The 57,671-nt window shown below is 58.2% G+C and carries 42 protein-coding genes, 1 tRNA gene and 1 other RNA gene (2 of these 44 cut by a window edge); 25 read left to right on the forward strand and 19 right to left on the reverse strand.

The annotated features are described in order from the left end of the window. From rplA to G3M56_RS04055, 6 genes are all read left to right on the forward strand, one after another. Window positions 1-290: the final stretch of a 50S ribosomal protein L1 gene (gene rplA, locus G3M56_RS04030; protein ID WP_164365482.1), read on the forward strand. Its footprint begins 409 nt before the window's first position; the window shows 290 of its 699 coding nt (coding positions 410-699); its start codon lies beyond the left edge, outside the window; the stop codon is at window positions 288-290. Between the two features lie 41 nt (window positions 291-331). Beyond that, window positions 332-841, forward strand: coding sequence for a 50S ribosomal protein L10 (gene rplJ / locus G3M56_RS04035; RefSeq protein ID WP_164365483.1), 510 nt, complete (start codon window positions 332-334; stop codon window positions 839-841). A 143-nt stretch (window positions 842-984) separates the two neighbouring features. After that, window positions 985-1,365 carry a 50S ribosomal protein L7/L12 gene (gene rplL, locus G3M56_RS04040; RefSeq protein WP_164365484.1) on the forward strand — a complete coding sequence of 127 codons (381 nt, stop codon included), beginning with the start codon at window positions 985-987 and terminating at the stop codon, window positions 1,363-1,365. A 554-nt stretch (window positions 1,366-1,919) separates the two neighbouring features. Next, entirely contained in the window at window positions 1,920-5,837 is a 3,918-nt protein-coding gene (rpoB, locus tag G3M56_RS04045) for a DNA-directed RNA polymerase subunit beta (RefSeq protein WP_164365485.1), read from the forward strand. 83 nt (window positions 5,838-5,920) lie between these two features. Continuing rightward, window positions 5,921-10,072 (forward strand): DNA-directed RNA polymerase subunit beta', encoded by a 4,152-nt coding sequence (gene rpoC, locus G3M56_RS04050; protein ID WP_164365486.1) that lies wholly within the window; start codon window positions 5,921-5,923, stop codon window positions 10,070-10,072. A 1,373-nt stretch (window positions 10,073-11,445) separates the two neighbouring features. Beyond that, a complete protein-coding gene (locus G3M56_RS04055) occupies window positions 11,446-12,375 on the forward strand; it encodes a hypothetical protein (protein ID WP_164365487.1) in 930 nt (309 codons plus the stop codon). Window positions 12,376-12,849: 474 nt separating this feature from the next. Here G3M56_RS04055 and G3M56_RS04060 read toward each other — a convergent pair whose 3' ends face one another. Further along, window positions 12,850-14,106 (reverse strand): hypothetical protein, encoded by a 1,257-nt coding sequence (locus G3M56_RS04060; RefSeq protein WP_235203578.1) that lies wholly within the window; start codon window positions 14,104-14,106, stop codon window positions 12,850-12,852. Window positions 14,107-14,121: 15 nt separating this feature from the next. After that, window positions 14,122-14,958, reverse strand: a complete 837-nt coding sequence (locus G3M56_RS04065) for a hypothetical protein (RefSeq protein WP_164365488.1) — start codon at window positions 14,956-14,958, stop codon at window positions 14,122-14,124. 273 nt (window positions 14,959-15,231) lie between these two features. Here G3M56_RS04065 and G3M56_RS04070 point away from each other — a divergent pair, with 273 nt between their 5' ends. Further along, window positions 15,232-18,204, forward strand: coding sequence for a family 20 glycosylhydrolase (locus G3M56_RS04070; protein WP_164365489.1), 2,973 nt, complete (start codon window positions 15,232-15,234; stop codon window positions 18,202-18,204). A gap of 207 nt (window positions 18,205-18,411) precedes the next feature. Here the strand turns inward: G3M56_RS04070 and G3M56_RS04075 are convergent, their stop codons facing one another. The 6 genes from G3M56_RS04075 to G3M56_RS04100 all read right to left on the reverse strand — a co-directional run bounded on the left by G3M56_RS04075 (window position 18,412) and on the right by G3M56_RS04100 (window position 23,578). Continuing rightward, window positions 18,412-19,359, reverse strand: coding sequence for a DMT family transporter (locus G3M56_RS04075; RefSeq protein WP_164365490.1), 948 nt, complete (start codon window positions 19,357-19,359; stop codon window positions 18,412-18,414). Between the two features lie 595 nt (window positions 19,360-19,954). After that, window positions 19,955-20,950, reverse strand: coding sequence for a hypothetical protein (locus G3M56_RS04080; RefSeq protein ID WP_164365491.1), 996 nt, complete (start codon window positions 20,948-20,950; stop codon window positions 19,955-19,957). Beyond that, complete coding sequence (locus tag G3M56_RS04085) at window positions 20,940-21,485, reverse strand: hypothetical protein (protein ID WP_164365492.1); 546 nt, start codon at window positions 21,483-21,485, stop codon at window positions 20,940-20,942. The genes G3M56_RS04080 and G3M56_RS04085 overlap by 11 nt, the downstream gene beginning before the upstream one ends. A gap of 105 nt (window positions 21,486-21,590) precedes the next feature. Continuing rightward, a complete protein-coding gene (locus G3M56_RS04090) occupies window positions 21,591-21,836 on the reverse strand; it encodes a hypothetical protein (RefSeq protein ID WP_164365493.1) in 246 nt (81 codons plus the stop codon). 105 nt (window positions 21,837-21,941) lie between these two features. Continuing rightward, entirely contained in the window at window positions 21,942-22,553 is a 612-nt protein-coding gene (locus G3M56_RS04095) for a C39 family peptidase (protein WP_164365494.1), read from the reverse strand. Window positions 22,554-22,942: 389 nt separating this feature from the next. Next, window positions 22,943-23,578: a hypothetical protein gene (locus tag G3M56_RS04100; RefSeq protein WP_164365495.1), complete on the reverse strand. Its 636-nt coding sequence runs from the start codon at window positions 23,576-23,578 to the stop codon at window positions 22,943-22,945. Window positions 23,579-23,675: 97 nt separating this feature from the next. On the opposite strand from G3M56_RS04100, the gene queA reads away from it, so the two are divergent. Further along, window positions 23,676-24,653: a tRNA preQ1(34) S-adenosylmethionine ribosyltransferase-isomerase QueA gene (gene queA, locus G3M56_RS04105; RefSeq protein WP_164365500.1), complete on the forward strand. Its 978-nt coding sequence runs from the start codon at window positions 23,676-23,678 to the stop codon at window positions 24,651-24,653. Here queA and G3M56_RS04110 read toward each other — a convergent pair. Further along, a complete protein-coding gene (locus G3M56_RS04110; protein ID WP_164365496.1) occupies window positions 24,626-25,591 on the reverse strand; it encodes a class I SAM-dependent methyltransferase in 966 nt (321 codons plus the stop codon). The genes queA and G3M56_RS04110 overlap by 28 nt on opposite strands. A gap of 439 nt (window positions 25,592-26,030) precedes the next feature. Beyond that, the gene (locus tag G3M56_RS04115; protein WP_164365767.1) at window positions 26,031-26,981 is read right to left on the reverse strand and encodes an IS110 family RNA-guided transposase; all 951 of its coding nucleotides are present in this window, start codon (window positions 26,979-26,981) and stop codon (window positions 26,031-26,033) included. A 390-nt stretch (window positions 26,982-27,371) separates the two neighbouring features. Between G3M56_RS04115 and G3M56_RS04120 the strand changes: the two genes are divergently transcribed. The 6 genes from G3M56_RS04120 (at window position 27,372) to G3M56_RS04145 (ending at window position 34,621) form a co-directional block, all read left to right on the forward strand. Beyond that, entirely contained in the window at window positions 27,372-27,803 is a 432-nt protein-coding gene (locus tag G3M56_RS04120) for a hypothetical protein (RefSeq protein ID WP_235203581.1), read from the forward strand. 175 nt (window positions 27,804-27,978) lie between these two features. Continuing rightward, entirely contained in the window at window positions 27,979-29,196 is a 1,218-nt protein-coding gene (locus tag G3M56_RS04125; protein ID WP_164364432.1) for a TolC family protein, read from the forward strand. Between the two features lie 32 nt (window positions 29,197-29,228). Continuing rightward, entirely contained in the window at window positions 29,229-30,356 is a 1,128-nt protein-coding gene (locus G3M56_RS04130) for an efflux RND transporter periplasmic adaptor subunit (RefSeq protein WP_164364433.1), read from the forward strand. Between the two features lie 36 nt (window positions 30,357-30,392). After that, window positions 30,393-33,515, forward strand: coding sequence for an efflux RND transporter permease subunit (locus tag G3M56_RS04135; protein WP_164364436.1), 3,123 nt, complete (start codon window positions 30,393-30,395; stop codon window positions 33,513-33,515). A 49-nt stretch (window positions 33,516-33,564) separates the two neighbouring features. Beyond that, complete coding sequence (locus G3M56_RS04140; protein WP_235203582.1) at window positions 33,565-34,149, forward strand: hypothetical protein; 585 nt, start codon at window positions 33,565-33,567, stop codon at window positions 34,147-34,149. A gap of 103 nt (window positions 34,150-34,252) precedes the next feature. Then, the gene (locus tag G3M56_RS04145; RefSeq protein ID WP_235203583.1) at window positions 34,253-34,621 is read left to right on the forward strand and encodes a DUF3147 family protein; all 369 of its coding nucleotides are present in this window, start codon (window positions 34,253-34,255) and stop codon (window positions 34,619-34,621) included. Window positions 34,622-34,652: 31 nt separating this feature from the next. Here G3M56_RS04145 and G3M56_RS04150 read toward each other — a convergent pair whose 3' ends face one another. The 4 genes from G3M56_RS04150 to rnpB all read right to left on the reverse strand — a co-directional run bounded on the left by G3M56_RS04150 (window position 34,653) and on the right by rnpB (window position 37,892). After that, window positions 34,653-35,207, reverse strand: a complete 555-nt coding sequence (locus G3M56_RS04150; RefSeq protein WP_164364438.1) for a hypothetical protein — start codon at window positions 35,205-35,207, stop codon at window positions 34,653-34,655. Window positions 35,208-35,252: 45 nt separating this feature from the next. After that, window positions 35,253-36,842 carry a hypothetical protein gene (locus tag G3M56_RS04155; protein WP_164364441.1) on the reverse strand — a complete coding sequence of 530 codons (1,590 nt, stop codon included), beginning with the start codon at window positions 36,840-36,842 and terminating at the stop codon, window positions 35,253-35,255. 146 nt (window positions 36,843-36,988) lie between these two features. Continuing rightward, window positions 36,989-37,342, reverse strand: coding sequence for a cupin domain-containing protein (locus G3M56_RS04160; RefSeq protein ID WP_164364444.1), 354 nt, complete (start codon window positions 37,340-37,342; stop codon window positions 36,989-36,991). 102 nt (window positions 37,343-37,444) lie between these two features. Further along, an RNA gene (gene rnpB / locus G3M56_RS04165) (RNase P RNA component class A) lies at window positions 37,445-37,892 on the reverse strand. A 358-nt stretch (window positions 37,893-38,250) separates the two neighbouring features. Here rnpB and G3M56_RS04170 point away from each other — a divergent pair. Further along, window positions 38,251-41,022 carry a bifunctional aconitate hydratase 2/2-methylisocitrate dehydratase gene (locus G3M56_RS04170; RefSeq protein WP_164364446.1) on the forward strand — a complete coding sequence of 924 codons (2,772 nt, stop codon included), beginning with the start codon at window positions 38,251-38,253 and terminating at the stop codon, window positions 41,020-41,022. A gap of 198 nt (window positions 41,023-41,220) precedes the next feature. Continuing rightward, entirely contained in the window at window positions 41,221-41,850 is a 630-nt protein-coding gene (gene trmB, locus G3M56_RS04175) for a tRNA (guanosine(46)-N7)-methyltransferase TrmB (protein ID WP_164364448.1), read from the forward strand. Here trmB and G3M56_RS04180 read toward each other — a convergent pair. Beyond that, a complete protein-coding gene (locus G3M56_RS04180) occupies window positions 41,780-44,047 on the reverse strand; it encodes a ComEC/Rec2 family competence protein (RefSeq protein ID WP_327786995.1) in 2,268 nt (755 codons plus the stop codon). The two genes, trmB and G3M56_RS04180, sit on opposite strands and share 71 nt — an antisense overlap. A gap of 195 nt (window positions 44,048-44,242) precedes the next feature. Next, window positions 44,243-44,824: a hypothetical protein gene (locus tag G3M56_RS04185; protein WP_164364454.1), complete on the reverse strand. Its 582-nt coding sequence runs from the start codon at window positions 44,822-44,824 to the stop codon at window positions 44,243-44,245. Between the two features lie 291 nt (window positions 44,825-45,115). On the opposite strand from G3M56_RS04185, the gene G3M56_RS04190 reads away from it, so the two are divergent. From G3M56_RS04190 to G3M56_RS04225, 8 genes are all read left to right on the forward strand, one after another. Next, window positions 45,116-45,189 (forward strand) — tRNA-Gly (locus G3M56_RS04190). A gap of 39 nt (window positions 45,190-45,228) precedes the next feature. Beyond that, window positions 45,229-45,840: a hypothetical protein gene (locus G3M56_RS04195; protein ID WP_164364455.1), complete on the forward strand. Its 612-nt coding sequence runs from the start codon at window positions 45,229-45,231 to the stop codon at window positions 45,838-45,840. 198 nt (window positions 45,841-46,038) lie between these two features. Further along, on the forward strand, window positions 46,039-46,776 hold the full coding sequence (locus tag G3M56_RS04200; RefSeq protein ID WP_164364457.1) for a PEP-CTERM sorting domain-containing protein: 738 nt from the start codon (window positions 46,039-46,041) through the stop codon (window positions 46,774-46,776). 174 nt (window positions 46,777-46,950) lie between these two features. Further along, the gene (locus G3M56_RS04205; protein ID WP_164364458.1) at window positions 46,951-48,132 is read left to right on the forward strand and encodes an outer membrane beta-barrel protein; all 1,182 of its coding nucleotides are present in this window, start codon (window positions 46,951-46,953) and stop codon (window positions 48,130-48,132) included. Between the two features lie 218 nt (window positions 48,133-48,350). After that, complete coding sequence (locus G3M56_RS04210; protein WP_164364460.1) at window positions 48,351-50,546, forward strand: GumC family protein; 2,196 nt, start codon at window positions 48,351-48,353, stop codon at window positions 50,544-50,546. A 47-nt stretch (window positions 50,547-50,593) separates the two neighbouring features. Further along, a complete protein-coding gene (locus tag G3M56_RS04215; protein WP_164364462.1) occupies window positions 50,594-51,169 on the forward strand; it encodes a polysaccharide biosynthesis/export family protein in 576 nt (191 codons plus the stop codon). Between the two features lie 114 nt (window positions 51,170-51,283). Continuing rightward, the gene (locus tag G3M56_RS04220; protein ID WP_164364463.1) at window positions 51,284-51,796 is read left to right on the forward strand and encodes a single-stranded DNA-binding protein; all 513 of its coding nucleotides are present in this window, start codon (window positions 51,284-51,286) and stop codon (window positions 51,794-51,796) included. Between the two features lie 79 nt (window positions 51,797-51,875). After that, window positions 51,876-52,148 (forward strand): acylphosphatase, encoded by a 273-nt coding sequence (locus G3M56_RS04225; protein WP_164364465.1) that lies wholly within the window; start codon window positions 51,876-51,878, stop codon window positions 52,146-52,148. 50 nt (window positions 52,149-52,198) lie between these two features. Here G3M56_RS04225 and G3M56_RS04230 read toward each other — a convergent pair whose 3' ends face one another. The 3 genes from G3M56_RS04230 to G3M56_RS04240 form a co-directional block, all read right to left on the reverse strand. Next, window positions 52,199-54,694: a U32 family peptidase gene (locus G3M56_RS04230; RefSeq protein WP_164364467.1), complete on the reverse strand. Its 2,496-nt coding sequence runs from the start codon at window positions 54,692-54,694 to the stop codon at window positions 52,199-52,201. A gap of 140 nt (window positions 54,695-54,834) precedes the next feature. Further along, on the reverse strand, window positions 54,835-55,191 hold the full coding sequence (locus G3M56_RS04235) for a hypothetical protein (RefSeq protein ID WP_164364468.1): 357 nt from the start codon (window positions 55,189-55,191) through the stop codon (window positions 54,835-54,837). Between the two features lie 236 nt (window positions 55,192-55,427). Beyond that, window positions 55,428-57,263 carry a cation:proton antiporter gene (locus G3M56_RS04240; protein WP_164364470.1) on the reverse strand — a complete coding sequence of 612 codons (1,836 nt, stop codon included), beginning with the start codon at window positions 57,261-57,263 and terminating at the stop codon, window positions 55,428-55,430. A 211-nt stretch (window positions 57,264-57,474) separates the two neighbouring features. Here G3M56_RS04240 and G3M56_RS04245 point away from each other — a divergent pair, with 211 nt between their 5' ends. Beyond that, a protein-coding gene (locus G3M56_RS04245) for a Tex family protein (protein ID WP_164364472.1) crosses the window boundary here: on the forward strand, window positions 57,475-57,671 show its start. The gene runs 2,188 nt beyond the window's last position; only the first 197 of its 2,385 coding nucleotides appear in the window; it begins with the start codon at window positions 57,475-57,477; the stop codon falls past the right edge of the window.

A 57,671-nucleotide genomic window follows, 5' to 3' on the forward strand; every position in this document is an offset into this window, starting at 1 on the left:
TGATGCCTAACCCTAAGACCGGTACCGTGACCGACGACACCGCCAAGGCAATTGGTGAAGTCAAGGCTGGTCGTGTGGACTTCAAGCTCGACAAGAACGGCAACGTCTCCGCAACCGTGGGTCGTGCATCGTTCGAGCCTGAGAAGCTCGCTGAGAACGCATCGTCGCTCATCGATGCTGTGCTTCGCGCCAAGCCGGCATCCGCCAAGGGTGTGTACGTTCAGGCAGTGACCATGGCAGCGACCATGAGCCCGGGCGTTGAAATCGAACCTGCAGCATTCGTCCGCTAATTCCGCCTCCGCGTGAATTCAGCACATCACTAGAAATTGCTATGAAACTGGAAAAACAAATTTTCGTCGACGAACTGCTCGAGCGCATCCAGGCGTCTCCATACCTCTTGGTTTTCGACTACCAGGGATTGACCGTGGATGGTTTCGAGGAGCTGCGTAAGCGCCTCAAGGAAGTCGGTGCCAAAGGTACCGTCGCCAAGAACCGTCTCGTCAAGCGCTCGCTTCAGGCTGGTGACTTCCCTGATCTCTCGGAAGCGTTCGTGGGTCAGACCATGATCGTGACTGGTGAAGGGGAGATCCCTGCAGCAGCCAAGGTGCTCAAGAACTTCACCGCTGAGTTCAAGAAGCCGGTCTTCAAGGCTGGTGTTCTCGACGGCGATGTGATCGATGAGTCGCAGCTCAAGGCTCTTGCAGAGCTTCCAAGCCGCGAAGAGCTTCTTGCAAAGCTTCTCAGCGTTATCAACGCACCAGCGTCGAAACTCGTTCGCACCATCAACGAGCCGGCAGGCTCGCTCGCCCGCGTTCTCCAGGCATTCGCCGACAAGGGCTAATACGCGTTATCAATTTGAACAGATGGCGGTCCGAGCCAATCGTTCGGGCCGCTTGATTAAAATCAGGTTCCTTGTCGGGGCGGCAGCCGTCGCCCTTAAACCTTCCGGGGCTCCGGGAACCGACAACACCAAAAATAAATATTATGGCAGATCTAGCTAAAATCGCAGAAGAATTGGGCAAGCTTACCGTGCTTGAAGCAGCTGAGCTTGTGAAGACCCTTGAAGAAGAGTGGGGCGTGAGCGCCGCAGCTCCTGTGGCAGTTGCAGCAGCCGGCGGTGCCGCTGGTGGCGAAGCAGCCGCTGAAGAGAAGACCGAGTTCGACGTTATCCTTGCTGAAGCAGGTGGTAACAAGATCGCTGTCATTAAGGAAGTGCGCGGCGTTGTCGCAGGCCTTGGCCTTGCAGACGCTAAGAAGCTCGTTGAGAGCGCTCCAGCACCACTCAAAGAAGGTGCCAGCAAGGAAGAAGCCGAAGAGATCAAGAAGAAGCTCGAAGGCGCTGGTGCCAAGGTCGAAATCAAGTAATTCATTTCGTACTTTCACCATTGTTGCGGGCGGGTCGGCACGAGTTGCCGGCCCGTACCGCAACATTTTTTTGTGCTTAAAAGAGAATTCCAGTCGACAAGTGCTGGATTTCGATGTTGATTGCACACTGTCCGGCGGCCTGATCAGCTCCGGATTTCCTTGTAATCGGGTGTTGTTGCCCGGTTCGGAGCCAATTTCAGCCCGTTTGAACTCTGAAAATTAGCGCAATTCATCAGAAACTGGTTCTGTAAAAACGAACGCCATTAGAAGCCGACAGGAGACCTATGTACTTCTGGACGGCGTTTTGTCGTCTCTAAGCAACACCCCCTCAATTTCCGCCTCTGTTTTCCACTGGACATCGTCCGCTGGGATGCCGGGGAAGTCGTCCCAACTCCTGGATGTGAATCCGAGATGCGGGGTGGCGTCAATCCAATTTCCTGGGAGAAGATCCTCCGCCACCTGACCACGTACCAGATCGTGGAGCGGGCAGTGGAGGATGGTCCCCCCGGACCCACACCACCCAATAACAACGAGCCCGCAACGACTACGCGATTATGTCGGAACGCAAATACTTCGGAAAAATCAAAGAGGTTCTCGAACCACCAAACCTCATCGAGGTCCAACTCAGCTCCTACGAGGAATTCCTGCAGAAGGATGTTCCTCCAACCGAAAGAAAAGTCGTGGGCTTGCACGCTGTTTTCAGCGAAGTGTTCCCGATCGACAGCTACGACGAGAAAGTAAAGCTTGAGTATGTCGCCTATGAGGTGCGCAAGCCGAAGTTGACGTCGCTGGAGTCGTTGCGTGAGGGTGAAACCTTCTCCGCTCCGCTTTACGTGACCTTCCGTCTTACCGACGAGTCCGGCTCGAAGGAAGAGAAGGTGTACATGGGCGAGCTCCCACTGATGACCCGCCGCGGTACCTTCGTGATCAACGGAGCCGAGCGCGTGATCGTGTCCCAGTTGCACCGTTCGCCTGGTATCAGCTTTGAGACCGAGCGTCACTTGAATGGCAAGTTGTTGCACTCGTTCCGCATCATCCCTGACCGCGGATCGTGGTTGGAAGTGCAGTTCGACATCAACGACCTGCTCTACGTTTACCTCGACCGTCGCCGTCGCCGCCGTAAGTTCCTTGCGACCACGTTCATGCGTGCGCTTGGTTTCTCGAGCAACGACGACATCGTCAAGCAGTTCTACAGCACCCGCAAATTGCGCCTCACCTCGAAGCTCGAGGAGGCTGATTTGGCTGACAAGCTTCCGTTCAACGACATCCTTGATGGCGAGAACGTGATTGCCAAGGCATTCGAGCAGCTCACCCCTGGTGTGGTTGCCCAGTTGATGGCATTGGGTCACAAGTCGGTGGAGATCATCGAAGCGTCCGAGGACGACCTTTTGGTCAAGTCCCTCAAGAAGGATCCGGCGACCAACGAAGAGGAAGCTCTCAAAGACATCTACCGCCGTTTGCGTCCTGGTGATCCTCCGACAACCGCCAACGCCCGTGCGTTGCTCAAGCGTCTCTTCTTCGATCCGAAGAAGTACGACCTGACCCGTGTTGGTCGTTACAAGATCAACCAGAAGCTTGACCTCAACGTCGACGAAGACGAGCGCATCATCACGTCCGATGACTTCATCGCCGCGACCAAGTACCTGCTCTCGCTCAAGCGTGGAACCGGTATCCTCGACGACATCGACCACCTCGGTAGCCGCCGCGTGCGTGCCGTGGGTGAATTGCTTGGCAACCAGTGCCGTGTCGGTCTCGCCCGTACCGAGCGTTTGGTCAAAGAGCGCATGACGCTGATCGACCAGCAGTACGAGTCGCTGAGCCCGTCGAAGCTCGTCAACCCGAAGGCACTTAGCGCCGTCGTGCGTGACTTCTTCGGTCGTTCGCAGCTGAGTCAGTTCATGGACCAGACCAACCCTCTGGCCGAGTTGACCCACAAGCGTCGTCTTTCGGCTCTCGGACCTGGTGGTCTGAACCGTGACCGTGCCGGCTTCGAAGTGCGAGACGTTCACCCGTCGCACTACGGACGTGTCTGCCCGATTGAGACTCCGGAAGGACCGAACATTGGTCTGATCAACTCGATGAGCTCGTTTGCTCGCATCAACGAGTTCGGATTCATTGAGACTCCATACCGCAAGGTCACCAAGGATGGCAAGGTCACCAGCAAGATCGAGTACCTTACCGCTGACCAGGAAGAGAAGTATCTCATTGCCCAGGCGAACAACAAACTCAACGAGGACGGCACCTTCGTCAGCGAGCGCATCACCGCTCGTGAGCGTGGTGAGTTCATCGAAGTGGACCCAACCACCGTCGACTACATGGACGTCAGTCCGAAGCAGTTGGTGTCGGTGGCTGCGGCCATGATTCCATTCCTCGAGCACGATGACGCCAACCGCGCATTGATGGGCTCGAACATGCAGCGCCAGGGTGTGCCACTTTTGACAAGTGACGCGCCATTGGTGGGAACCGGCATGGAAGCCAAGGCTGCCCGCGATTCGCGTGCCGTCGTAGTTTCCGAGGCCAAGGGCAAAGTCGCGGCATCCACCGCCGAGGTGATCGTCACCAGCCCGGACGGCAAGTTGCCAATCTCCGACCGTGAGTTCCTCTCGGCACCTGAGAAGCTCAAGAGCGATCCTGAGAAGGGGCTCTACGTTTACCCACTGCGCAAGTTCATGCGCTCGAACGCAGGTACCTGCATCAACCAGAAGCCGATCGTCAAGCGTGGCGACCGCGTGAAGGTGGGTGATGTGCTGGCAGACGGCCCGAACACCGAAAACGGTGAGCTGGCAATCGGCCGCAACGTGCTCGTCGCGTTCATGCCATGGAACGGATACAACTTCGAGGACGCCATCACCATTTCCGAGCGCGTCGTGAAGGAAGACATCTACACCTCGATCCACATCAGTGAGTTCGAAGTGGCTGCCCGTGACACCAAGCTTGGACCTGAAGAGATCACCCGCGACATCCCGAACGTCGGTGAGGAAGCTCTGAAGAACCTTGGTCACGACGGCGTGGTCCGCGTGGGTGCCGAGGTCAAGCCTGGCGACATCCTCGTCGGTAAGATCACTCCTAAGAGCGAAACCGAGCTGGCTCCAGAAGAGCGACTCCTCCGTGCGATCTTCGGTGAGAAGGCTGCAGACGTGAAGGACACCTCGCTGCGCGTCCCATCGGGTTGCACCGGTATCGTGATGGACGTTCGCGTCTCGTCGCGCATCGCTGGTCCTAAGGATCGCAAGCCATCGAGCGAGAGCAAGAAGGCGCTCAAGCAGATCAACGAAGAGTACAACAAGAAGAAGACCGAGCTTACCGATCAGCTGACCGAGAAGCTCTCCGACATCCTTCTTGGGGAGAAGATCCCACTTGACGTGGTCAATGGGCAGACCGGCGAGATCGTGATCCCTGCAAACCGCAAGATCACCAAGACGCTGCTGCGCAAGTTGGCATCGATCTACGACAGCATCGACATCGACCCAAGCCCGATCCGCAACAAGATCTTCGAGATCGTCGACGGCTTCCAGAGCAAGTTCGAAGACCTCGACGTTGATCGTGAGCGCGCCCTCGACCGAGTTGAGAGCGGCGACGAGATCGAGCCAGGTGTGGTCAAGTCCGTTAAAGTCTATGTCGCCGCCAAGCGTAAGCTTTCGGTGGGTGACAAGATGGCAGGACGTCACGGTAACAAGGGTGTGGTCGCTAAGATCGTTCCTGAAGAAGACATGCCGTTCCTCGACGACGGAACTCCAGTGGACATCTGCTTGAACCCACTGGGCGTGCCATCGCGAATGAACGTGGGTCAGGTTCTTGAGACACACCTCGGTGTGGCTGCCAAGGCACTTGGCTTCACCGTGGCGACTCCGGTCTTCGACGGTATCCCTGAGAGCAAGATCTGGGAGTACCTCTCCGAGGCCAAGAAGGTCGACGGTGTGAAGATGATCGGTGACAACGGTGTGGCGCGTGAGCGTTTGCCGGATGAGCCGGAAGGACAGAGCTACACATGGATCGGTGACGGCAAGGATGGCTCGACCGGCGGTAAATCGACACTTTACGACGGTCAGACCGGTGACAAGATCCACCAGCCAGTGGTGGTCGGATACATCTACATGCTCAAGCTCGGCCACTTGGTTGCCGACAAGATCCACGCCCGTGCGGTTGGTCCGTACAGCCTCGTGACCCAGCAGCCGTTGGGTGGTAAGGCGCAGTACGGTGGCCAGCGATTCGGTGAGATGGAAGTGTGGGCACTGGAAGCATACGGCGCCGCCTACTTGCTCCAGGAATTGCTCACGGTGAAGTCCGACGACGTGCAAGGTCGTACCCGGATCTACGAGGCAATCGTCAAGGGCGACAACAACCTCGAGGCCGGTACACCGGAATCGTTCAACGTTCTCATCAAGGAGATGCAGGCGCTCGGACTCGACGTCCGTCCGGAGGCATCGACCAAGTCGGAGGCGGACGAAGCCATCGACATCCTGTCTGCATAACTCAATCCACGCCGGTAGCGCCCGGCGGCTCACCCAGCCGCCGGGCGCGTGCCGCAACCTGAAATTCTATTACTTCTGAACAAATGAGCATTGATCCTAATCTCGAGGAATTCTACGGCGTGGACAAACCTGAGTCCGGCTTTGACCAGGTCTCGATCCGTGTTGCCTCTCCCGATGCCATCCGTGAATGGAGCCGCGGTGAGGTGATCAACCCGGAAACCATCAACTACCGTACCTTCAAGCCTGAGAAGGGCGGCCTCTTCTGTGAGCGTATCTTCGGTCCAACCAAGGACTGGCAGTGTGCTTGCGGTAAGTACAAGAGCATCAAGTACAAGGCGGTGACCTGTGACCGATGCGGTGTGGAGGTGACTCTGTCGCGCGTGCGTCGTGAGCGCATGGGCCACATCGAGCTTGCCGTGCCTGTGACCCACATCTGGTTCTACAAGTGCATGCCATCGCGTCTTGGTCTCGCCCTCGACATGACCGCGCGCTCGCTTGAGCGCGTGATCTACTACGAAGATTTCATCGTCATCGATCCAGGCAATTCGCCACTCGAAACCGGCCAGCTTTTGACCGAGACCGAGTTGCGTGAAGCCGAGGACGAGTACGGCGAGAGCTTCCGCGCCGGAATGGGTGCCGAAGCCGTGAAGGAAATTCTTTCCAACCTCGACCTGGCGAAAGAGATCGCCCAGATCGAAGAGGACATGGAGAAGACCCGCTCGAAGCAGAACCGTAAGAAGTTCGCCAAGCGCCTCAAGTTGATGCGTGGCTTCGCCGAGTCCTACTCGCGTCCTGAGTGGATGGTCCTCGACGTGCTGCCTGTGCTTCCTCCGGACCTGCGTCCGTTGGTGCCACTGGAAGGTGGCCGTTTCGCGACCTCCGACCTCAACGACCTCTACCGTCGTGTCATTAACCGTAACAACCGTCTTAAGAACCTGCTCATGCTCAAGACTCCGGATGTGATTATCCGGAACGAGAAGCGCATGCTTCAGGAAGCTGTGGATGCGTTGTTCGACAACGGTCGTCACGGCCGTGCGGTGACTGGTGCTGGCAACCGCCCGCTCAAGTCGCTCTCCGACATGCTCAAGGGTAAGGGCGGACGTTTCCGTCAGAACCTCCTCGGTAAGCGAGTCGACTACTCCGGTCGTTCCGTGATCGTGATCGGACCTGAGCTGCGTCTCAACCAGTGTGGTCTTCCTAAGAAGATGGCACTCGTCTTGTTCGAGCCATTCATCATCCGTCGCTTGAAGGAGATGGGCTACGTGCACACCGTGCGTTCGGCCAAGAAGATGATCGAGCGCAAGACTCCGGAAGTCTGGGACATCCTCGAAGAGGTGACCAAGGGCCATCCGGTGTTGCTCAACCGTGCACCGACCCTCCACCGTCTGTCGATCCAGGCATTCGAGCCTGTGTTGATCGAAGGTGCGGCGATCCGTTTGCATCCGTTGACCTGTTCCGCATACAACGCGGACTTCGACGGTGACCAGATGGCTGTGCACGTGCCACTCTCGGTGGAAGCGCAGATGGAAGCACGCATGCTGATGCTTGCTCCAAACAACATCTTCAGCCCGTCGAGCGGTAAGCCAATCACCACTCCATCGCAGGACATCATTCTTGGGTCGTACTACCTGACCCACCGCAAGCATGAGGCTCCTAAGAACAAGCGTGGTGAGAATGCGCACCTGCCAATGTTCGCCAACACCACCGAAGTGGAGTTCGCGATCGCTAGCCGCAAGCTGGGTTACCACGATGCGATCCGCCTTTTGAACCCTGACTTCGGTAAGGACACCGTGTTCGGTGACAAGGAGAACCGCGTGATCGAAACCACCCCTGGTCGTGTCCGATTCAACGAAATCTGGCCTGAAGATCTCGGCTTCATCAACAGCACCGTCAGTAAGGGCGAAATCTCGAACATCATCTGGCGCTGCTACCAAGTTGCCGGACAGGAAGAGACCGTCAAGACACTCGACCGCCTCAAGGCTCTCGGCTTCAAGGAAGCTACCCGCTCGGGTGCATCGATCGGTATCGTCGACATGGTGATCCCAGAGCAGAAGCAAGAGCAGCTGCGTGCGTCGTACGAAGCTCTCGAAGTGGTCGAGAACCAGCGCAAGCGCGGTATTATCACCGACGGTGAGCGTTACAACAAGATCATCGATACCTGGACCCAGGCTGGTGACGAGATCCAGAAGGCTCTCTACGCCAAGCTTGAGCATAACGACGGCAAGAAGGAGACCAACCCGCTCTTCATGATGGTGGACTCCGGTGCCCGTGGTAACAAGCAGCAGATTAAGCAGCTCTCGGGTATGCGTGGTCTGATGGCCAAGCCGTCCGGTGAGATCATTGAGCGTCCGATTACCTCGAACTTCCGTGAAGGTCTGTCGGTGCTTGAGTACTTCATCTCCACCCACGGTGCGCGTAAAGGTCTTGCCGATACCGCTCTGAAGACCGCTGACTCGGGTTACATGACCCGTAAGCTCGTCGACGTGGCGCAGGACGTGATCGTGACCATCAAGGACTGTAAGACACTCAACGGCATCACCGTCGAGTCGATCTACGAAGGTGACGAAGAGGTCGTGGACCTCGCAACCCGCATCTACGGTCGTACCTCGGCTGAGAACGTGAAGGACCCGGTTTCCGGCGAATTCATTGTGCAGGAAGGCGACGTCATCACCGAAGACCAGGCCGCACGCGTCCAGGACATCGGGGTTGAGAAGCTCAAGATCCGCTCGGTGCTGACCTGCTCCGCTGACCGCGGTTGCTGTGTCCAGTGTTACGGCCTCAACCTTGCCACCGGCAAGAAAGTGAAGGTCGGAACCGCTGTGGGTATTATCGCCGCTCAGTCGATTGGTGAGCCGGGTACCCAGCTGACCATGCGTACCTTCCACGTGGGTGGTACCGCGAGTGCAACCTTCAAACAGCCGATTGTTAAGGCGAAGAACGGTGGATTTGTCCGCTACAACGATGTCCGCACCGTTGAAGACAAGGACGGCAACTACATCGCCCTCAACAAGAACGGATCGGCATCGATCGTCGACGAAGATGGTCGCGAGCTCGAGAACTACAACGTGGTGATCGGATCCGTGATCAACATTGCTGACGGCGACAAGATCCGTAAGGGATCGACCCTCCTGACGTGGGATCCATACAACGTGCCAATCATCACCGAGAAGGCCGGTAAGGTGGAGTTCCGTGACATGATCATGGGCATCACCATTGGTCAGGACGAAAGCTCCGGAGACGACAGCGGCGCGATCAAGGTGATCGAGCACAAGGACGAACTTCACCCGCAGATCGTCATCGTTGACGTGGCAAGCGGCGAAGTCCAGGCCTCGTACTCGGTGCCGACCGGTGCCAACCTTTCCGTCAAGGAAGGTGAAGTCATCACCGCTGGTACCCAGGTTGCCCGTACACCGCGCAAGGTGTCAAAGACCAAGGACATTACCGGTGGTCTTCCGCGTGTTGCCGAGTTGTTCGAAGCGCGTACACCGAAGGATCCATGCGTCATCGCCAAGATCGACGGTGTCATCGACATCAACGGAACCGTCCGCGGTAAGAAGAAGGTCATCGTCCGCGATCCAGAGACTCTGGAGGAGGAAGATCACCTCATCCCAATGAACAAGCACATCATCGTCCAGCAGGGCGACACGGTGAAGCGTGGCCAGCAGCTGACCGAAGGTCCGGCGGTGCCACACGACATCCTCGACGTGCTTGGGCCGAACGAGCTTCAGGCTCACCTCACCAACGAGGTGCAGGAGGTTTACCGCCTCCAGGGTGTGGAGATCAATGACAAGCACATTGAGATCATCATCCGCCAGATGCTTCGCAAGGTGAAGGTGACCGAGCCAGGTGACTCCGATTTCCTTTGGGGCGACCAGGTCGAGAAGAGCACCTTCGAGCGCATCAACCGCGAGATCATCGAAGAAGGTGGTAAGCCTGCTGAAGGCGAGCCAGTCCTCCTCGGTATCACCAAGGCGTCGTTGGAAACCGAGTCGTTCATCTCGGCGGCTTCCTTCCAGGACACCACCCGCGTGCTCACCGAAGCGGCAACCCTCGGCAAGATCGATACCCTCGACGGCTTCAAAGAGAACGTCATCATGGGTCACCTCATCCCTGCTGGTACTGGCTTCCGCCAGATCAACAAGGTCGAGGCCATCGAGACCGAGATCGCTGAAGAGTTCGCCTCTGCGGACACCGAAGCGGCTGAGCCACAAGCCTCCGGCGACGACGTGCTCTAATCCGGCTCTCTAGCTGAAAAACTCAAACCGGCCGGGCCGCGGAGTCTCTCTCCGCGGCCCGGCTTTTTTGTGCTCCGCGCATTTGTGGTGAGAGGGGCAGTCAGTTAGACCACGAGCCCAAGTAGTTGCTGAATCCAGTGTGGGATCTGTAGTACCCTGGAGGTGTGGTGATTCGGGCGAAAACGCGTGGAATCCGTCTATCTGAGGGACAATCAGCGGGAATTGATGGAGGCGGGGTGAAATGGCTTGCCGATGAACTGTCGGGTGCGCAATGTATCGCGGATGGTTAGAAATGATGCATGTCCGCGGTTTTCCTGGTCGAAATCATGGCAGTTTAGTTCTGAAGTTTTACCGGCATTTTAAATTGGGTTTATGGTCGGTCATTGTGTATTAGAGTATCGGTATTCGTGGTTACAAGAAATTGTAACCGCTGCTGGGTGCGCGCTTGTCGCTTGCGTGTTTTTTTTGTGTTCGCGTGAGTGGGGGTGGATGTTGATTCCTGGAGGGGGGTTCCTGTGTTTGTTTTTTTACACCGTATGCACCTTTAGGAGACGTGGCAGGTTTTTCGTTCGTATTGAAGGAGATTGTCTTGAGTATGGTGATAACTTGCGAGTGAAGTCCATTGAGCTTTCCTCGATTACCAAGGTGATATATCGCAGTGTGCCTGAGCATTCTTCAATATACATACATAGAGATCGATCAGAATGTGTCGAGCTTGATGGCCGATGGATTCTCTTGGGTGGAGGGTTTGTAGAGGAGTTTCTTTGGTATTTTGAGAAAGAGGGGAAGCTCAGCATCACCGATAAAGATCGTGGGTGGTTGGAGGATAGGTGGAAGAGAAAAATTTAGTGGAGAAATGACTGCAGGTGTCAAGTGAGACCCTAGCTAGAAACTCAAACCGGCCGGGCCGCGGATACTCTCTCCGCGGCCCGGCTTTTTTATGCCCCGTGCATTCGAGGTGGTGGGGCTAGTCAGTGAGACGACGAACCCAAGTGGTTGCTGTAGTCAGTGTTGGATTCGAGCTGGCGAAATCGGATGGGAATCGTCCATGAGGCGCAGTATCAGCGGGAAATGATGGAGGCTAGGTGAAACGGCTTGCCGATGATCTGTCGGGTGTGCAGAGTGTCGCGGATGGTTAGAAATTATGCGTGTCCTGATTCTGGTCCTAATAGCCATGTTAATTTAGATGTTATGCCGTTTGTGTGGGCGTTGCAGTTGGATGGTACTCCAGCTCAGGGCGAGAAAGGTATAGTTCCGAACTACAAAGAAATTGATCAGTCGATTATGCACGAAGGGTGTTGTATTGGGGAGTATCTCAAGCTGCGTCCACCAATCGCTAATGATAAGCTGGAGCTTGCACCTGGGAATTGTCCATGAAATACACATTAATAAGTATCGTTCTCCTAGTTGCAGGTTTTCTGGGGTGGTGGCTGCTCAGTTTGGAGCCCAAAGGGAATCCAATAGCGGTTATTCAGGACGCAGATGAGCAAATTGCTTCTTCACTTCCTGACGAGGGGGTAATAGCTAGAGCAGCAGCAGCAGATGGCGAGAGTAGAATTAGAACGTTATGGGAAAAACACGTATATCCCCAACGATTGAAAGTTGCTGACGTTGACTTTCCTGTGGTGTTTGAGGGAGATGTCCCTGAGGAGCTTAAGCAGGTGATACTATCTGATGTTCATATGATTTATGGTCATATGGAAAGTCACGAGATTTACGAGCTTCATAACGAGATCTCGGTTGGAGGTGGGAATATAGTGCTCACTAAAAGGCTCGGTTTTAGAGGGCGCGGGCGGCATTGGCCTGAAAAACATCAGGGGGCTTTTGGAGGTATCGCAATGCTAGATAGCGAAGATACAGTGGTTTTCCCCAAACAGCTTACTGATCATTATGAGTTAGCATGGCGCGCAAGGAATGACGCCCCTGCAAAATACGAGAAGCTTGAAATATTTATCGATTGGTTGAATTCCGCCTCAATGGAGGAGTTGGGCGCAGATAATCCGTACTGGTTGTACGGATACGATGGTGTGTCTGACGAGAATCCAGAGTTAGCTGCTGAAATGAGAGCTCGTCTGTTGGGTGACGATAGGAGTGTCTTGAAGTTTCGCCATCCCAGTATTCTGGAGTTCACGTATGTAGATCAGGAGGTCTTGAAAAAGGATAAGGCCGAAGGGCAGCTTCCTGTCGGAGTCACACTAGCTGACGGATTCTATTTGGATCAGAGTAACGTCCCTGTTCAGCAAGCTCTCTATTTGTATCATGGTGGCAAGTGGTACATAGCGTTTGCTCCCCCTGGAACCTGATCTTTGAACGGTTCGCAAACTATGTCGTTTGTTGGCGCGAGACGGTTGGAGATGTGTGAGAGTTTGTACGAACGCATCATGTTTTTTTGATAAGCGATCATCCAGCCACCATTTGAGTCAGCTTGCCTGCTGAGACCGTTGTTAAAGGAATGACTGCAGGTGTCAAGTGAGCCCTTTGGGGCGACGAGGTCGAGAAGAGCACCTTCGAGTGCATTAACCGCGAGGTCATCGAAGAAGGTGGTAAGCCTGCTGAAGGCGTGCCAGTCCTCCTCGGGATCACCAAGGCGTCGTTGGAGATCGAGTCGTTCATTTCGGCGGCTTGAGCCGTCGAGTGGGATCTTGGCGTTGCTGGGCTTGCGTGTGTTGATGCGCCGGAGACGATCGTAGTTTTCCCTTTTCCCGGAAAGTGACGATGACCCAAAGAAATGCCCCCGTCGGATGATCCGATGGGGGCATTGTTGTGTTCAATTGTGATTAGCGGTTCGGGCGGCTCGGCCGGTTGGGTTTTTCCGGTTTGCTGGGCTTGTCTGGTCGCACGGGCTTTTCCGGGCGTTGGGGTTTCTCAGGGCGGTCCGGCTTTTGTGGACGTTCAGGTTTGTCTGGTCGTTCCGGCTTTTCGGGGCGCTCTGGTTTTTCCGGTCGTTCCGGCTTGTCCGGACGCTCTGGTTTTTCAGGGCGTTGCGGTTTCTCGGGACGAGTTGGCTTTTCCGGGCGTTGGGCCTTCTCCGGGCGTTGGGCTCGGTCGGGACGGTCCGCTTTGCCAGATTTCTGCGGGCGCTCGGGTTTGGCTGCATTGCGGGAGTCTGGATTACGGACAGCTGCTCCGCCTCGGCCAGGTCGGCGGTCGGGGGCTGTGAGCGTGTTCGCTTCCAGTTCGGGATCCTCGATCTGAGAATCTTCAAACACAGGTTTGCCTCGGCCTTTGTGGGTTCGGTTCTTTCCGGACATCAAGGTCCCGACTTTCACTCCGAGTAGTTCCTGGCTGATTTCGCCCCAGCCGGCACCGGCGGCCCGCATTTCGAGGATGCCGTCGGCGAGTGCGGGATCCGTGCCGAAGATGGCGCCGGAGAGACTGGCCATATCCGGATTGATTCCCTGTTGCTTGAGCGATTCCTCGGCCATGAGAAGCGTGAGCTTCACGTTGCCGATTCCCATAGCCCCTGAGCCATTCTCTACCACGACGGTTTCGACGATGGTTTCCATCTGAACGGCGGTCTCTGGAACAGGGTTTCCTTCGGCGTCGAGCATCGGAGTGCCGTCCGGGTTCACTTTGTAGACCGGGTTCCCCTCGGCATCGAGCACTGGAACTTCGACCGTGGTGGTCTCTGGGACTGGATTCCCCTCGGGGTCTACCATTGGGGTTCCATCCGGATTCAGCTTGTAGACCGGGTTGCCGTCGGCGTCGATCAGCGGGGCAGTGACGGGGACTTCGGTCTCCACTTCATACGAGATGTCACTGCCGCCGCGCAGCGCTTCGGCAAGAGTGAGAGCCTCGCTTTCTCCAAGATCCGGGAAGCTGTCGGCAATGCTGGACAACACCTTCCGCTCTCCGGTTGAGAGGGACTTGGGGGATTCAGGTGTTTCACCGATATCCGGCGTGTCGGAGAGATCGGGAGCGACCTCTACTTCGGTGACTTCCGGGCTGTCTGGAAGGTCTGGAGATTCAATGTCTTGGGCAAATGCGTAGGGGGCGGTGAGGCCGAGGATGCCTGCGATGAGTTTGTAGTTCATGGGGAATTGGTGGTGTTAGAATTCGTAACGGCACTGGATTCCACCTCCGAGGTCGGGGCTGCCGTCGGTCAGACCGAAATAGGTGTAGAACGTGAGTAGGGTGCTTTCGCTGGCCTTGTAGCCGAGGTAGCTGAAGACCTCGATGGCGTCGTCAGACGACGCGGAGCTGGCCTCCTGGTAGTCCAGTGTGGTGCCGAAGTTCACGGAGTCGGTGAGTCGGTAGTCGGCACCGATCGATGTGTAGAACACGTTGTTCAGATCCGAGCCGTCCGGATCGCCTTTTATCTTGTAGGCGAGGGTGGCCATGGGGCTGAGCTTGCCGAGTGGCTTGAAGAAGTCGAGCTGGACGGTGTAGTCGAATGCTCCAGTGCCGAGACCTTTGGCTTCGTCTGCGGTTGGGAATTTCACTTTCCCTACCAAGTCGAGATAGAACCAGTCGGATGGGATCGCATCGACTGCGAAGGACTGCTGCAACCAGATGTCGCCGAGGCCGGAGGCGTCGACTGCCTCCATGCCGCCGGTGACGACGCCGCTGTCGCCACCGCCTACGACCGAGCCTGGACCTTCGATACGCAACCAGGGCACGGTGAGCTTGGTCGTTGATGCGCCGCGTTGGTAGGAAATGCTGGCTGGAATGAAGAGAATGTTGGTGTCGGCGTCATCGCCATAGCTGCCGGAGCTGTAGTCGATACCGCTGCTGGCTTGCCATGTGCCGGATTGAGAAGAATCGGAGGCTGCATGGACGGGAGCGGCCAGGGCGATGGCGCCCATCAGGGACGCGACGGTGAGGGATTTGGGGCTGGGAATCACGATGTCTGTGTGGATTTGGTTCGAGCCCGTTGTGGCGGGCATGGGCAGGAGGCATAGCGGTTCCGCGTCTTTATGATCAAGTGTCAATTTTTCATAACGTGATTATGGTGAGTTGGTTGTGAGCTTTCGTGAGAATTGTCCCGTGAAATCTAAAGACAGTGGTGTGGGTGTGGTGTTGGATCCAAAGTGCACGCCATCAAATTTTATGGGGCGAGGGCCTGCGCGACCATTGGGTGGGGAATCATACAGGTTTTGGCATTTCTGGTGGATTTGTGGAAAGAACAGGGGCACTTGTCGCTGTTTGATGCTGCGATTATGAGAGTACCGAAGATCATTAAGTCTCTGTCCGGAGCGAGCTGCGTCCTAGCGACGTCGTTTGCGTTGAGTGTGAGTGCCGCGGAGGCGGCGAGTGTGAATGAGGTAGCGCAGAACTTTGATCCTGCGTCTCACCTCGACCTAACCGGAGGATCGGTCGGCTACCGGATTGGCGGTGGAGTCGATGCCAGGATCGTCGGATCGACTTTCGAGCAAGTGGTTGGCATGGATGGCAAGATCCGCAGGCCGTTGTCTGATGTGGCCACGCTCGTTACTTTTGAGCTCACCAAGGATGGAAAGGACAAGCAACTGGTGACGCGCCCGCTGGTGATTCCTGGGCGGATGAAGGCCGTTGCCGGAGCCAACCAAAAGCCGGCCGTGGTGCCAGCGCTACAGGAATGGGTTGGTAGAAAAGGGAGCTTCTCGGTGTCGGCGGGATCGCGGATTGTCATCCGCAGTGGAGATGGAGCAAAGGGAAGCCCGTCGTTGCGCGAAAGGATGGACGTTTTTGCAGCGGACCTGCAGGACGTGACCGGGCTGGCGCTTGAGGTCGTTGAGGCGGATGCGGCGAAGGCCGGGGATATTTTTGTGACGCTGGAATCCAAGGGCGATGCCGCGTCGATCGGTCATGAAGGCTACACGCTTGCGGTGGATGATGTGTTGACCATCGATTCCAGCGACCCGCTCGGTGCCTTCTGGGCGACGCGTTCGGTGCTCCAAGTCCTCAAGGCGAACGAGAATCAGTTCCCTTGTGGCTATGCGGTGGACTATCCGCAGTACCCGGTGCGTGGGTTTATGTACGACGTCGGCCGCAAGCCGGCCTCGCTCGAGGCGGTGCAGTCGGTGATGAAGACCATGGCGTGGTACAAGTTGAACGATCTTCAGTTGCACCTGAACGATAACTTTATCTGGCTCCACGATTACACTGACATTCCAAACAAAAAGGATGCAACGCCTGAGCAGAAGAAGGCGGCGATCAAGGAGGTCATGGATGCCGCTCCCACTGCGTTCCGTTTGGAATCGAGCATCGTTGGTGAGGACGGCACAGCGCTCACCGCGACTGACCATTTCTACACCAAGCAGCAGTTTGGTGCGTTGATCGACCAAGGGCGTGAGTACGGAGTGAACATCGTGCCGGAGATCGATGTGCCGGGGCACGCGATGAGCTTGGTGCGTGTGCGCCCTGACTTGATGTACCGCGGCGGGCTGAGCAAGCCGCACGACGTCGAGCGCGCGGCGATGCTGGATGCATCTGAGGATGTGTTTGATCCGGCAACGGGCAGGACCTACCGCGAGGAGACGCTGGATTTCGTGAAGCAGGTCTTTGACGAATATCTGGTCGGCGAAAATGGTGAGGAGCCTGTGTTCCGCGATGCGGTGGTACACATTGGTACCGACGAATACTATGGCTCGGCGGAAGATTACCGTGCCTTTGCCGATGCCCTGCTCAAGCATGTGAAGTCGCGTGGGTTCACACCTCGCCTCTGGGGCAGCTTGCGCGCCAAGCCGGGCAAGACGCCGATCATCAGCGAAGGGGTGCAGATGCACATCTGGTCGCTCTACTGGGCGTCGCCGATCGATGCGTTGAACCAAGGGTTCGACGTCATCAACATTCTCGATGGTACGTCGTACATCGTGCCGAACGGGACCGGTAATGTCGGTGGCTATGGCGACTATTTGAACCTCGCCAACCTTTATGCTCCAAGCTGGCAGCCGCACATCATGGGCAACGAGAAGGTGATCCCAGGTCACCCTAAGATGCTTGGTGCGCAGTGGGCGCTGTGGAATGACAACTCGTTCCGCCGTGATACCGGGTTGATCGATTACGATTTGTTCGACCGCATCCAGCAGTCGTGCTCGGTGATGGCGGAGAAGACGTGGTCGACCGGTAGCGATCGCTCGTTTGATGAGTTCACGCAGTTGGTGAAGCGGGTCGGCGATGCTCCGGCAACGAATCCGCGATACAATGTGGCGACCAAGAAGCCGCTCGCGCTCGATCTGTCCGCAAAAGATGGCCAGCTAGTCGATGGATCGGGCAATGGTTACAATGCCGTGGCTGCGGAGAATGTCGGGTTTGTCGATGGCGACGGCGGCCAAGTGGTCGAGTTGCGCGGTGGGCGTAGTTTTGTAAAGAACGCGGTGGAGAACATCGCGCCGAATTACGTGGCCGAGTTCCGCGTCAAGCGGACGTCGGACTCGCAGGCTCCGCAGGTTTTGTTCTCTTCGTTTACTGGTGCGTTTTACGCAGTGCAGAAGGAAACCGGGAAGGTTGGAATCACCCGCGACACGTGGGATTACTCGTTCGATTACACATTGCCAGTGGGCGAGTGGGTCACGCTGAAGTTGGTGGCATCCGGTCGTTCGCTGACGTTGTTTGCCAATGGTGAGGAGATCGGTGCTCCGGTGCGTCACCAGTTTCCAGAGTCGCACAAGTACAATAGCTTCATCTTCCCGGTCGAATACCTCGGCGCGGAGGAGGACGCGTTTGTCGGCCAGGTGCGTGACGTGAAAGTGACGGTCGAGATTCCAGCTAACATGGATCTTGCGATTCCATCCGGGGATCTTCAAGCGAAGGCGAGCAGCGAACATGGCGTTGGTGCCGATGGTGATATCACCAAGGTGCTCGATGGCAAGGCGTCGACCTATTGGCACAGCAAATACAGCCCGAAGGATGAGCTGCCATTTGAGATCAGCCTCAAGCTGCGCAATCCACAGACAGTCGATATGGTGAGCTTCCTGCCACGTCAGGACCATGCCAACGGAGCGATTCAAGGCGCCGATCTCTTTGCTCGTAATGGCGACGGCGATTGGGAGAAGGTCGCAACCTATTCCGGTGCCGGAACCAGCCGCGACCGTCAGGTCGTTTCGTTCCCCGCCCGTGAAGTGAGTGATCTCAAGCTGGTCATCACCAACGCCGTTCAGGGCTTCGGCACCATGGCCGAGTTGAATGTCCACCGCGCCGCCGGCGAATAGCAAGTTCGCTGAAGTTTGAATCCGAAGAACGCGCCTCTAACCGGGCGCGTTCTTTTTTTGAGTGACGGTGTCCCCAGCGTCGGGGGGCACCGTGGGACGACATATGAGGGTAGGGGACTGTGGAGAGTGGTCGCTGCGCTCCTTGTGTTGGAGTCGACGGGGACGTCGAGCCTCCAATTGAAATCGCGCCGCTGTGGTGGGCGGGTATTACCGCACACCCGCCACGGGGCGGACTTGGTAGCGTTGCAGGCCGGCGACGGCGAGCAGGACGAGGATGCCGCCGCCGATGATGCCGGCGCCCGGGGATTCTCCTGGGATGAAGAGCGTGGAGAGTGTCACGCCTGAGACGGGGATGAAGAAGCGGTAGGCGGCGAGGAGGTTGACCGGGAATTTGGTGGTGAGCCAGTTCCACACCGAGAAGGCGGTGGCGGAGACGAAGGCCATGTAGAGGGTGACCACGATCATGCCGGGATGGGTGAAGAGCTCAGGGATATGGTGCCACGCCGGAGCGGCGCATAGCAGCAAGGCGACGCCGCCCCCGAACAGGGAAAGACCGGTGGCGGTGCGCATGGGAAGGTGCGCTTTCAAGGACTGGACGACGATGAGTGCGAGCGATCCGCAGAACGAAGCTCCGAGAAAGAGCGCGGCGCCGAGGACTGGGTTGCCGGCTTCGGCCCCGGGAGCGGCGACGGCCCAAACAACACCGGCCGCACCGAGTACGAGCATCAACCACTGGATCGGGCGGGGCCAGGGCGAGTGAAGCAGTAGTGGCGCGAGGATGACCCAGAAGAAGTTGCCGCTGACGGTGAGCATGGCGCCCAGGGTGCCGCTGGCGACGGTCATGGACGTGTAGAAGAGCAGATACTGGAGGAAGGTTTGGAGGAGACCAAAGGCAATCAGCGGCTTGAGGGGCGCGCGTTTGGCGGCGGTCCAGGCACCGGGCGTGATGGCGAGCAAAGCCCCGCCTCCGATGGTGAAGCGGATGCCCGCCAGCAAGAGGCAAACCCACAGTGTGGTCTCGACGTTGAGTTGGTCGGATGCCGTACGGTAGAGGTATTTGACGCCGGGGAACGCGCTGCCCCACATGACTGCACAGAAGATGGCACAAACCGGGAGAACCCAGGCGGGTGGGGTGGGGCGTGTGTCGTGGGTCATCGGCTGCCGGTTGTTTGGAAGAGAGTGGCCAAAGGGGCGCCGTTTGGTGGCGCACCTCGAGGGGTTATCCTAGCGCAGGATGTGGAATCGGCAGCTGATTATGGTGTGGCGTTGCGGGTCGACGGCCTGCGGGTGGGCGCTGCGCGTTGGTGGAATCGAAGGCTTGGCCGGATTGGGGGGCGGCGATTAACCCAGGGTGAGGTCGACTGAGGCTCCCTTCAACCTGGGCTGATTTGTGTTTCCCCTGCAGGGAATAACAAATGCGGCGTGGCGGTGTATGGGTGCGAGGGAACGAGCAGCCCTCCCTAACGGGTGTCGTCAGTTCCTCGCTGCAAGCGAGTCTCATAACAGCCTGGGGTCAGCGAGCCTCAGGCGAGCGCCACCCCAGGGGAAATGGTTGGATCCATCCGGCCGAGCCTATGACGTGACCAGGGAGCCAAACGATCCCGATGGCCGCAGGAGAACACGGAGATGCACCAGAATTTAGTGCCATTCCGCTCCGGTCATATCTTGATCTCGATCGTGATCGGAGCGGAGTGATTTGGGGCAATCTCCATCGCTATCGTCCGGGAGGAAGAGTGTCGGCGCCTCACTGCTAGGCGGCGGGTTCCTGGCGGCTCGATGGCAAAATGCGTGCCACCGGGCGGCTGAGGAGGTAGGGGATGCCGACGAAGAAGATCAACAACAGGATGATGTTGTAGGTGAAGGTGAGGCCCATCGCCAACGAGATCACCCAGTGGAAGGCGATGAGGGCGATGCCGTAGATCGAGGCGATTCTGCGGCTGAGCAGTGCGAGGAAGCAGAAGGCTTCGAGCAGCATACCGCTGGCGAGCATGGCGCGGCCGATGTTCGGGTAGTCGACGAAGAACTTCTGGGTGATGACGCGGAAGCGCTCGAGGCCCTCGGGTGTGGGGTCGGTCTGGCCTTCTCCGTTGACGGTGTTGTAGTAATCTGCCAGGTCGTTTTTGACTAGCTGGATGGGGAAGTTGGCGGACTCCTTCACCCATTTGCCATCGGAGAGGACCATTTTGGAAACCACGCTGACCATGTAGGCGGCGCAGAATGTCTGGATCGAGAAGTAGACGGCGAGGGTGGCCCAGCGTTTGGTGGCGGAGACGCGGACGGAGCGGTCCGGGTCGTTGTCGGTGGCTGGTTTTCCGCGCATGCGGCGGATGATGCCGACGTAGAGCCAAACGGTTTGGACCAAGAGAATCAGCGCGACAGGTTGGGAGTGGTGTGAGACTTCCTCGGCCTGGGAGTTGGTCAACGTGCCGCTTGCGATCATGAGGAAGGTCATGACGGGCAGAGCCAGCCAGAGCCAGCGGTTGAGAACGTAGAGTGCCAGTGCGCTGCCGAGCGTCCATTTGCAGACACTCATCGCGGTCGGGTCGTTGAGCCAGGTGAAGTCCGCGCCGAGGCGGGCGAGGCCGTTCGGTGTGGGTTGGGCGGGGAAGAGCGTCATCGGGAAGATCATCCAGACGACAATTGCCAAGCCGAGACGGATGAAGAACCACTCGGCCGCATCCACCTCGAAGGGGGCGAGCTTTGCCTTCCACTTGGTGAGGAACTGGACAAATCGGTTAGTTTCCATGGGTGTCGATCTTGAGGCTGGAGATGAATTCGGGCTTGGATTTGACGATGCGTCCCTTTTCCCTGGTGATGCCGATTTGATAGAGCTGGAGTTCGGTGACTTCGCGTTGGTGGAGTCGGACCATGGCGGCGTTGCGGCTTTGCATGCTGTTCCAAAGCCAGGCGAGCGCCTCGTCTCCTGCGGGCTTCTTTTGCTCGGACGTGAGGTCTTGTTTGCGAGGGGTGGGTTTTCCGTCGACTTTGAGGCTCTCTCGTACGTCGTTGATAGACCCGTTGAATTGTTTTTTGAGTCTGGCGGTGCGGGTGCCGGCGCTGACGTGTTCGAGTGGCAGCGGGTCGCCATCCTGATCGGCTACGAAGACGACGTAGTCGTAGCTGGTGAAGTTTGAGTACATCGGGAAGTGGGAGAATGGGTAGTTCTCCTTGGCGACCCAAAGAAGCGCGATCAGAACGAGAGTCAGGCGCAGCGGTAGGGCGGCCCAGATACGGGCGGCGAGAGGCTGGTTGCCGTCGGCGGGTGATGGTGGCTCTGGCATAATGGGAGGATAGCGGGGAGTGGCCGATGTGCAACGCAATCAGGCCCGGCTTGTGGGCCGGGCCTGATAGGAAAGGTTTCAGATATTGGGTTCGCTGAGTGTGGCTTACTTGTTGTCTTTGTAGACGTAGTAGAGCACGGCCACAGCGGCGGCGAGGATGATGAGGTTGTCCAGGCGTCCGAGGAGTCCGCCTTCTTCGGCTTCTGCAGCGGCGCTTTGATCGGACGATGCGTCGACGCTGAGTTCGGTGACTTCCTGTTGGGTCATTGGCTGAGCATCGACAGGAGCGGCGATTGCTGGGCTGAGGGCGATCGATGCGGCGGCGATCGCGGCGAGAGATTTCTTAAGCATGGCGGGATTCAAGCGGGGATTGGCGGGAAAGAAAAGCGGAAATTTTCGTCACATGTGGGAAATCGGGGGCACTCAATGCGGCGGGACTTGGCAAGTGGAGATTTGTCACGGCGCAATGAGGAGCATGGCGAAGGAGCCGCCGCGCCAGAACGTGACAAAGTCGCCACGGTCGACGCTGACGATGCCGTAGGCGGGGTCCATGACGAGCCAGCGCTGAAGGTCATCGCTGAAGCCGATGACGACGACGAAGTGCTTTTTGAGAACGCCTTGCCAGCCGCGCAATGGGCTGATTGTGCGGCTGTCCAGAGACTCGACTACTGGCAGTTTTTGGAAGTAGCGGCCGAATGGACACTCCCAGGCGACGATGACCGGGCGGCCTTTGCCAAGGTGGTCACGGAGTTTGGTGGCGGCGGCTTGGCCTTCTTCGCTGCCGATAACGAAGGCGTGGAACCCGGACTTCGCAGCGTGGTCGCGCAGCTCGCCCAGGTTGTAGCCGGTTGCTTCCGTAGGGGGGGAGGCTGTGAGGATTTTCTGTTCGCTGGTCGATTTCCCCCAGTAGGACATGACGGCCGCGAGGGATGCTGCGCCGCAGCTGGTTTGGTTGGATTGTTTTACGGCATCGACCCCGCAGTAGGTGAAGTCCGCGTAGCGGGCGGCGAATGCGTCGCCTTTTGAGGTGCGGGCGACGCTCGAGCATGAGGTTCCAGCGAAGATCAAGGTGAGAGCGAGAAGCAGTGCAGGAGCGATTCGGCTGAGGCGAATTACCCCCTGGGCTGGTTTGCATTCCGCTGTCGGTGGAGGGGAGGTGCTCCATGTTAGTGAGCAAATCATGTCGATCATGTGAGTCCTGAATGGCTCTGAATTAAGATGTCTTTCAGTTTTGGGAGCGGCCATCGGGAGGGCGCTGCGCTTTGGCGGAGCCGGACGCTCGGCCGAGGATGGGCGGCGGGGTTGCCCGGGGTGGCACTCGCCGGAGGCTCGTTGACCCCAGGCTGTTATGAAACTCGTCTTCAGCGAGGGATTGGCTAGGCCAGTGCTTAAGTTCGAGCCAATTCAGTGAACCATGTCTTAAGGAATCTGAAGTCTCATCGCACGGGCGCTGCCTATCATTCCGCCAGGATGATCTCGATACGTTCGCGTTCAATCCGGAGCTCTTCGACCCCTTGAATAACGAGTTGGGAATCGCGTCCGCCGCCGAACAACTCACGTCCCAGGTCTTTGCCTTTGATGCCGCCGAGCCAGGCGTTGGGGAGGCTGATGCCATAGACGGTGACGTCGGCGATTTCGAGGCGAGGTCGGGTGAGGCCATTGTCTAGGTCTTCGAGTTCCACTTCGATCCGAGCGCGGGCCTTGAATTGTTTGCCAGGGAGGATGGCGGAGTCTTCAGGGATAGGGACGGCGAGGTAGGCGTTGACGGCATCGGGATCGAGTTCGATGCGCAACGTGTCGCCGAGTTCCGTGTGCTCGTTGATCAGTCCATTGATCTCGCGTTCGGTGAAGACCATGTTTTTCGAGCCTTCTTCATAGCGGGACTCTGGTTCCTGCAGGTTGGTGAGTTTTTCCTCAACCACCTCGGACTCCTTGGCGCTGAGTTCGACTGGTTTGATCGGGCGCTGTAGCCACCACAGAGTGGCGCTGATGCCGAGAACGAAAACGATGGCCGCGCCGATGACAGCGAGGACCGCGTAGAAAAAGCATCCGCGCCGGCGGGGAGCCGCAGGGACAGGTGGTGGTGCACTCATAAGTGATATCGTCGCCCGAGCGGGCGTTGGGGTCAACCCGCTTGCGCATTGTCCCGTGTGGCGGCATGTTTCGCCCACTATGGCGGAATCCACCTCACTGCGTACCGACGACTTTGACTACGAGTTGCCTGAAGAACTGATTGCCTCGCGGCCACCCGAGCGGCGTGAAGAGTCGCGCATGCTGGTGGTGAATCGGGCTAAAGGAACCATCGAGCACCGACGGTTTGCCGAGTTTCCTTCGTTCATCCGTCAGGACGACTTGTGTGTGTTCAACAACACACAGGTGGTGCCGGCGCGCTTCTTCTCCAACGATGGCAAGATCGAGTTGGTCTGGCTTGAAGACGTGGCGGAGAACACATGGCGCTGCATGGTGCGTCCGGGCAAGAAGATGAAGGTCGGACGCACGGTCGAGATCGGTGACGCGGTTGGTACTGTGATCGAGGTGCGCGACAACGGTGACCGCATCGTCCGCTTCGACCGCGAAGTGGATTTGAACCGGGGCGAGCTCGCGCTGCCGCACTACATGGGGCGCGATAGTGATTCCATCGACAGCGAGCGTTATCAGACTGTTTTTGCCAGCGAGCGCGGGGCCATCGCCGCACCAACGGCCGGGCTGCACTTTACACCTGAAATCCTGGAGCAAGTGCCACACAAGTTTGTGACACTGCATGTGGGGATCGGGACCTTCCGTCCGGTGAAGGCGGAAAACGTGGTCGACCACAAAATGCACGCCGAGTGGTACCACATGGGGGGCGAAACCGCCGAAGCGATCCGCAAGGCGGGCCGCGTGGTGGCGGTAGGGACCACCGTGGTGCGGACGCTGGAGTCGGTCGCCCGCGACACGCCGCGTGACCAGTTCACCGAAGCTTCGGGTGATACGGATATCTTCATCTACCCGCCGTATCAGTTCGGCGCGGTTGACGCGCTGCTGACCAACTTCCACCTGCCGAAGTCGACATTGCTGATGCTGGTGAGTGCGTTTGCCGGCAAGGAGTTGATGATGGAAGCGTATCGTCAGGCGGTCGAGGAACGCTATCGCTTCTTCAGCTACGGCGACTGCATGTTGATCTTGTGATCCGGTTCAATGCGGCGGGCGAGTGTGAGCAGTCCGCCGTAGGGCGGTTTGCCGGGGGCATGGAGGCGTTGGTGGCGGAGGATCCGCAGGCCGAATGGCTTGAGGAGTGAGTCGGTGTCGGCGGGAAGGCCGGAGCGGAAAGGCTCGCCGTAGAATGCGTTGACCATGAACTTGGTCAGGCGGCCTCCGGTGGTGTGATGGAGCCACTTCTCCGCCAGGTAGTCGAGGGCAAGAATGCTGCCTTGTGGAAGTTGGGAAAACTGATCGAGCGTGCTCTCGATAGCGGCGCGTTCAAGGTACATGGTGACGCCCTCCCAATGGACGTAGGTGGGGAGCTCCGGGTTGAACCCATGGTCGGTGAGGGCGTCGAGCCAGCGCTGGGATTCGAAATCACACGGGACGAAGTGGACATGGTCGTGAGGGATGCCTGAGTCTTTGATCGCGCGGCGCTTTACTGCCTGGGTCGCGGGGGCATCGACTTCGAATAGGTCGAGTGATGCGTCGGCTTGGTAGGCGCGGGTATCCCAGCCTGCGCCGAGAATGACGAGTTGTTTGCAGTGGGGGAGGTGCTTTGACAATGAGCGGTCGAGGAACTCACAACGGGCGGAGACCAGGCAGTTCAGTGATGCGTGTTCCGGTGGGGGGAAGCGCAGCGGTGTTGGGATGAATCCGGAGACTTTACAGATCCAGACCTGGGGGAGGATGAACCATCGGAGCGTGGATGGGCTGCAGGCGGGGAGGTGGCCGGCGAGTTGTGCGATGAGTGGGTCATCGCGGGTGCCGATGAGGTGCATCAGCAAGCGTGTGGTGAATGGTTCGTATGTGGTGCCCGAGACCTTGCCCCGTTGGCGCCATACCGGGACGATGTATAACCACACGCCAACCCACCAGCACGGGAGCAGAAGGAGGGAGAGGAGAGCGAAGACAAGTAAACGCATGGTGGTGGCAGGGGCTGTACCCTGTAGTTACGTCTGATGGGGTAATAATTCCGCAGGTTGGTGGGAAGGGCGTGTCGCGGAATGGCACTAACATAAGGTGTCTGGTCGTGTAGGGAGCGGCCTGCGGGGGCGTGAGGCGCCTTGGCGGTATCGTAGGCTTGGCCGGATTGGGGCGTCGATTAACCCAGGGTGTGGTCGCCTGAGGCTCCCGTCACCCTGGGCTGGTTTGCGTCTCCCTTTCAGGGATGGATTGACGGCGATGGGTCGTCAGTTAGATGTATTCGGGCGTGTCGCGAATGGTGCTAACCGAGGGTGGGGCGTCGTGTTGGGAGTGGCCGGCGGGTGGGTGATGCGGTTTGGCGGGATCGAAGGCTTGGCCGGGGATTGGTGGGCGTGTTTACCTGGGGTGGATTGCGTCTCTCTTTCAGCAACTCTGTTTCTAATTTTGTTTTATCGGCTCGAAATTGGGGTCGGAAAGAAGGCGGTTTACGAGTCTGACAAGCTTTCGGATCACGGCGGTGATGGCGACATGATGAGGTTTTCCTTTGGCGATCAGACGGCCATAAAATTCCTTCAAAATCGGGTTGTGGTTCGTGGCGCATAGAGCAGGCATGTAGAGGCTGCGCCGGAGTAAATGCCTTCCTCCGCGGACGTGCCTCTTGCCGCTATGAGTGCCGGTGTCTTTGTTGAATGGCGCAACTCCAACTAAAGCCGAAGCCTGGTTGTCGGTGATTGCGCCCAGTTCTGGCATTTCAGACAAGAAGACCGTGGATGCAGCCAGACCAAGTCCTTTGATCGACTCGATTTTGCGCTTCTTCTCACGCAGCACGGCGTCTTTCGCAATGAGTGTGTCGAGTTGCTTTTGGCAACGAGCAATCGCTCGCTCAAGGCTTTGGATTTGGGTCTTGAGCTCCTTCTTCACAAAGCTGTCGGTGACCTTTTGAAGGGCCGTTTTCTGAGCTGCAGCTTGGCGGGTGAAACGATCCTTAATCCTGGCGATCGCTGACATCTTCTCCTGCAGAGCTGTAGGTTTTACGCGGGATGCCGGGGTGATCGACTCTCCGAAGCGAGACAAGACCGTGGCATCCATCGCGTCAGTTTTCGCTGAGATTCCCATGGCCTCGGCAAATGCTCGTGCTCGCTTTGGATTAACCAGGCTGATGGGAATGTTTAGCTCCAATGCTTGAGCGAGGAGGCACTTTTCATAGCCACCGGTAGGCTCACAGATGATGTGGATTTCGTCCTGTTGTTTGGATAGCTTGAGGAGCTCCGATTTTACCTTTGATGGAGTGTTGGGAACGGTCCAGGAGCGCTTTGTTTTGGGGTGATAAAAGTCGAGTTTATCTTTGCTGACATCGACGCCGATATAGTGTTTGTTCTGAGTGTTCATCTGTATTTCAACCTTGGATCTACGAGCTCTCGGGCTCTTGCAACTCTACGAACTGCAGATGGATTTGAGGGAAACAGGCCTCCTTGCTGAAAGACGAGTTCAAGGACTCGAGGAGGAACGGAGTGACTGTTTCAGCGATCGAGGTGGGGGTGGCCACCCCCACCTTGATCAACCTCCGGTTTCGTATGAAACCGATGGAGCTAGGAATAGCTCAAATTGACCAACCAAGGGAGGAATTGACGCCGCCGCAGCTTAAGTTGGTGCCGTCCGGGCGTGTCACTCTTCATTGATGAGGGTTTTTTCGCTTGAGTTTGTGGGGGCGGCGTAGAATTTTCAAAGGACTGCGCCGTTCGTGTCGTTCATGGGCGGCGTGTTTTGTTGATTCTGATTATGGCTCGTATGTTTTCATCCCCGGTTTTCCGCATGACCCTGTGGGTCGTGTTGGTGATGGGATTGGCGTGCCGGCTTTGGGGGGATCAACAACACGAGCGGTTTCTGCTCGATGGGATGGATCACTGCGCCGAGGTGGTGGAGTGTGAGCCGTGCATGAGTCACGGCTGTTGTGGGGACGTGCCTGTGGCGCCTTCTCATTCGCATGAGGATGGGGATGATCACGCTCATGGGGATTGCCCGTTGGGGCATCACCACCATCATCATTCGTCGCATGCGGCGGGGTGTTGCGGAGGTTTGTTTTGGATGATGCGGCATGACGCATCGGTGACTCTGCGTGCGCCCGGCGAGGTGCGTGTTGGGTTGCAATGGCCGCAGCACACGTCTGATTGCCGGGCTGTGGTGGCTTTGGACAAGCCGCCGATAATCTAACGGGATGCCCCGCGGGTGGATTGTGTCCGTCTGGCGGGAGGTGGAGGTGAGTTCTTTGGACAATCCTCCGGAGGTTTTGGGCCTGTCTAGGTGTTGGGCCCTGATTCACCGTCTGTTGCGGTGTGGTTTCCCCTATAACGAGCCGGGGGTGTTGGGCTCGTGATGTGTGATTTTTATGAATCGATTGATCCTTGTTTTAGTTTTGCTTGCGGGTGGTCTCTGCATGCCTGGTGGCGTGGCGGGAGAACCTGCATTGGTGGTGTCTCCGGGGACGGTGACGGAGTTGGTGCGTCGTGGGAACCCTGACCTGGTAGTGGCTCGGGCGCGGATTGCCGAAGCGCATGGGCGGTTGACGGGAGCGGGGCGATTGGCCAACCCGGAGCTCGAGTTCGAGATGCGTCATGACCCATCGTTTGGCGATGGGGAGGTGGCGATTGAGTTGTCGCAGCGGATTCCGTTGACGCGGAGGTTGGCACTGGAGAAAGCGGTGGGTGCGGGTGACCTGGAAGTGGCGCGGGCCGAGGTAGCGGCGTTGGAGCGGGAGCTTGTGGCGGAGGCGCGCGGGTTGTTGGTCGACGTGATCATCCTGCGTGACCAGCGCGCGTTGCGTGAGGATCAGGCGAAGGTTTCGCGTAGTCTGGCGGAGTTTGTGCGGCGGGTGGCGGAGCGAGGCGAGGGCTCGGTGATTGATGCGGGGCAGGCACGGCTTGATGCGACGCAGCTTGCCAGTGAAATCCGGCAATTGGATGCGGAAGAAGTGGCGGCGCTCGGGCGACTCAAGCGCTTGTTGGGCGTGGCTGCCGAGGCGTCGCTGCGGGTGGGGGGGGCGTTGCCTGCGCTTGATGAGGTGCCCGTCACAGCCGGGGAATCGACGCATCCCGACCTGCGGGTGGCGGAGCTGGAGGCGGATGTGGCCGGGCGTGGTGTGGAGTTGGAGAAAGCCCGACGGCTCGATGACGTGGAGGTTGGTTTGATCGGCGGGGTTGAACGGATTTCAGGCGGCTCGGATGAAGCGCTGCTCGGTTTGCGCGTGAGTCTGCCTTTGCCCTGGTGGAACCGAAACGAAGGCGCGATCGAGGAAGCTGCCGCCCGTCACCAGCGTGCGCTGCATGAGGTGGATGCGCTTGAGGCCACGATCTCCGGCGAAGTAGCGACGGCCCGTGCCGAGATGCGCGAATGGAAGGCATTGGCGGATGAGATCGGTGGCACGCTTTTGCCGATGGCCGACGAACAAACCCGGCTGGCGGACGCAGCCTTCCGCAATGGCCAGGGAGATCTGCAAGCGGTGCTGCGTGCCCGCAAACAATTGATCCAACTCTCAGTGACGCGGCTCGACGCGGTGCGCCAGTTCCATCATGCGCGGGTGCGGCTGATGGCAGCGATTGGTCGCTAGGAGTGAATAGGGAATTTTTTTCAGAACTTAAGATGAAGTTATTTAATAAGATCTTTTCCGTCGCGGTTTGTGCGGCGGTGGTTGGCTTTGCACAAGGTGCGGAGGAAGCGTTGCCTCCGGGCTCGGTGATGTTGTCGGACATGGGGGCGGAGAACATCGGCCTGCAGACGGTGGAAGCGGATGAGGTGTCGTTTGAAACGACAGCGTTTGCGATCGGCCGGATCGAGGAAGTGCCGTCCAACCATGCGGTGGTGAGCAGCCGGATTGCCGGGCGCGTGATCGAGGTGCTGGCCTTGCCGGGTGACCAGGTGGAGAAGGGGCAGGTCATGTTGCAAGTGGAGAGCCGCCAGCCAGGCGATCCGCCGCCGGTGATCCCGTTGAAGGCACCGATCTCCGGGATGGTGACCCAGTCGCACACGCGTCTTGGCGAACCGATCGACCCGTCTGCGGAGGTTTTTGATGTGGTTGATTTGAGTGAAGTGTGGGCGGTGGCCCGGGTGCCCGAGCATTTGGCGGCGCAGCTGCAGGTGGGGGCACAGGCGAGGATCCGAGTTAGTGCCGTGGGCGGGACGGTGTTTGTCGGTGAGTTGTTACGTTTTGGAACGCAGGCGAACCTGGAGAGCGGAACGATTGATGCCGTGTTCCGCGTGCCGAACCCAGAGTTCAAGATGCGTCCGGGGATGCGTGCCGAGTTTTCCATTGTGCTCGATGCGCGCGACGATGTGCTGGCGGTGCCGCGCGATGCCTTGCAGGGCACGCCGACCGACCGCTTTGTGTTCATCCGTCATATCGATGCGCCGAATGTGTATGTGAAGACGCCGATTGTGGTGGGGGAGATGAACGATGAACTGGTGGAGGTGGTGAGCGGATTGTTCCTTGGAGACGAGGTGGTGACCCGCGGGTCTTATCCGCTGAGCTATGCCGGTGGCGGCGGGGTTTCGCTCAAGGAGGCACTCGATGCGGCCCACGGTCACGAGCACAACGAAGACGGCTCCGAGATGACCGCCGAGCAGAAGAAAGCCAAAGATGCGGCCAAGCAAGCGGCGGCTGGCAATGGAGGTGGGGGCAATCCGTTGCTCACCCGGTTCCTGATGATCGCCTGTGGCGTGCTCTTGGTTTTGTTGGTGGTGAGTGTGGCGACGCGCAAGCCACGTGACTAGTGCCCGGATGGGTGAAACTTTACTTTTGATAGAACGATGTTGAATCATTTGATTCGGTTCTCGCTCGGCCACCGCATGATCATTGTGGTCATCGCGTTGCTGGTGCTGGTGACGGGAACCCGGACTGCAACCAACCTTCCTGTGGAGGTGTTGCCTGACCTTACCAAGCCTACGGTGACGCTGCTCACCGAGGCTCCGGGTTACGCCCCGGAAGAGGTGGAGACGCTGGTTACGGTGCCGTTGGAAAACGAATTGATGGGCGTCAGCGGGGTGACGCGGGTGCGCTCCAAGTCGGACGCCGGGTTGTCGCTGATCTATGTCGAGTTCGACTGGGACGCGGACATTTACCAAGCGCGGCAGTTTGTTTGGGAGCGGTTGCAATTGGCCACGGAAACGTTGCCCGAAGGGGTGACTCCCTTCATGACCCCGGTGGCGTCGCTGATGGGTGAGATCATGTTGATCGGGATCAGTTGTCCGGATGGAAGCGTGAGCCCGAGCGATCTGCGGACCGAGGCGGACTGGACGGTGCGCCAGCGCTTGAAGGGGATCCCCGGAGTGGCGGAGGTGTTGTCGATGGGGGGCGGGGTGAAGCAATTGCAGATCCAGCCGGATCCCAACAAGATGCTCGCGCACGACGTGACCTTTGATGAGGTGATGACCGCGGCGGAGGCGGCGGCGAAGAACACAACCGGCGGCTTCCTGACCACGCGTGCGCAGGAGATCATGGTGCGCAACCTGGGCATGACAACCAAGCCTGCGGACATTGGGCGCACGGTGGTAAAGTACGTAAACGACCGCCCGGTGACGTTGTCGGACGTGGGTGAGGTGGCCTGGGACCTTGAGCCGATGCGCGGAGACGCGGCGATCAATGGCGTGCCCGGCGTGATCGTGAGTGTCACCAAGTCCCCTGGGTTCGACACGTTGAAAATGACCGACAAAGTGAACGCGGCGATCGAGGAGTTGCAGGATGCATTGCCCGCCGGGGTGGTGATCGAGCCGTTGTTTCAGCAGTCGGATTTCATCAACCACGCGATTGATAACCTGCTTGAGGCGTTGCGCGACGGGGCGCTGATGGTGTTGCTCGTGTTGTTTCTGTTTTTGCTGAATGTGCGCACGACGTTCATCACACTGATGGCGATTCCGCTTTCCTTCGGGGTGACGGTTTTGGTGTTCCGCTGGTTTGGGATCACTGTGAACTCGATGACGCTGGGTGGCGCTGCGGTGGCGATTGGAATGGTGGTGGACGACGCGATTGTCGATGTGGAGAATGTGTTCCGGCGGTTGCGAGAGAATGCGATGTTAGCCGAGCCGAAGCCGAAGTTGCAGGTGATTGCGTCGGCGTCCGGCGAAGTGCGGAGTTCGATTTTCTATGCGACCACGCTGATCATTCTGGTGTTCGTGCCGTTGCTTGGGTTGAGTGGCGTGGAAGGGCGGTTGTTCACGCCGATTGCGATCGCCACGATGGTGAGCATGGCGGCGTCGTTTGTCGTCTCGCTGACGGTGATTCCGGTGTTGTGCTCGTTTTTGCTCAACCCGAAACCGGGGAAAGAACACCGGGACGGCTTGGTGGTGCGCGTGCTCAAGGCTGGGTTCCGCAAGACCTGGCTGAAGCTGGCGTTGGATCATCCGGTGGTCGCCATTACCATTGCCGGGCTTTTGTTTGCTTTTGCCGCGGCGGTTTACCCGACGATGGGCAAGGACTTCCTGCCATCGTTCAAGGAAGAGACCGCGGTGGTGGCAACGACCGCAGCGCCGGGGACGTCGCTCAAGCAAACGACCGAGTTGTCGATGATTGGGGCGAAGATGCTGATGCAGATCGAGGGTGTGCGCAATGTGGGCTATCGCGTGGGGCGCGCCGAGCGGGGCGACCACGTGGTGCCGGTGTCGACGGTGGAGTTTGATATCGACTTCGAGCAGGGAGAGGACGCGCGGCCGCGGCAGGAGGTGTTGGATGAGATCCGTGAAACGATGCGGGGCATTCCCGGGACGTTCAGTGTGCTGAGCGGACCGCTGGGAGATCGGATCGGCCACATGTTAAGCGGGGTGCCGGCGAAGGTGGCGATCAAGGTGTTTGGTCCCGATTTGGATGAGATCCATCGGATTGGCGAGCAGATTCAAAAGATTGCCAAAGAGATTCCGGGGCTGGAAGAGGCGAAGCTTGAGCAACAGGCGCCGATCCCCCAGTTGCGTATCGAGCCCGACCGCGAACGGGCCGAGGCCTACGGGATCAATGTGGGCGACCTCAACGACCAGCTTTCCGTATTGGTGGGGGGCGAGAATGTGGCGGAGCTTTACGAAGGGCAACGTACCATCGATCTGGTAGTGCGCCTTCCCGAGGCGTGGCGCGAGTCGCCGGAGAAGCTTCGTACCATGCAGATCCGCACGGCAAGTGGGGCCAGTGTGCCGCTCTATCAACTGGCTGATATCCGCGAGGCGACTGGACCGAATGTGATCATGCGCGAAGACACCCAGCGCCGCTTCGTGGTGAGTATCAACCCGACCGCCCGCGATCTGACCGGGTTGATCAAGAAGCTCGAGCAACGGGTGGCTGCGGAAGTCGAGATTCCGCCCGGCTATTTCCTCAGCTACGAGGGGGAATTCATCGCTCAGCGCGATGCCGCGAACCGCATTCTGATCTCGGCGGTGGTGGTGCTGGTGGTGGTCGCGTTGCTACTTTACAGCTACTTCGGGACGCCGATTTTCGCGGTCCAAGTGCTGGCGGATATTCCTCTGGCGTTGATCGGTGGCGTGCTTTTCACTTGGCGCGAAATCGATAACATCAGCATTGCAACACTGGTGGGCTTCATTGCCGTGACTGGGATTGCCGCACGCAACAGTATCATGATGATCTCTCATTACCTCCATCTCATGCGCCATGAAGGGGAAGGGTTTACGCGGGAAATGATTGAACGCGGAACCTTGGAACGACTGGTGCCGGTGCTGATGACTGCGGTTTCCGCAGGCTTGGCGCTGGTGCCGTTGGTGATGGCGGCGGACCAGCCAGGGAAGGAGATCCTCCACCCGGTGGCGGTGGTGATTGTGGGTGGTCTGGTGACCTCGACGGTTCTAGGCTTGGGGGTGACGCCTGCGGTCTTCCGCTTGATTGGAAGAAAGGCGGCGTTGCGGGCGGTTGAGACCAACGCTCCTGCGACCCAGTAATGGCCACGAGTGGCCGAACTTTGATATTAGCAATTCGTTGATAACAATTATGAAAAACAAATTGATGACAAGTTGTGCTGCAGTGGCCGTCGCGATGGCGGTCTGTGGCGGTAAAGTAATGGCTGATAGCCAAGTGTTGTGTGCTGGCGATGATCACCATGCGCACGCCGATCACGGACATGATCACGGCGACCACGGTCACGCCCATGGCGATGACCATGGAGACCATAAAGGGCACGACCACGGGCATGCGCACGTGCAGGCCGGGCCGAATGGCGGACGGATGTTGGAAAAGGTGTCGACCCCTACCGAGTTCTTCGTGACGGCCGAGCGCAAGGTGCAGATTACGTTCCTGGATGACGAGGGCAAAGTCATTGCCCCGACGACGCAGAAGGTGGTGGTGATTTGTGGTGAGCGCACCAACCCGACCCGCCTGGAGTTTGAGAAGGTGGGCGATGTGCTCGTTTCGACCGAGCCTCTGCCCGAAGGCGATGCCGTGCCGGCCATTGTGCGGGTGAAGGCGAGTCCGGATGCCAAAAATGGGACCGACCGCTTTACCGTGAAGATGGGCGAATGCGGAAAGTGCGGCAACGGTGCCTATGCATGCACCTGCTGTGAGGGGCACGATCACTGATAGGAAAAAATGCGATTAGCCACCCTCTGTGGGCCCGCTGTTGAGGTCTGGAGAGGGGGGCGGCGTGCGCGTGTTGTTGGCGCGCGAATCAACTAATCCCATTATGTTGGTAGCTGTTAAAATTCTGACGTCGGCGGTGTTGATCTACATCGTGAACGAGATTGTGGTGAAGCACAGCAAGCCGTTGGTAGGCAGTTTGATTGCCTCGTTGCCGCTGGTGTCGTTGCTGACGTTTTTCTGGATCTACTTCGACCTGCGGGCAAAACCTGACGAGGCGATTGAAAAGCTCGCCAGCCACTCGGTTGGGGTCTTTTGGTTTGTGATCCCGTCCCTGCCTGCGTTTTTGCTGATCCCGTATCTGCTGAAAAAGGGGATTGGCTTCTGGCCGTCGATGGTGGCGGGATGCGTGCTGACGGTGACTTTGTACTACGTCATGAGCCGCATCCTCGCGCGCTTCGGGATGGTGATGTGACGAGGGTTGCCGAGGTTCATTCTCGCAGCTTTCAGCGCCCGTCGATTGGTGATCGCAGGCGTTGGATCTGCGTCCTGAGGTCGGCTTTGCGCCTCTCGTGATAGAACTTGGCTGCTTGGTATTCCTTGCGCTTGTTGTTGGATGAAATGGTGGAGGCGACGGCGGCCGCCACTGCGATCAAGAGGAACAAGAAGCCGATTTCGCCGGCCATGGAAATTGCGACGATGCCGAAAATCAGCGCGAAGGGGATCATCAAGATTCCGCCTGCAGCTGACTTTTCGTCAGGGAGGTAGGGTCGGCCATTTTTTGGATGGATCATGAATTGCTCTTGCATCTGATCCCAGCGTTGATCGAGCCGGAGGATCTGGTTTTCGAGCTCTAGAATGCGCACCCGGTTGTCCGTTTCGTCCTGACGTTCTTTGATCTCGGCAACGACCTCGGAGAAGACAGCGCCCCCGCTGCGGTGGACTTTGAGCTGGGAATTGCAGTAGCTGCAGTGGGCGAAGTTTGTGTTCTCCGCGACCTTCAGTGATGCTCCGCATTGGTTGCAGAGCAGAGGGATGGTGGAAATCTCCGATCCTGGCATGGCGGGGAGATGTTAGGCATGCCGAGCCGGGGATGTCACCACAAATCAGGGGGCTGCTGGTGTGGTGGGCTGGGTCCAGCGGATGCGGTAGAACGCGCGATCGGTCGGTGGTGCGGGGTCGGTGAACGTGGCGGAGAAACGTTCGCCCGCTGGTAGAGAGCCAACTGTGGTCCAAGACGGAGACTCTAGGGATGTGCTGCGCTCGACGGTGTAGCCGGCTGCTGGATCGAGGTTGGAGAAGTTGATGGTGCCTGGTTGGCCGGCGGTTGTGGATTGTTGAGGGCCTGCGCCCAGTTCCGCGCGCCAGGCGAGGGCGTACTCGAAGCCGCGGGTTCGTCTTCGCAATGTGTAGCTGACTTCGGGAACCTCGATGAGGTAGTCGCCGGGCTCCAGATTGCGGCGGAAGATATGTTGGACGTTGTCGACCGGGCTTTGGCAGCGGTCGATTTCGGTCAGTGTGCCTTGGGTGTCGCGGGAATAGAGGATGACGTGGAGGTCGTCGCGCTCGCTGGTGCCGGTTCCTGTGTCGCGTCCGTCTTGTCGGCGGAACCAGGAAAGTGTGATGGCGAGTTCGTCTGCGTAGGAGCCTTCAGGAATGCGGATCAGGAACTGTTGTGTGGCTACCGAGTTTGGTTTGGCCCAGCCTTTGAGGGCAGCGGGTGTGGTTTCCGATGGGGGCTGTTCGCCGCCGGTCAGGACGTGGTAGCTGTTGTAGACATTGACCTGGCCCGCACCGAAGACCGTGTCGTAGGGTTTGGATTGGTCGGCGCGGTTCCACTGGGGGAGGCCGCTCTTGCTGGCGCCTGTCAGGAGGATCGCGCGGATGACGTTTGGGTCGTTGGCGTTGCTCAGCGAGCTGTTTTTGTCGACTGTTTCAAACAGTAACGCCGCGCAGCCGGCGACTTCCGGGGTGGTGTTACTCGATGTGGTCGAGGCACCGGTGAGGTCGGGCTTCATGCGGCCGGGACCAGGGTAGTCGGCGCCGGTGGTGCCGTAGCTATGATTGCCGTCTTTTTTGCCGACTGAGAGGTTGTTGTAACCGTGGGTGTTGAGGATGGGGACGGAGACGGTGCTGTTGTTGATGCCGACGCAATGGAGGGCTCCTTGATTGATAGCGGAAGCGTCCAATGCGTTGATGAGCGTGATGTTGTCAGCGGTTTCTTGGGCGGCGCCGATCCACGAGCTGTTGTGGACGCGTCCGGTGTCAACGATCGGGTTTCCGGCGGCGTTGTTTTGAGCCCACACGAGGTAGTCGTTGGCGGTGAAGAGCAAAACTTCCGTGATGCCGGGGGCAATGCCGGACGACCGGTCGAAGAAGCGGCTGGCAACACCGGCTGCATGGCTGCTGTAGGCCTGGGCTCCGGATTGCGGCAGAAATGTGATACCGAGATAGTTGTCGGCTCCGGTGCCGGCGAAGTTGTCCGGTCCGCCGGATTGAGGATAATAGCCGCCTCCGACTGGGGCTTCCGCCATTGAAACGCGTACGCCTTCGCCGGTAGGAGTAGAGGAACCGAGTTCAGATCGGAGTTGGGTGAGTCCGGATTCGTCCTCCCAGGCGCTGGCCGCGTGGGCCTGCGTGGGCAGGAGCGTCGCGATCAGGGCGAGGGACGAGGCGATGAGGCTGCTGGCGCGCATGATGGGCGGGGTTGGATCAGGGCGTGGGGAGTGGAGCGCGCAGGGTATCTCCTGAAACCGGGGTGGACTACAAGTTTTTAAACGTTGATCGGTTCGCAGATTCGAGAGACGAGTGCAACTTTGATGGGAGGCCTGAAGTCCCCGAGTTATTCGAAATAGGTGTCGTCGTGGGAATAGGGCGGCGCGCAGCAGCAGAGGAATCGCAGTGATTCTGTGGCGGTGATCTGGTGCCATGCTCCGGCGGGGATGAGAATGGCATCGCCCGGGCCGACCTCACGTTCAACTTCATCGATCTCCATGGTGCCGGTGCCTTCGAGGATGAAGTAGAACTCTTCTGAAAGCTTGTGGTAATGCCGGTCGGTGGAGGTGCCGGCGGGCACGGTGGCCTCGGCGAGGCTTTGGTTGGCCACCGGTGCGTTGGTGGAATCCAGGATGCTGCGGATGGTCGAGCCGTCTTTGGTGATGAAGGGAGACTGGTCGGCCAGGTTTTGGATATGCATGGGGGCACCCTAGAAGAGGGGGCTCGTGGCTCCAAGTGAAAGTGAGGAGGCTCCAGGCCGAGGTGTGCCGAGGACCTTCGCAGCCGGGCGAACGGGAGGAAGAGGTGCCACGCCCCTGTAAGCCGGATTTTGTCCACGCGGGCGGCGAACCGACCGCGATGGGCGACCATTTATCTATCACAGCCGCAGGGGCGGTGATCCCAACCGTGTGAAGGGCTGGGTGCGACGAGAACCCGAGAGCATCCGCGCAGCCGAAGCGTTGCGGTCCGGGCAGGTGACCCGTTTCCTCTGTTATGTCTTGCTCCGCGTGGGGTTTACCGTGCCCCGCCGGTTACCCGGACGGGCGGTGGGCTCTTACTCCACCATTTCAACCTTACCTGTGACGGGCTGGGCCCATCCATCGGCGGTATATTTTCTGCGGCACTTTCCGTCGCGTCGGTTTTGAGGCCGGCGCTCCCTTGCTTTCACAAGGCACGCTACCTTGCGGAGTCCGGACTTTCCTCACGGCGGACGACCGAAGTCTCCACCGCGCGACCGCCCGGGGCGTGGCAGCGGGAGTATAACGCGGAATCCGCGGGTGCGTGTGGATTTCTGCAACTGATTTTCAAGTTGCTTGTGATCAGCGTTTCAATTTGTGGCGGCGGGGTGGGGAATCGGCATACGAATGTCTTGACCCGTAGGTGCTGAGGCCTAGGTTACCGGAACCAAATCAACCAACCCGTTTTACCGCGGAAGCCATTCGGGCCGATAGGGCCGGCAGCGGAATCGAGGTGGAAGTTTCCCGATTCCGGACGCATCTGCATCACTGAGGTCTCGCGTTTAATCAGATTCACCCTCAGTCCTGTTTTGAACCGCAAAGTCCGCGGTCTGGTTGACCAAACCCTAATCCTTCAGATATCCAAAAACCTATGAGCATCTATCTCGATTACCTTCAGGAGATTGAAGAACGAAAAAAAGAGGGCCTGAGCCCAAAGCCGATTGATGGCGCTGAGTTGCTGTCTGCCATCATCGAGCAGATCAAGGACGTTGATAACGAGTACCGCAAGGGCTCGCTGGTATTCTTTATTTACAACACGCTGCCAGGTACCACTCCTGCGGCAGGCGTGAAGGCAAAGTTCCTCAAGGAGATCATCCTTGGGGAGTCGGTGGTTGAGGAGATCACGCCAGCATTCGCGTTTGAGCTGCTTTCGCACATGAAGGGCGGACCATCGGTGGAAGTGCTGCTCGATTTGGCATTGGGCGACGAGCCGACGATCGCCAAGCAAGCGGTGGAAGTGCTCAAGACCCAGGTCTATCTCTACGATGCGGACACCGATCGCCTTAAGGCGGCTTACGAGGCGGGCAATGCAAATGCCAAGGAGTTGCTTGAGAGCTACGCCCAGGCGGAGTTCTTCACCAAGCTTCCTGAGGTGCCGGAGAAGATCGAAGTGGTGACCTACATCGCAGGTGAGGGCGACATTTCGACCGACCTGCTTTCCCCAGGGAACCAGGCACACTCGCGTTCCGACCGCGAGCTGCACGGTAAGTGCATGATCTCGGAGAAGGCGCAGAAAGAGATTCAAGCGCTGCAGGAAGCGCATCCGGGCAAGAGCGTGATGCTTATTGCGGAAAAGGGCACCATGGGGGTGGGGTCGTCGCGCATGTCCGGCGTCAACAACGTGGCGTTGTGGACCGGTAAGCAGGCGAGCCAGTACGTTCCATTCGTGAACATTTTCCCAATCGTGGCGGGAACCAATGGCATTTCGCCAATCTTCCTCACCACTGTGAGTGTGACCGGTGGCATCGGAATCGACCTCAAGAACTGGACCAAGAAGCTCGATGCGGACGGCAAGCCAGTGCTCGACGAGAGCGGCGAGCCGGTGCTCGAGCAGGTCTATTCTGTGGCAACCGGTACTGAGCTCACCATCAATACGAAGACCAAGAAGCTCTACAATGGCGAGCAGGAGTTGACGGATATTTCGTCGGCACTGACACCGCAGAAGATGGAGTTCATCCGTGCTGGTGGGTCGTACGCGATTGTCTTCGGCAAGAAGATCCAGACCTTCGCTGCCGAGACCTTGGGGATTGAGATTCCAACCGTGTACGCGCCGTCGAAGGAGATTTCCCACGAGGGGCAGGGCCTCACCGCGGTGGAAAAGATTTTCAACAAGAACGCGGTGGGAACGACTCCTGGTCTGACCTTGCACGCGGGATCCGACGTGCGAGTCAAAGTGAACATCGTCGGTTCGCAGGACACCACCGGCTTGATGACCTCGCAGGAGCTTGAGGCGATGGCGGCAACTGTGATCTCCCCGACCGTGGATGCCGGTTACCAGTCCGGATGCCACACGGCATCGGTGTGGGACAAGAAGGCGCAGGCGAACATTCCGCGCTTGATGAAGTTCATGCACGACTTTGGTCTGATCACCGCACGTGACCCGCAGGGTGAATACCACGCGATGACCGACGTGATCCACAAAGTCCTCAACGACCTGACCGTCGATGAGTGGGCGATTATCATCGGTGGTGACTCGCACACCCGTATGTCCAAGGGTGTGGCCTTTGGTGCCGACTCCGGGACCGTGGCGCTCGCGCTGGCGACCGGTGAGGCTTCGATGCCAATCCCTGAGTCGGTGAAGGTGACCTTCAAGGGTGACTTGAAGCCGCACGTTGATTTCCGTGATGTGGTGCACTCCACCCAGGCTCAGATGCTGAAGAAGTTCGGTGAGAACGTGTTCCAAGGGCGTGTGATCGAAGTGCACATCGGTACGCTTCCGGCTGACCAGGCATTCACGTTTACCGACTGGACCGCAGAGATGAAAGCCAAGGCATCGATCTGCATCTCGCAGGACGAGACCTTGATCGAGTCGCTGGAGATCGCCAAAGGGCGTATCCAGATCATGATCGACAAGGGAATGGACAACGAGAACAAGGTGCTGCAGGGATTGATCGATCGTGCCAACAAGCGCATCGCCGAGATCCGTTCCGGTGAGAAGCCGGCGCTGACTCCGGATTCCAATGCCAAGTACCACGCTGAGTTCGAGGTGGACCTCGATATCATCGACGAGCCGATGATTGCCGACCCTGACGTGAACAACGAAGATGTGTCCAAGCGTTACACCCACGATGTGATCCGTCCGCTCTCCTACTACGGTGGCGAGAAAGTGGTAGACCTCGGGTTCGTCGGGTCGTGCATGGTCCACAAAGGAGACCTGAAGATTGTCTCGCAGATGCTTCGTAACCTCGAAGCCCAGCAGGGTGAGGTGAAGTTCCAAGCTCCATTGGTGGTGGCTGCTCCAACATATAACATCATCGATGAACTCAAGGAGGAAGGTGACTGGGATATGTTGCAGAAGTACTCCGGCTTCGAGTTCGACGACAATGCGCCTAAGAGCGAAGCGCGTACCGAGTACGAGAACATGATGTACCTCGAGCGTCCGGGCTGTAACCTTTGCATGGGTAACCAGGAGAAGGCAGCCAAGGGCGACACGGTGATGGCGACGTCGACACGTCTTTTCCAAGGCCGCGTGGTGGAAGATTCCGAGCGCAAGAAGGGGGAGTCGCTGTTGTCGTCGACACCAGTGGTCATTCTCTCGGCGATCCTTGGCCGCACGCCGACTCTTGAAGAGTACAAGGATGCGGTTCAGGGGATTGACCTGACCAAGTTCGCTCCACCTGTGGAAGATCTGATCAGCAAGTAATTGGTGGTCGGGCTTTATCTTCAGTTTGGCCGCCGCTTCGGTGACGGGGCGGCGGGCTGACGATGAGCTCTCAATTAGGCGCGACGCTGGAGATATCCGGCGTCGCGCCTTTTTTTGAGCGCCGTGCGGTGGAGGTGTGATGGAAATTTGCCGGATGCTGGGCTAGGGTGAGTTTCAAACGAACGACCTTTCCTGCCTATGTCTCGCATCCGCCCATTGAAAACGAGCAACGACCGTATCTGGATCCCGGAAGATTATTTTGCCCGGGCTGAGATCGGGGAGATCTTTCCGGATGCGGACGGGCGCGTGATTGAATTTGATATGGGCTGCGGGGACGGCGGCTTCCTTGTGCAGATGGCGCAACATCACCCGGAACATCGATTTCTCGGAGTTGAGCGGCTGTTGGGACGAGTGCGCAAGGTGAGCCGCAAGTTGAAGGCGGCTAATGCTCAGAACGCGCGTTTGTTGCGCCTGGAGTCCCAGTACGCGCTCGACTATTTGTTGCCGGAGTCGTCGGTGGATCGGATGCACTTCTTGTTCCCGGACCCATGGCCGAAGGAGAAGCATGCGCGCCGTCGTTTGTTCTCCGAGCCGTTTTTGATGGCGATCAAGCGAGTGCTCAAGCCGGGTGGTGAGCTTTTGTTCAAGACCGACCACGACGACTACTTCGAGCTGGCGCAAGAGGTGGTCAAAGAGTGCGGCGATAAAGTGGGCTTCGAGCGCTTGGAATGGCCTGAGGATGCGTTCTTCTACCCGATTACTGATTTTGAACAGCAGTGGCTGGATATGGGGAAGACGATCGATCGGATGCGTCTGCGCTTTGATTGAACTCCCAATGGTGGCCTGAGACGTGACCGGTGACTCTGAGTGACTGTCCGTCGATTTCAATGATCGCCGCGCCGTGATCGCGAAGGCGGATGATTGTCGCACCGGATTGCTCCAACAGTTGATTGAGTTTCCGTTGTCTGGCGTGAGGGATGGAAATTGGTGGTGATCGGAGGATGATCGCCTTTGGCTTGATGTAATGGAGTAGCGCCGAGGTAAGGGGAACGTCGTGGTTTGGCCAGCCGCCGACGACGATATCGGCGCGGAGTGTTTCTGGTGCGTGTGCCAGCACTGTGGCGCACGGCAGGAACCCGGCAGCGTCGAGAAGGAGGATGCGCCAGTTTCCACAGTGGACTCTGGTGATGAGTTGGCGGTCGTCCTGACGGGCGGCGGAAAATCCAGCCGGAGGGAATAGGATCTCGAGCGAGGTGTTGGGTGTCAGTGGAATGTGGTGGCCGCGGGCGAGGGGATGAGCGTCGGGCAGGGTGAGTTGTGCGATGGTGGATGCCTCGCTGACATATGTTGTCGAGCCGTCAGGTTTGGCAGGATGGGTCAATGCGTAGCCATTGTGGGTGACGCTGTCGTGGTGGACGATCCAGTTGGCGGGGGTGTTGTGACTGATCTGGGTGAGATGGCGTTGGATGGTGTAGCGCCACATGTCGGTGCGGCCGGAGCCGACCGCGAGCGGACGCTGGTCTGGTAGTTCTAGCAATGTGGAGCAGGCCGCATCGTCCAGATCATAGATGGTGAGGCGTGCGGTCTCGGGCGGATCGTGGGTGATCGTGAGGGAACCTCCAGGAAGCTGGGCGCATTGGGTTGCGACGCGTTCGGCCAGCCCGCCTAGCATGAGGTTCAGCGATGTGAGTCCGGCTGCGATGAAATGGAGGTGGGCGATGGATGCCAGGACGGTGGCGAGCCCGCAGCTGATGATTGCGAGGGTGAGGGGCCAGAGTAAAAGGTTGCCGACGATGGATGCCGGGGTCACGAGGTTGAAGTAGTGGATGGAGAATGGCGCTGTGGCGGCGATTGCTCCAAGGGAGGCGCAGGCATTTCCTGCCAGGAATTTACTGGTAACCGTGGTTGCCCGTTGCGTGCGGGTCAGGAGCCGTTTCGGGATGAAGGGATCGTGATCAAGCGTGGAGTCGAGCTTTTGGTAAAGCGAGCTGCCTACGATCACGAGACCAAGTAGGGCGGAGAAGCTGAATTGGAATGCGGGCTGGAAAAGCAAATAGCTGTCGTTGATCAAAAGGAGCAAGGCTGCGATGCAGATGAGGTTGGTGACTCGGACCTTGCGGTCGATGAGGAAAATTGTGATGCCGATCGTTCCCATCCATGCTGCGCGCATTGCCGACGGCGGGGAGCCTACTGCCAGTGCGTAGATGAACATGGCCGGTGGTGCCAGGATCAACGAGAGCTTGAGCGGGGCTTTGAGCAGTCGGGCCGCGGTTGTGACGAGTACCCCGAGTAGGCCGACGTGGAGGCCGCTGACGGCAAACAGGTGGAACACACCCGCGTGTCTAAAGGTGGTGAGTTGGTCTGGAGTGAGGCTGGATCGGTCGCCGAGCAGCGTCGCACGCACGACTGCCGCCGCTGGTGATTGTGGGTTGCCGTGTAAGACGAGATCCTTGGTGTGGTCTCTCCAGCTTGGGGGCTTGGGTGTTGTGGGATGCAGGTTGCGGAGGTGGTGTGGAACAAGGAGTTCTGCGCGGATGCCGCGGGATCGCAGGAAGGTGCGGTGGTCGAACTCGCCGGGGTTGCGCGCAGCGGCGGGGCTCGTGAGTGTTCCCTCCAAGGTGATCGGTGATCCGTTGGCGGGGAAAGGAGACGTGCTTGTTGTGATCAGTCGCAGCGGGGCGTTGATCGGGGCGGTGGATTCGATTTCCGAAACATCGATAACCGCCTCCGAGCGCCAGGAGTAGGTTTTACTGGAGGCGATGGTTCCGTGAATCGTCACGTGGTGCGGGTGTGCCGGCGCCTCACCGTGGACGTGGATGCGGTGGCTGTGCCAAAGGTGGGCGGCAACAACCATCAGTGCGGCGAGAGCGACGCGATGGGTGACCTTCCTCGGGCGCCGTGCGTTTCTGATTGATGGTAAATAGCAAGCTGCCAGCACTGCGAGGGTGGCCAATACAACGCCTACGGTAGGTGTGTTTGTTTGGCTGGCCGTGATGCCTGCTACTGCCGCCAGAGTGGGCAGCAAAAAAGGAGCGCGATCCGACTGCGTGGTGAGTTGGCGTCGCGCTCCGTGGGTGATAGCGGATCTAATGGATTGGATCCGTGTTAGAGAGGTGTGGGGAATGACCTGTGTTCAGTTGGCCGGAGGGTGACGGGGTTGTCGTCAGATGCGGTCGTTCCGGTGGACGAAATGGAGGGCTTCGCGAGTGCGATGTGCTGGTTAGCTGGCGAGTTCGCGCAGCATGTGGCTGGCATTTGCGCTGTTGCGGGTCTCTGGGAACTTATCGATGATGGACTGGAGGGTGTCTGCGGCGAGCATGCGGTTATCGAGTTCGTCTTTGGCGATCTCCACAATGCGGAAGCGGAAGTAGGCTTCGTCGTCCATTTCCCATTCATGAGCGGCGAGAGCTGACTGGCAGGTGGCGAGTGCTCCGGAGGGATCATTGAGCTTTTCACGCTGCAGTCTGATCGCTTCCACCCATGGGGTCCTGTCGGTTGGGTCGTGGTCGGCGAGCTTGATGAATTCTTGGACCGCGGCCTTGTAATCTCCCTGCGCGACCTTGGCTCGGGCGGCGGAACCTGGGTCGGGCTCGGCTTTTTCGGGAGCGTTGTAGAACATATCGCTCACTTTTTCGCCGATTGCCGGGGCTAGCAAAAGTGCCCCGATGATCCCCATGATAGCGCCACCGGCGATGAAAATGAGCACGCTGTAGGCATCGTTGTCCTGGTTGGTTGCAAGTGAGTAGGTGCCAAGTCCTACCAGCGCGAAGAGCGTCAGTTTGATCAAGAGGGAGGAGTTCATGAGGGTGGGGGTAATGGGTTGATCCTCAGAATCTAGTGTGCGCCTCAGGAGTCGTTTGGGTGGTGGTTTAATGCACGTTCTTGATGCTGGGATGGCAAGGAAGGTAACAAAGTGGGTGCAGGTGTGGCAATCATTCCTTGAGGCGGAAATTGCAGGGATTGCCGCGAGCTTGGTGGTGCATTGCGGTGGGCTGCGTGGCCGCAGAATAATCTCGGATTTTTACAAATTTCGACTTGCTTGAAGTGCGATATGGATACTATATCTAGCGTGCGCCGAAACCGAGAGGTTAACGCGGGTATAGCTTAATGGTAAAGCTCCAGCCTTCCAAGCTGATTATACGGGTTCGATTCCCGTTACCCGCTCCATTTCTGTTCCCGGGTTTGGTGTGATACCCCAAACGAATTATGAAAAACTCTCGAATTTTTCTGTTGGTGGGCGCACTAATGACCGCCCCGGTAGCGCACGCTGCAAGTGCATCTGATATCCAAGCCGCGGCTCAGGCCGACCCATCTGGCGCTGCGATGATCACGAGCGAGGCTGTGTCGAAAGAGCCGAAGAAGGCAGCAGCATTTGTTAAGGCTGCCATTGTTGGTGCGGGTCTTCAGAACAAACCAAAGTCGGTGGCGATTGTGGTGCAGGCTGCGATTGCCGCAGCGGGTGGTCAGGCCGCTGAAATCATCGCGGCTGCGTTGCAGGTCGCTCCAGGTGCTGCGGATGAGTTGAACAAATTTGTCGCCCAGGGTGGAGGCAGCCAGCAGCCTGCTAATGTTGGCGGTGGCGGCGGATCTCAGGGCGGGGGGCAAGGTGGTCCTTATATGAAGCCTAAAGGTGCTGGAACCAATGCTGTCGGTGGAGGTAACACGTTTGTGATCCCGCCTGCAACTTCGAGCACCTCGGTGGTGGTTGAAGAAGATGGTGGTGCTGGTGATGAGGGCGGCGGATCCACTGGTGGCGGCGGAAGCTCGTCCGGTGGTGGAGGACGTCCTCCTGTTGGGACCAACGGAGGTACTCGCTAAGCGTTTCCGTTAGATAATGAATTTTAGACCTGCCCGTGATTTTCGCTGGCAGGTTTTTTGTGTCCTTGGGAAGTCGGGGTGAGTGTGCGGATTTCTAAGTTTTTTCTTCCGTTGAGTCTTGATGTGGGATGCGTGGGGAGGTAGCTTTTGTTTGGCGCTCCAGCGTGGGCGCATGGCTAAACAAACAAGACATAGCATATGAAAACACTAGTATTTGCGGCGCTCGGCGCAGTGGCCGCGGCATCCGTGGCGCAGGCTGCGGTGACTCAGAATAACGAGGCGAACGATCAGATCTGGACTCAGCCTGGTTTCTCGGCTGGCGGAACCGAGCTCTATGACCAGCGCTCGCTCACCATTACCGGCAGTCAGGGTTTGACCATTGATTCGGTGCGAGTGCTTTTGGACACCTCGGGTACCTTCGATGATAGTTTGGCGATCGATATTGACGCGGACGGTACGATCGATTTCGTCGCTTCTCAGTCAGACGCTTACGCGACTACTGGCGTAAATAACTATTCGCCATGGGTCGGGGCATCTCCATACACGTTGGATATGACCATTACATCCACCGGCACCACCATTAAAGCGTTTTGGGGCGGGGTTGAGATCAATGTTGGTGCTGTGAATGGCTTCAACAATGCATCCTCGTTCACCTTGCTCGACTGGGGGTTGATCGGAGCGGGCTCGAATGAGATTCCTACCGACAATTTCACCTCGACGTCCATGCGTCTTGGTAGCGTGAACGAGAGCGGTCCATCTGGGAACAACATGAGCTTCAATATTGATGCAGTTGTGATCAAGGATACCTCCGGTGGTACTACCGTGTATGATCCAGATGGTGATGGCGTCCCAGCGCAGGCTGTTCCTGAGCCTGGTTCCTCGTTGTTAGTGGGTATTTCCGGTGCGATGGCATTGTTGCGTCGTCGCCGTGCCTAGGCTTCTTCTTGAAGAACCCTGTTTTTGTTTGGCCGCTGTGTCGCGCGAGCGACGCAGCGGCTTTCTTTGGTCTTCAGGGGAAGTAACGGCGCGCTTTGACTTTTTTTGCTTGTCATTGGTCAGTGAATCGCCCAAAACCGCCAATCATTTACCCTCTCTACCGAGAAACACGATATGAAGAAGAACACACTAGTTATTCCGTCCCTTGTGGCACTTGCTGCGACCGCGTCGTCGGCATCGGCTCAAGGTTTGCTTGACGTTTCGCCAACCTCCGGTGAGACCGGATCGCTTCCATTGACTTTCACTGCAGGTGTTGAAACCGGCTGGGACAGCAACGTGAACAACAGCAGCAACAACGAGGTGGACTCGTTGTTCACCGCCGGCAACCTCGGCATGGAGTACTCGAGTGTTACCGAGCGCACCAGTGTTGCGTTGGGTGTGAAGGGTGGCGTGTTCTACTACTTCGACCAGGCTCCTGGTATTGACGACACGCTTTACAATGCTCGTGTGAACTTTGCGTTCAGCCACGCTGTTTCGGATCGCTTGCGTATCTCGAACCGTTCGTACTACTCGTACGAGTTTGAGCCGGACTACGTCATTGGTGAGTCGCTTTCGCGCCGCGCCGACCAGTACAACTACGGTTACACCTCGTTCAATGTGGGCTACTCGCTGACCGAGCGTGTGTACTCGAGCACCGACCTTACCGTCAGCGGAATCACCTACGATCAGTCATTGGTTTCGTTTTCCGAGGATCGTCTGACCTACGGTGTGGGTGAAAGCCTGCGTTATGCGGTGGACGAGAACTTCGGTCTCGACGCGACTTACCGTTGGAGCCTCACCGACTACGACAACGGTGCGGAGACCCAGTCGCACTACGCGCTGGTCGGTTTTGACTATGCGGCCGATGAGAATACAGACATCGTGGCTCGCGTGGGTGCTCAGTTCCGTCTCTCCGACGACTACGGTGACAAGACCTCGCCGTACTTCGAGGGGGCGCTTACTCACGACGTGAGCGAGGTGACCACCTTCAGCTGGCTCCACCGTTTGGGCTACGAGGAGTCCGACCTCAATGCGCTGACCACCAGCCGTTACGCTTACCGCACCAGCGCCTCGTTGAGCCGTTCGCTGACCGAGAAGCTGACTGGTAGCACTGGTCTCGTGTACTCGTACGCTGACTTTGATGGTGCGGCCTCCCGTACCGACAACTTGGTTTCCGCTCGCTTCGGTGTGAACTACGCTCTTACCCAGGCGTTCACCGTTGGTGCGAACTACTCGTTCAACATGGTGGACTCCGACGACGCGCTGCGTGACTACGACCGTCACCGCGTGAGCCTGAACCTTGGTGCTACTTTCTAAAGTGCTGAGATTCAGGATGATTGGCCGGCCATCATGGTGCGGTTGATTGCTTGATTTCAACGCCCCTCGAACCGCTTGTTCGAGGGGCGTTTTTATTTGCTTTGTGGAGGGCTGAATGGGAGTGAATTTCCCCTCCGTTTTAGTTGAGATTTTTCCTCGCGCTCGTTTGGCATCTGTCGATAATCTGCGCGACTACGACCATCCCGTGACCCTTTCCTATGGCGAACCCTCCTTACTTTAATCCCAACCGTTTTCAGCAGAATAGCCAAGAGTCCGGCCCTCAAGTCGGGGATTACTGGCAGGTGATAAGGAACCGCTATGAGGTGATTCTGCTGTCGCTGCTGCTGGTGTTGATCACCGCAGGCTTCATCACTGTAATGATGGAGGAGAAGTACGAGTCGACGGTGGTGGTTCAGTTGACGGATATCTCGCAGATGGGCGGGGATCTGACGAATACGTTGACCGAAGGTCAGAAGATGTTCGCATCGCGCAACTTCATCGCCAACCAGTTTGAGCGGATGACCTCGCAGCAGGTGTTGCAGCGTGTGGTGCGCGACGAGGATCTGGTGCAGAAGTGGGCGCTGACCGATGAGAATCAGGCGATCGCGAAACTGCGGGATTCGGTCGAGACGGAGAACCGCCGAGGAACCGACATCGTGGAGATCCGGGTGCGCGACACTGATGCGGATCTGGCGGCTCAAATAGCCAACTCGCTCTACCGTGCGTATGCCGAGGCGTTGGACGACGAGGTGAATTTGATCAACGCGCAGTCTACTGGTGACTTGGACGCGCAGTTGGACGAGCAATCAGAGAAGGTGAGCGAGGCGCGCATCAAGATGCACAATGCGATGCGTGAGCTCAAGGTGATCGATGTGGGTAAGGGCTTCTATTACTCGGATGAAGTGGTGACTCCGGAGGACCGCATCATCCAGACGGGTCAGGAGCGCTTGGCCACTCTGGAGTATGAGATTTCCGGTATGAAGTCGCAGCTCGAAGGGTTGCAGGGCTTGGAAGGTACCGATTTGATCCGTAAAGCGGCGATGCTGGGGATCGAGGATCAGACGATCCAGCGATACTATCCGATGTTCAACGACCTCCTGCTTGAGGAGCAGCAGGCCTTGGAGAGTGGCTTGGGAGCGAACCATCCGACGGTGCGTGCAATCCGTACCCAGCTTGACAGCTTGCGTGGATTGTTGATGGAAGCGGTGAGCGACGTGCGGGGGGCTCTTGAGATTCAGATCACCCAGCTGGAGAAGCGCCTTGCCGAGGCAGAGGAGAGCGAGGATGAGAAGGTGGAAGAGTACATTGCCGGTGCGTTGGACAATGCGGAGTACGAGCACTATCGCGAGGAGTACCGTACCGAGAAGGAGCTTCTCAAGGCGCTCACCATGAGCACCTACACCAAGAAGATTGAGGAGAACAAAGCGTTGCGCCCGGTGTCGGTGCTCGACAAGGCGGTAGCAGGGGACTTCCCGGTGACGCCGAACAAACCTCTTAACCTGATTTTGGGCTCGGTGCTCGGACTGGCGTTTGGTCTGGGTATTGCGTTTGCGCTGGAGTTCATGGACACCAGTGTGAAGACGATCGATGACGTTGAGCGCTATCTCAACGTGCCTGTGTTGGCAGTGATTCCGAAGGACGTGGGTGTGCTGCACCGCGAAGGGGGAATGAGCCCGGATGCGGAGGCATACCGGATCTTGCGGACCAATATTGAGTTCAACCGTCGCTCGGCGGACGCGAACTCGATCACGATGGTTTCAGGAGGCGCGGGTGAGGGCAAATCGACCACGCTGGTGAACCTGGCTTATGTGTGTGCCCAGGGCGGGTACAATACATTGATCATCGATGGTGACTTGCGCCGCCCGACTTTGCACGGGCACTTTGACACCTCGAACTCGGTGGGGCTGACCAACTATCTGACGACCAACATGCCGTTGGAAGAGGTGATCCTTCAGACGCCGATCGAGAACTTGTACTTCATGCCGAGTGGAATCCTGCCGGCGGATGCTGCTGGAATTTTGAACTCACGCCGCATGTCCGAGTTGATCCAGGATGTGAAGAGCCGCTTCGATTTGGTCTTGGTTGACTCGCCACCGATTCTTGGTGTGAGTGACGCGTCGGTGCTTTGTTCCGAGGTGGATATGACGGTGGTGGTGATCCAACACCGCAAGTTGCCGCGCAACATGCTGCAGCGGGTGAAGAAGGCTGTGGAGTCGGTTGGTGGGACCTTGCTCGGTGTGGTGCTCAACAACGTGGATGTACGCTCGGATAGTCAGTATCAGTACTACACCAGCTACTACACATACTATGCGAGTGGCGACGACCAGGCGGCGAAGCCGAAGAAGCGAGGGAAGAAGGAAGTTTCCTCGTCTGTCGGTGGTGGCGATGTTAAGCTCGGCGACGACGTGTACTAATTGGCGGGATCGATTGATCCGCTGGAACCCTTTTGATGAAATTTGATATGAAGAAGAGGACGTGGATGATGGCGGCCATCGCGATGCTGGTCACTGTGATGGGAGCATTTGCGCAGGCGCCGACGGTGCGGGTTGGTGATGCGGTGACCATCACGATCCGGGGGGTGCCCGAGACCGAGAGCGCACGGGTGAGCGGTGTTTACAAAGTGGACCAGAACGGTGAGCTCGTTGGGTTGCCTTATCTTGACGGGCATCGCATCAATGCGGCGGGGATGACGGAAGGTCAGCTCTCGCGCAAGATTGCCAACGCCTACCGGAGTGCCCAGATTTACACCAAGGCAACCATTACCGCATTGGTGGACCAGCCGAAGCAGGTGCGTACGGTGACGGTCGGTGGCAAGGTGACCAACCCTGGACCGGTGGCGTACAGTGAGGGGATGACTTTGTACGAGGCGGTGATGGCAGCCAAGGGGCCGACCCGCTTCGGCAGTATGAAGAAGGTGGTGCTGATGCGCGGAGGTGGTAAGACGGTGTTCAACCTTGAGAACGATCAAGCCAAGCAGGTCACCGTCCTTCCGGGAGATACCATTTTGATCGAGAAGAAAGGGGCTTTCGAGCTCTAATCGAACTGCCGTATTTGACTCGAATTTCTTTGTTAGTCTCCACTCCGCGCAGGGGTGGAGACTTTTTTTTATTGGTGGTTGTCGAGGGGTGCCCGCTGGGCTACAAGGTTCCCCATGGCAAATGTAAACAAAGTGATTTTGATCGGGAACGTGACGCGCGATCCTGAAGTGCGCCACACCCCGAAGGGAACCGCAGTGTGTGATTTGGGCTTGGCTGTGAACCGCGTCAGTTCATCGGACGGCGGGGATCGCCGTGAGGAGACAACTTTCGTGGACGTGACCATGTGGGGCCGCCAGGCGGAACTCGCAGGCCAGTATCTCGCCAAAGGCCGTCCGGTTTACATCGAAGGACGTTTGCAGATGGACACCTGGCAGGACAAGAACACCGGTCAGAACCGCAGCAAGCTGAAGGTGGTTGGTGAGAACATGCAGTTCATCGGCAGTCGTGGTGACTCCGCTGGTGGCGGCGGCGGCTACAGTGGTGGCGGCGGCGGAGGTGGCTACAGCAGTGGTGGCAGTGGCGGTGGTGGAAACTACGGTGGTGGCGGTGGCCGCAGTTCCGGCGGTAACTACGGAGATTCCGGCGGATCGTCCTCGATGGACGACGATGGCGACATTCCGTTTTAAGCCCAGCTGAACGATTTTTGGAATTAGCGCCTCTGGCATTCCCTCGGAAGTGTCAGAGGCGTTTTTATGTCTAGAGGTTATGATTGCGAGACAAGTGTATTACGAAGGCCGGGTGCAGGGAGTGGGGTTCCGCTTCTCGACCAAGGAGATTGCAAAAGGCTTTGATGTCGTTGGCTGGGTGATGAACCTGCCAGACGGTCGGGTGGAACTGCAAGTGGCGGGGGAGGGCGAGGAAGTCGCTGCATTCCTTGAGGAGATGACCGAGGGCGACTTGTCCGGGTTCATCCGTGGGGTGGATGTCCACGAGATTGCGGTGCCCGACGACTTGTCGGGCTTTGAGATCCGCCGCTAGAAAAAGAGAGGCACCTCGTGATGAGGTGCCTCAGCTTTGTTCAAATGGTATTAATGAAGCACGGTGAGCGTGCCCTCGGTGACGCCGAGTTGTTCGGTGGCGCCGAGGTCTTGCCACAGTGATTCACCGTTGGCGCTGCGTTCGAGCAGGGCTTGGTAGGCGGCAATGGTGTCGGCCGCTTCTACTTGGGACTCTGTCAGGAGTTCGATGCGGTAGTTGCGTAGCCCGAGGCGGTGGAACTGATTGAAGTAGCGCGCTCCGGTTTGGGCTCTGCCGTTGAAGAGTGTGTTGCGGCAACCAACGTCTGCCTGAAGTGTGTGCAGTTGGCCCACGCGGTCGCGCAATTGCACCACGTGCTTTTCACACGGGCGGCCGCAGTCTTTATAACTGGTGCCTTCGCTGAGGAAGGTGCAGAACGCGCAGTGCTCCATATGGAACATGGGCATGTGCTGGTGAAGTGTCATTTCAAACCACTCGGGCGGTGCCGATGCGATGAGCTGGGAGCTTTGATCCGCATTGAGGTCATATGACACGGTGACCCGGTCGAGCCCGGCGGACTCGATGAGAAGTTTCGCTGTCAGTTGGTTGGCGACGTTGAGTGAGAAATCGCCAACGGTATCGAGATCTGCTGTGTCGCTTTGCTTGGTGAAGTATTCGATCCCGCCGAGGTTGCGAACGAGAATGCCGTCAGGCTCCGCGCGGTGGAGGGTTTTGAAGTATCCTTGCTCGCCGCTTTTTTGGATGCGTGGTGTGGCGAGCCAGATGCGTGCGCCTGTGTTGGCGCTGCGGACTTGGGCCACGGCGTCCTTCATCCGGCGGATGTCTTCGTAGTCGACGTAGATGCGTTCGACGCCGGCTTCGAGAGCCGCATCGATCTGCCACGGGTGGCGGCAGAGCACGGAGAGTTCGCTTGGCTGGTCTGTGACCGGTGGATGAACCTCAGGGGAGAGGGCGGCGATGGCGTCGAGAGGAGTCGCTGCGGCTTTTTGCGGTGCGTCTTCCGGGGTGTGCTCTTCGAGCTTGGTGACCATCGTGCGGCGCATGCGGTTGAGGGCACTGACCGGTAATGCGAGCTCACCCTCGAGCTTGGTGTCGAGTTTGCGCAGCGTGAATGGTGTGTTGCCCAGGCGCTCGAACTGAGCGTGGAGAACGTCGTGATCGAGTGGGCGGTTGCGGGCGGCCTCCAATGGCTGATCGCTTTCCACGGACAGTCCGGTGGCGGAGTCCGTCAGTTTGAGCGGTGCTCCTGCCGTGCCGCTGACGGTCCAATCCAGTGGTGTGCGGGTGCGTTGTTGGTCTAGAACTTTGTCGTTCCAGGTTTTGCGGATGTCTTGTTCCAGTGATGGGTCACTGGTCTTCCAGATCAGTTGGCCGGGCTTGACTCGCTTCCAGACGATCTTGTTGTGCTTTTTGCCAAAGAGAATGCGGTCGCCTTCGGTTTTCCAGATGCGGCCTCCCTGTTCTTCGTTGCGATCCTCACCGGCGTCGAAAACGACGCCGTCTCCCGATTGAAGGGGGATCTCTTGCTGGCCAGGGGCGCGTTGGATGCGAACCCAACCAGGGCCCGTGGCGGCGACCGATCCGATCAGGACACCGCGCTTTTTGCCGAATTTCCCGTGGGTGAGGCGTGGGTGGTTGGTTCCCTCGAGCCAGCCGGTGGAGAGTCCACGCGAGAAGGTCATCTCGAGAGAATAACGATCGGTGGCATCAGGGCGTGGGGTGCGCGCATCGAGATGGGCGTCGATGGCCTTGCGGTAGACGCGGGTCACCGCGGCGACGTATTCTGGGCTTTTGAGTCGGCCTTCGATTTTGAAGCTGATGACTCCGGCATCGATGAGCTCAGGGATGAGATCGACGGCGGCGAGATCCTGCGGGCTGAGCAGGTAGCGGCGCTCTCCGAGGTCCAGCGGCTTGCCATCGACGACCATCTCGTAGGGGAGTCGGCAGGCCTGGGCGCATTCGCCGCGGTTGGCGCTGCGTTGTCCGAGACTTTCGGAGGTGAGGCATTGGCCTGAATAGGCAACGCAAAGCGCGCCGTGAACAAAGATCTCGAGTGGGGTGTGGCCTTGGACCTTGGTGAAGCGGCGGATCTCGTCGAGGGAGAGTTCACGGGCGAGCACCGCACGGTCCAGGTTGAGCAGGCCGGTGGCAAAATCGAGTCCCTCTGGCGAGGTGATGCTCATCTGGGTGGACGCGTGTAGTTCGACGCTTGGGGCGACCTTGCGGGCGAGATCGGCCAGTCCCAGATCCTGAATGATGGCGCCGTCCACGCCGCTGGCTTCGAGCAATGCGAGTTGTTCAGCGGCGCCTTCGAGCTCCGCTGGGAAGATCAAGGTGTTCATTGTAATGAACCCTTTGGCGCCGTGCTCGTGGAGGAACTTCATCAGTTCCGGCAGATCCTCTTCAGTGAAGTTGTCCGCCCTCAACCGTGCGTTGTGCTTGGGAAGACCAAAGAAAATGGCGTCGGCTCCGTTGGCGATGGCGGCGCGGGCGCACTCCCAGCTTCCGGCGGGAGCGAGTAGTTCGAGGTCAGAGCGGTGGATCATGGTGCGATGGATGGCGAGGTTCCGCGGGCGGATGCTGCGGCGTTGGCCAACTTACGTGCATCCCTGAAACGAAGCAACCCGCCTCCGGTTGAGCGGACGGCGGGTTGCCTCAGTAAATTAATTGGTGGGCCGTGAATGGCTTACCACTCTCCGTGGTTGGATGGCTCGTGGTCGCGGGCGTCTGCGTATTCGCAGGTAAATGCCAAGGTGCCGATTTCAGGAATGGTGTCGACGAGGGTGTAGATCCCTCCAGCTGGGCATTCGGGTTGAGTTGCGAGGAAGGCCGTCTCACCAAAAATATCGGATGGATCCAAATCATCGCCAATGTTCAAGTCCCACATGTTCTGGTAAGAGCGAACGTAAGTTTGGACGTTGCGCTGATTGAGAATGCAGGATGCGCGGTCAGTGCCTTCCTTGTAGGCCGCGGTGCCGATGAAGAGCACGCTAATCATGGTGAGAAGCGTGATGATGATGACGGTGAGCTCGATAAGAGTCATCCCCCTCCGGGAATATTTTGTAGGTGTCGGTACGTTCACTGGAATTCTTGGTTAAGTGGGCCGTGACCACCGTTGGTACCGGGGGAGGGGGAATAAATCTCGGTAGCACGTGTTTGTGAGCTTTCTATTGTAGCTCATTGAGCCACAGCTTGTCACGACGAAGGGATGATCGGGAGGGAATTTGTTGTGTCAAAGCCAGAATTGAAAAAAGTGATCAATGTTTCAAAATGAGTTGATCACTCTTCGATCACGAGACTGATCAATTTTCCTTCGTCCGGCAGTTTGGCGTCATCGGTGTGGATCGAGATGTTGCCTTTGTCATCGACGGCGAAGAGAATGATTGCGTCTTCTCCGTAACGGGCGCGGAAGTCCGAGATCTGGAATGTGTCTGTGATGGCGGACTTTTTGATCACGGCCCCTTTGGCGCAGAGCGCGTTGAGTTGGGATACCGATGGGGCGCCGGAGAACGGGTTGCGGCCGCGCAGGTGGCTTGATGCCGACACCCTCTCGGGAGAGGCGCTGTCTTGTGGGGTGAGTTGGAATACATTGCCCGATCCGTAGTGGTGGCGGAATTCCTGGACTGCCAGGGAGTTGACCTCGTCGTTCGGTGTGGCGGCGATCAGGCGGCCGATGCCCGCCAGGTCCATTTCCTCGACGATGTATTCGGAGACGATGCTGGCTCGCTGGGTGGAAATTCCAGCCATGCGTGCCGGGGCGAGCTTTTCGTAGTTGGTGTCGATGACCAGTACTTGGCAGCCTTCTTCGATGAGAGCCTTTCCAGCTTGGACGACCCAGTCATTGACTCCAGCGATGAGGATTCCTTGAGGGTTGTGCACGGCCAGTCCTGTTTTCCGGGCGATGATGCCGGCAGCGAAGCCGTAGAAAGTGACGGTTCCGATGATGACGGTGAAGATGAGTGGGACCAGGCTCTCTGCCTGTGGGGCCAGACTTTCTGGCAAAATGCCCTGTTCGGTGGCTCGGACCAAGTCGATGGCAAACAGTGACGTCACTGCGGCAGCGACGATCCCCCGCGGTGCAAGGCCTGCTAGAAATGTACGTTCCTTGCGGTTGAGGCGGGTGCCGATGGTGGAGGCAGCGACGGCGATCGGGCGGATGAGGACGATCAGAACGCCTACGAACAAGACCGCGGGTAGGCCGAGCGTCTGGAAGTCTGCGATGTCGATGCGGGCGGCCAGTACGATGAAGAGCCCTGAGATGAGAAGCACGCGCAGGTTCTCTTTGAACTCGATGACGTGTTTGACGGAGAGCTGCTTGCGGTTGGCGAGAAACACACCGAGCGCCGTGACTGTGACGAGGCCGGACTCGTGCTGGATGACATTGGAGAGCGTGAACGAAACGGCGGCGACCCCGAGGAATACCGTGCCGTGGAGGAAGTCCGGGATCAGGTGGCGGCGCAGGGCAAACTCGAGCAGTTTGCCGAAGGCGAATGCGAGACCGAGTCCGACTCCGATGGTGATGAGCAATCCGGTAACGGCTTCGTGGATGGCTTCTGCTGCGTTGGCGGCGAGTACCGCCTGGAGCACGAGCACGGCGAGCACGGCTCCAACAGGGTCGATGACGATTCCTTCCCACTTGGCGACCGAGTCGACGCGCTTGCGTGGTTTGATGTGGCGCAGCAAGGGGATGACCACCGTGGGGCCGGTCACAGTGAGGATGGACCCGAGGATCAGCGCGATACGAATATCGAAGTCGAGAATGAAGTAGGCGGCGATGGTGGCGAGGAACCAGGTGACGAGAACGCCGATGGTGCATAGGTTGACCACCGATCTGCCGGCTTCCTTGAATTCTTTGAGTCGCAGCGAGAGACCGCCCTCGAAAAGGATGATTCCGACCGCCAGCGAGACTGATGGGAACAGCAGCTCATTTGGGATGAAGTCGTCCGGGGAGAAGATGCGTCCCGCGCCGATGCCAAATGCGAGCAAAAGCAGGATCGATGGCAGTTCGAGTCTCCAGGCAAGCCATTGGGCGATGACTCCGAGCGCGAGGATGGCGGCGAGGAAGACGGCTGGGTTTTGGGCGAGCTGCGTGAGTTCGAGTGATGCGATTGGCATGAATCGGAAGGATGGGATCGATGGTGGGTGGCCCGGCGGGCGGCGGATGTATCATCCCAGCGGCGGCGATTGAGCGCGAGTTCTAAATTTGTTGCGCGGATTCGGTGGGGATGGGTTCACCGCATCGGTGCGAATCGTTGAGAAGGTGGTAGATTTGGCTGGAGTGCGTCTGATTCCGCGCTATGTGATCAGACTCGAATTTTTGATCTTTATGGAAGCTGCAAGCCGCCACGTCGCCGCCATCGCCGGTGAACTGAATATTCCGGACCGCCAGGTGAGCGCGGTCGTCGCGCTCCTCGCCGAAGGAGCAACCGTTCCATTCATCGCTCGTTACCGCAAGGAAGTGACAGGCAGCTTGGATGAAGTGCAGATCACCGCAGTGCGTGACAAGTTGCAGTTGGCTGTGGA

This window comes from Sulfuriroseicoccus oceanibius (assembly GCF_010681825.2).
In the GTDB taxonomy this organism is placed as follows: domain Bacteria; phylum Verrucomicrobiota; class Verrucomicrobiia; order Verrucomicrobiales; family SLCJ01; genus Sulfuriroseicoccus; species Sulfuriroseicoccus oceanibius.

Excerpts from the sequence above, each read along its gene's own strand:
- rpoC (WP_164365486.1), top strand. The coding sequence starts at position 5,921 with ATGAGCATTGATCCTAATCTCGAGGAATTCTACGGCGTGGACAAACCT.
- G3M56_RS04150 (WP_164364438.1), bottom strand. The coding sequence starts at position 35,207 with ATGCCAGGATCGGAGATTTCCACCATCCCTCTGCTCTGCAACCAATGC.
- G3M56_RS04195 (WP_164364455.1), top strand. The coding sequence starts at position 45,229 with ATGAAAAACTCTCGAATTTTTCTGTTGGTGGGCGCACTAATGACCGCC.
- G3M56_RS04205 (WP_164364458.1), top strand. The coding sequence starts at position 46,951 with ATGAAGAAGAACACACTAGTTATTCCGTCCCTTGTGGCACTTGCTGCG.
- G3M56_RS04120 (WP_235203581.1), top strand. The coding sequence starts at position 27,372 with ATGGCTCGTATGTTTTCATCCCCGGTTTTCCGCATGACCCTGTGGGTC.
- G3M56_RS04115 (WP_164365767.1), bottom strand. The coding sequence starts at position 26,981 with ATGAACACTCAGAACAAACACTATATCGGCGTCGATGTCAGCAAAGAT.
- G3M56_RS04200 (WP_164364457.1), top strand. The coding sequence starts at position 46,039 with ATGAAAACACTAGTATTTGCGGCGCTCGGCGCAGTGGCCGCGGCATCC.
- G3M56_RS04215 (WP_164364462.1), top strand. The coding sequence starts at position 50,594 with ATGAAGAAGAGGACGTGGATGATGGCGGCCATCGCGATGCTGGTCACT.
- G3M56_RS04075 (WP_164365490.1), bottom strand. The coding sequence starts at position 19,359 with ATGACCCACGACACACGCCCCACCCCACCCGCCTGGGTTCTCCCGGTT.
- G3M56_RS04140 (WP_235203582.1), top strand. The coding sequence starts at position 33,565 with ATGAAAAACAAATTGATGACAAGTTGTGCTGCAGTGGCCGTCGCGATG.
- G3M56_RS04080 (WP_164365491.1), bottom strand. The coding sequence starts at position 20,950 with ATGGAAACTAACCGATTTGTCCAGTTCCTCACCAAGTGGAAGGCAAAG.
- G3M56_RS04220 (WP_164364463.1), top strand. The coding sequence starts at position 51,284 with ATGGCAAATGTAAACAAAGTGATTTTGATCGGGAACGTGACGCGCGAT.
- G3M56_RS04125 (WP_164364432.1), top strand. The coding sequence starts at position 27,979 with ATGAATCGATTGATCCTTGTTTTAGTTTTGCTTGCGGGTGGTCTCTGC.
- G3M56_RS04185 (WP_164364454.1), bottom strand. The coding sequence starts at position 44,824 with ATGAACTCCTCCCTCTTGATCAAACTGACGCTCTTCGCGCTGGTAGGA.
- G3M56_RS04235 (WP_164364468.1), bottom strand. The coding sequence starts at position 55,191 with ATGACTCTTATCGAGCTCACCGTCATCATCATCACGCTTCTCACCATG.
- G3M56_RS04135 (WP_164364436.1), top strand. The coding sequence starts at position 30,393 with ATGTTGAATCATTTGATTCGGTTCTCGCTCGGCCACCGCATGATCATT.
- G3M56_RS04155 (WP_164364441.1), bottom strand. The coding sequence starts at position 36,842 with ATGCGCGCCAGCAGCCTCATCGCCTCGTCCCTCGCCCTGATCGCGACG.
- G3M56_RS04145 (WP_235203583.1), top strand. The coding sequence starts at position 34,253 with ATGTTGGTAGCTGTTAAAATTCTGACGTCGGCGGTGTTGATCTACATC.
- trmB (WP_164364448.1), top strand. The coding sequence starts at position 41,221 with ATGTCTCGCATCCGCCCATTGAAAACGAGCAACGACCGTATCTGGATC.
- G3M56_RS04055 (WP_164365487.1), top strand. The coding sequence starts at position 11,446 with ATGAAATACACATTAATAAGTATCGTTCTCCTAGTTGCAGGTTTTCTG.
- G3M56_RS04100 (WP_164365495.1), bottom strand. The coding sequence starts at position 23,578 with ATGAGTGCACCACCACCTGTCCCTGCGGCTCCCCGCCGGCGCGGATGC.
- G3M56_RS04225 (WP_164364465.1), top strand. The coding sequence starts at position 51,876 with ATGATTGCGAGACAAGTGTATTACGAAGGCCGGGTGCAGGGAGTGGGG.
- G3M56_RS04090 (WP_164365493.1), bottom strand. The coding sequence starts at position 21,836 with ATGCTTAAGAAATCTCTCGCCGCGATCGCCGCCGCATCGATCGCCCTC.
- G3M56_RS04170 (WP_164364446.1), top strand. The coding sequence starts at position 38,251 with ATGAGCATCTATCTCGATTACCTTCAGGAGATTGAAGAACGAAAAAAA.
- G3M56_RS04110 (WP_164365496.1), bottom strand. The coding sequence starts at position 25,591 with ATGCGTTTACTTGTCTTCGCTCTCCTCTCCCTCCTTCTGCTCCCGTGC.
- G3M56_RS04130 (WP_164364433.1), top strand. The coding sequence starts at position 29,229 with ATGAAGTTATTTAATAAGATCTTTTCCGTCGCGGTTTGTGCGGCGGTG.
- G3M56_RS04160 (WP_164364444.1), bottom strand. The coding sequence starts at position 37,342 with ATGCATATCCAAAACCTGGCCGACCAGTCTCCCTTCATCACCAAAGAC.
- G3M56_RS04070 (WP_164365489.1), top strand. The coding sequence starts at position 15,232 with ATGAGAGTACCGAAGATCATTAAGTCTCTGTCCGGAGCGAGCTGCGTC.
- G3M56_RS04240 (WP_164364470.1), bottom strand. The coding sequence starts at position 57,263 with ATGCCAATCGCATCACTCGAACTCACGCAGCTCGCCCAAAACCCAGCC.
- G3M56_RS04060 (WP_235203578.1), bottom strand. The coding sequence starts at position 14,106 with ATGAACTACAAACTCATCGCAGGCATCCTCGGCCTCACCGCCCCCTAC.
- G3M56_RS04065 (WP_164365488.1), bottom strand. The coding sequence starts at position 14,958 with ATGCCCGCCACAACGGGCTCGAACCAAATCCACACAGACATCGTGATT.
- rpoB (WP_164365485.1), top strand. The coding sequence starts at position 1,920 with ATGTCGGAACGCAAATACTTCGGAAAAATCAAAGAGGTTCTCGAACCA.
- rplJ (WP_164365483.1), top strand. The coding sequence starts at position 332 with ATGAAACTGGAAAAACAAATTTTCGTCGACGAACTGCTCGAGCGCATC.
- G3M56_RS04085 (WP_164365492.1), bottom strand. The coding sequence starts at position 21,485 with ATGCCAGAGCCACCATCACCCGCCGACGGCAACCAGCCTCTCGCCGCC.
- rplL (WP_164365484.1), top strand. The coding sequence starts at position 985 with ATGGCAGATCTAGCTAAAATCGCAGAAGAATTGGGCAAGCTTACCGTG.
- G3M56_RS04230 (WP_164364467.1), bottom strand. The coding sequence starts at position 54,694 with ATGATCCACCGCTCTGACCTCGAACTACTCGCTCCCGCCGGAAGCTGG.
- G3M56_RS04210 (WP_164364460.1), top strand. The coding sequence starts at position 48,351 with ATGGCGAACCCTCCTTACTTTAATCCCAACCGTTTTCAGCAGAATAGC.